General features: G+C 43.2%; 24 protein-coding genes (1 of these 24 running past the window's edge). 18 read left to right on the top strand and 6 right to left on the bottom strand.

The window, feature by feature from the left end:
• Positions 1-225, top strand: the final stretch of a protein-coding gene (locus tag PN499_RS04575; protein WP_272030501.1) for a glutathione S-transferase family protein. 990 nt of this gene lie to the left of the window's left edge; the window shows 225 of its 1,215 coding nt (coding positions 991-1,215); the start codon falls outside the window, past its left edge; its stop codon occupies positions 223-225.
• 159 nt (positions 226-384) lie between these two features.
• Here PN499_RS04575 and PN499_RS04570 read toward each other — a convergent pair whose 3' ends face one another.
• On the bottom strand, positions 385-1,695 hold the full coding sequence (locus tag PN499_RS04570; protein WP_272030500.1) for an MFS transporter: 1,311 nt from the start codon (positions 1,693-1,695) through the stop codon (positions 385-387).
• 718 nt (positions 1,696-2,413) lie between these two features.
• On the opposite strand from PN499_RS04570, the gene PN499_RS04565 reads away from it, so the two are divergent.
• From PN499_RS04565 to PN499_RS04510, 12 genes are all read left to right on the top strand, one after another.
• The gene (locus tag PN499_RS04565) at positions 2,414-2,584 is read left to right on the top strand and encodes a hypothetical protein (protein WP_272030498.1); all 171 of its coding nucleotides are present in this window, start codon (positions 2,414-2,416) and stop codon (positions 2,582-2,584) included.
• 40 nt (positions 2,585-2,624) lie between these two features.
• Positions 2,625-11,186 (top strand): non-ribosomal peptide synthetase, encoded by an 8,562-nt coding sequence (locus tag PN499_RS04560; RefSeq protein ID WP_272030497.1) that lies wholly within the window; start codon positions 2,625-2,627, stop codon positions 11,184-11,186.
• Between the two features lie 30 nt (positions 11,187-11,216).
• Complete coding sequence (locus PN499_RS04555) at positions 11,217-20,993, top strand: non-ribosomal peptide synthetase (RefSeq protein ID WP_272030496.1); 9,777 nt, start codon at positions 11,217-11,219, stop codon at positions 20,991-20,993.
• Positions 20,990-25,645 carry a type I polyketide synthase gene (locus PN499_RS04550; RefSeq protein WP_272030494.1) on the top strand — a complete coding sequence of 1,552 codons (4,656 nt, stop codon included), beginning with the start codon at positions 20,990-20,992 and terminating at the stop codon, positions 25,643-25,645. Before PN499_RS04555 ends, PN499_RS04550 begins: the two co-directional genes overlap by 4 nt.
• Positions 25,642-27,147 (top strand): condensation domain-containing protein, encoded by a 1,506-nt coding sequence (locus tag PN499_RS04545; RefSeq protein WP_272030493.1) that lies wholly within the window; start codon positions 25,642-25,644, stop codon positions 27,145-27,147. The genes PN499_RS04550 and PN499_RS04545 overlap by 4 nt, the downstream gene beginning before the upstream one ends.
• 19 nt (positions 27,148-27,166) lie before the next feature.
• Positions 27,167-28,213, top strand: a complete 1,047-nt coding sequence (locus PN499_RS04540; protein WP_272030492.1) for a TauD/TfdA family dioxygenase — start codon at positions 27,167-27,169, stop codon at positions 28,211-28,213.
• 162 nt (positions 28,214-28,375) lie between these two features.
• A complete protein-coding gene (locus PN499_RS04535; protein ID WP_272030491.1) occupies positions 28,376-32,923 on the top strand; it encodes a non-ribosomal peptide synthetase in 4,548 nt (1,515 codons plus the stop codon).
• Positions 32,923-34,323 (top strand): condensation domain-containing protein, encoded by a 1,401-nt coding sequence (locus PN499_RS04530; RefSeq protein WP_272030490.1) that lies wholly within the window; start codon positions 32,923-32,925, stop codon positions 34,321-34,323. Before PN499_RS04535 ends, PN499_RS04530 begins: the two co-directional genes overlap by 1 nt.
• Before the next feature lie 31 nt (positions 34,324-34,354).
• Entirely contained in the window at positions 34,355-35,644 is a 1,290-nt protein-coding gene (gene ectB, locus PN499_RS04525; RefSeq protein WP_272030489.1) for a diaminobutyrate--2-oxoglutarate transaminase, read from the top strand.
• A 52-nt stretch (positions 35,645-35,696) separates the two neighbouring features.
• Complete coding sequence (locus PN499_RS04520; RefSeq protein WP_272030488.1) at positions 35,697-40,838, top strand: non-ribosomal peptide synthetase; 5,142 nt, start codon at positions 35,697-35,699, stop codon at positions 40,836-40,838.
• Positions 40,839-40,899: 61 nt separating this feature from the next.
• Complete coding sequence (locus PN499_RS04515; protein ID WP_272030487.1) at positions 40,900-45,228, top strand: non-ribosomal peptide synthetase family protein; 4,329 nt, start codon at positions 40,900-40,902, stop codon at positions 45,226-45,228.
• 73 nt (positions 45,229-45,301) lie between these two features.
• Entirely contained in the window at positions 45,302-46,660 is a 1,359-nt protein-coding gene (locus PN499_RS04510; protein WP_272030485.1) for an aspartate aminotransferase family protein, read from the top strand.
• Between the two features lie 245 nt (positions 46,661-46,905).
• Here PN499_RS04510 and PN499_RS04505 read toward each other — a convergent pair whose 3' ends face one another.
• The 4 genes from PN499_RS04505 to PN499_RS04490 form a co-directional block, all read right to left on the bottom strand.
• Positions 46,906-47,910 (bottom strand): ABC transporter permease subunit, encoded by a 1,005-nt coding sequence (locus tag PN499_RS04505; RefSeq protein WP_272030484.1) that lies wholly within the window; start codon positions 47,908-47,910, stop codon positions 46,906-46,908.
• Positions 47,907-49,532 carry a sugar ABC transporter ATP-binding protein gene (locus PN499_RS04500; protein WP_272030483.1) on the bottom strand — a complete coding sequence of 542 codons (1,626 nt, stop codon included), beginning with the start codon at positions 49,530-49,532 and terminating at the stop codon, positions 47,907-47,909. Before PN499_RS04500 ends, PN499_RS04505 begins: the two co-directional genes overlap by 4 nt.
• A gap of 90 nt (positions 49,533-49,622) precedes the next feature.
• A complete protein-coding gene (locus PN499_RS04495; protein WP_272030482.1) occupies positions 49,623-50,600 on the bottom strand; it encodes an ABC transporter substrate-binding protein in 978 nt (325 codons plus the stop codon).
• A 454-nt stretch (positions 50,601-51,054) separates the two neighbouring features.
• Positions 51,055-51,564, bottom strand: a complete 510-nt coding sequence (locus tag PN499_RS04490) for a pentapeptide repeat-containing protein (protein ID WP_007357118.1) — start codon at positions 51,562-51,564, stop codon at positions 51,055-51,057.
• Positions 51,565-51,578: 14 nt separating this feature from the next.
• Here PN499_RS04490 and PN499_RS04485 point away from each other — a divergent pair, with 14 nt between their 5' ends.
• Positions 51,579-52,214: a YraN family protein gene (locus tag PN499_RS04485; RefSeq protein ID WP_272030480.1), complete on the top strand. Its 636-nt coding sequence runs from the start codon at positions 51,579-51,581 to the stop codon at positions 52,212-52,214.
• A 45-nt stretch (positions 52,215-52,259) separates the two neighbouring features.
• Here the strand turns inward: PN499_RS04485 and PN499_RS04480 are convergent, their stop codons facing one another.
• On the bottom strand, positions 52,260-52,649 hold the full coding sequence (locus tag PN499_RS04480; protein ID WP_007357116.1) for a hypothetical protein: 390 nt from the start codon (positions 52,647-52,649) through the stop codon (positions 52,260-52,262).
• A gap of 149 nt (positions 52,650-52,798) precedes the next feature.
• Here PN499_RS04480 and queA point away from each other — a divergent pair, with 149 nt between their 5' ends.
• From queA to PN499_RS04460, 4 genes are all read left to right on the top strand, one after another.
• Complete coding sequence (queA, locus tag PN499_RS04475) at positions 52,799-53,908, top strand: tRNA preQ1(34) S-adenosylmethionine ribosyltransferase-isomerase QueA (protein WP_272030479.1); 1,110 nt, start codon at positions 52,799-52,801, stop codon at positions 53,906-53,908.
• A gap of 234 nt (positions 53,909-54,142) precedes the next feature.
• The gene (locus PN499_RS04470) at positions 54,143-55,588 is read left to right on the top strand and encodes a carotenoid oxygenase family protein (RefSeq protein WP_272030478.1); all 1,446 of its coding nucleotides are present in this window, start codon (positions 54,143-54,145) and stop codon (positions 55,586-55,588) included.
• A gap of 571 nt (positions 55,589-56,159) precedes the next feature.
• Positions 56,160-56,999: an SDR family NAD(P)-dependent oxidoreductase gene (locus PN499_RS04465; RefSeq protein WP_272030510.1), complete on the top strand. Its 840-nt coding sequence runs from the start codon at positions 56,160-56,162 to the stop codon at positions 56,997-56,999.
• Between the two features lie 229 nt (positions 57,000-57,228).
• On the top strand, positions 57,229-57,501 hold the full coding sequence (locus tag PN499_RS04460) for a hypothetical protein (RefSeq protein ID WP_272030476.1): 273 nt from the start codon (positions 57,229-57,231) through the stop codon (positions 57,499-57,501).
• Positions 57,502-57,671: the final 170 nt, after the last annotated feature.

The raw sequence follows: 57,671 nt of genomic DNA, 5'->3' as shown, positions 1-57,671 counted from the left end.
TTAACTTTGATGATGACAGGCGAAGTTTGTACGCCGCCGGCTGGTTCAGATGCGGCTTTGCGCTATTTGCGCGATCGCGTGAATGTGCCCCGCGATATGTCGATTTACGCGGCCAAGCGATTGCGGGAAGCCTTGGAGGAAACGGCAGCTTTGGTGGGTGATGGTCAAGGTACTCCGATTCTGCTCAAGCATCGGCGAGATCAAGATCCGGCTAATTTTGCATAGGATTCGGGGTGAAATGAGCAGTCGATGCTGTTGGCGAAAGGGAAGGGGAAGGGGAAGGAAAAATAGGGGAGAGGGAAGGAGTACCGCCCTGACGGGGTTGTCACCCCGTCAGGAAAAAGCCTCCCCTGCTCAAGAGCTCCCCTGCTCCCCCTCTCTTCCCTAGCCCCTAGCCCTTTCTTCCTCTGCTCCGAAATCTGGCAAAATCTTCTCGATATCCCGCAAGGGGCGATAATTATACCCACAAAGTCCGATTAATAATAAAGCGATCGCAGAGATTGCATAGAGTAAAGCCATACCAGCACCAGCACCCGTACCGAATATTCCCCCCAATATTCCCGCCAGCCAACCTCCTGGCTTCATCCCAGGCTCGAAGACGCGATCGGCTAGGGGCCCTGCGATCAATAACCCGATCGTGGAGGCAATTTGTACGCTGACAGCACGGGCGGCGAAAACCCGCCCTTGGACTTCAGGTTTAACCTTAGTCAGCCAGATCGCATCGCTAGAACTCCCTAAAAGCGGGAAATTGAGCGAGGAACAAACTTGGGCGGGTATCCAGATCGAGAGCATTTGACCAAGCCCAAATACTGTTTTGCTCAATCCAGCGCCGACTATGCCGATCGCGAAACCTCTAATTCGGCGTTTGGGGCCGCCCCAAATACCGATCGCGGAGGCTCCGATTACGCCGCCAATCCCAGCGGCTGACAGGATTTGACCCAAGGCTTGAGCATCGTTGCCCGTGCGTGCCAGAATCATTGGTGAATAGAGCGCTGCACCGATGTCATGGGCAAACCAGAATAATGAGGTAGAAGCAAGTAGGGCAATTAGGCTGGGCTGCTGAGCAATGTAACGAAAACCAAAGCTGAGTTCTTGTTGGAGGCGATCGCGATTCAGGTATGGGGTTGGCGCGGGAGGCGGTTGGGGAATTTTGACAAGTAGGATGGTGGCGATCGCGATCGCAAAAGTCATCAGATCGATCGCCAAAATTCCAGCCAGACCAATAATGTAGTAGAGAGTACCTGCCAGCGCTGGGGCAATAATACTAGAACCGTAACTAGCTAAAAAACCCACGCTGCTAGCGCGACTGTAATGTTTTTGTGGGACTATTGTTGCGATCGCCGCTGAGAAAGCTAATTGTTGAATTTGTTCAAAAATGCCGTTGACTGCTCCTGCTACATATAAATGCCAAATTTGCAGGTTATGAGTGAGATAAAGAAATAGGATCGCTAGAGTGGATAAACCCGCCACCGCGTCCCCAGTCATCATTAGCAATTTTCGGTTGATGCGATCGACAATCACACCAGCAATAGGAGCCATTAACACTCGTGATAATTGAGTGAAAAAGCCAAACAAAGCTAATGCTGTCACCTGATTTGTGAGTTGCCAAACCCAGATTGTCATTCCAAAACTGGACATAGCACTGCCAATAATTGAAGCGGTTTGACCGAGCCATACTATAATAAAAGTCTGCATTCATTTATTGACTACTAAGTAACACACAAGATTAACTGTTGGATAGTTGGAGCGCTTGGCGAAACCAATCTTTGAAGAATTAAAAATCCAAAATTGAAAATTTAAGAGTGAAGATTTAAAAATTAAAAATGAACAATATCGCATCTACTAAGAACTTTTAATATTTCATTTTCCCTAAGCAACTTACATTCCTCGAATTTTTAACTTTTAATGCTTTCGGACATTTCGCGAATTTTTAATTTTTAATTAAGAATGTAGCTCCGAGGTTCGCTCAAATATAGCAACCTTCTTGACAGTTAGGACACTATGAATGGCTGGAACCCGCTGCTTCTCTTCCCTTCTTCCTGAGCATCGGAGCATCGTAGCTATAATTGCACAACTCCTGTGACATTTATCGGAAATGCCAAGGATTGCGCTAGCTCAGATAGATGAGGTCGTAACTTTTACTTGTTGCAAAAGAATCTCTATATCATACCAGTGCTGCTTACCTTGTCAAGGCTTGGTTAATGAAAATTAGTCTCATCTTTTATAAAGGGTTATACCCCTCTTGACTAAGGGTGAGATTCCTGAAATGACGTAAAAGCAGGGATTATACACTGTATCTGGAAAAAAGTAAGTGCAGTTATGATAAAAAATCTTATCAGACTAATGATGATCTATAAAAATTTCTCCAGCCTTATTGCAAATAATTTGTAATTAGTTTATGGTGTTGGGAGTGATGACCTGTATACCAAGTATCAAGGCTTTGGTAGCTTGGCGATCGCTTCAACTCCAATCGCGGGACTCCAATCGCACAATCGTAGGAGCCAATCCTAGTCAGGATTTTGACCAATTGGACAGCGCCGCGATCGCAACTGGCAAGTCGATAGTGACAAGTTTTCACAGATGAGGCATTTAGTGCCACACAATTTTTAGGTGAATCAAGAGCAATGAGCGACGATTGTAGTGACCAAAAGCAACTCCCCTTAAGTTGTACAAGTTTAGTAGAACTCTTACAGAAAAGAGCGTTGCACCAACCTGAGCAGAAATATACTTTTTTGCCAGAGGGAGAAAGCGTGGAAGTCAGTTTGACTTATCAAGAATTAGATCGGAGATCGCGGGCGATCGCCGCGCACCTACAAGCTTTAAATTTAAGTGGTGAAAGAGCGCTATTGCTTTACCCACCAGGAGTAGAGTACCTAACTGCTTTTTTCGGCTGTCTGTATGCCAACGTCATCGCAGTACCTTTATATCCGCCAAAGCTGAAGCGAAATTTATCGCGCATAGAGGCGATCGCAGCGGATTCAGGAGCAACTGTAGCGATCGCCACCGCATCGCAGCTTAATAACTTAGAACCGCTATGGGAGCGATCGGCAAAACTAAAAACCTTATACTGGCTAGCTAGCGATCGAGTGAGCGATCGCCTAGCCGAAAAATGGCAACAGCCACAAATAGATACACAAATAGATAACAACCAACTTGCTTATTTACAGTACACTTCTGGCTCAACTTCCACTCCTAAAGGTGTAAAAATTAGCCATCAGAATGTACTCCATAATATCCAATATATCGATCGGGGATTTGAACATACATCAAAAAGTGTAGCCCTGACCTGGCTTCCGCATTTTCATGATATGGGGTTAATTGACGGATTATTAAAACCGTTATATTTAGGAATTCCCTGTTATTTCATGCCACCCGCAGCATTTATCCAAAAACCTCTGCGGTGGCTAGAAACGATTTCACGCTATCAAGTTACCCATAGCGGCGGCCCAAATTTTGCCTACGATCTTTGCTCCCAAAAAATTTCACCAGAACCAGGTAAAACTCTAGATTTAAGCAGTTGGCGCGTAGCTTATAACGGCGCAGAACCAATTCAGAAAGAAACCCTAGAAAAATTCGCGCAAAAATTTGAATGTTGGGGATTTAAATCCCAAGCTTTTTGTCCAGCTTATGGCATGGCAGAAACAACTCTGAAAATTTCTACAGTTAGTCAAAGGGAGCATTTTAAACTATGTACAGTTGAAGCAGCCGCCTTAGAAAAAAATCAGATTGTAGAAGTTCAAGCAGGGCGCACTCTAGTTGGATGTGGATACCCGGAATTTGGCACAAAAGTGGCGATCGTCGATCCCGATTCATTCAAGCAATGTATCCTCAATGAAGTGGGAGAAATTTGGGTAGCTGGCCATAGTGTTGCTCTCGGCTATTGGCAGCGTTTAGAAGAAACAAAAGCCAGCTTTTTAGCCGAGATTTCCGACACAGGGGAAGGGCCTTTTTTCCGTACAGGAGACTTAGGCTTTTTACGGGAAGGAGAACTATTTATTACTGGGCGACTTAAAGACTTAATTATTATTCGCGGTCGCAACCTTTATCCTCAAGATATTGAAAGGACAGTAGAGCAGAGCCATCCAAGTTTGCGGAAGGGTGCTGGGGCAGCATTTACTGTAGAAATTGACGGTGCCGAGCAATTAGTAGTCTTGCAAGAGTTAGAAGCACGAAAAGCACCCAATAATGCCGAAGAAATTATTGCTGTAATTCGCCAAAATATTGCCGAAGAGTATGAAGTCGAAGTTTATGCAGTGCTAATAATTAAGCCAGGAAGCATCCCAAAAACTTCTAGCGGAAAAATTCAACGTCGCGCGGCCCGTGCTGACTTTCTAACTAACAGTTTAGAGGTACTAGCCAGTAGTATTTTAGAGGTATCAAATGCGCCGGAAAGTAAGGCTTGCATCACTCGTCAAGCTTTATTGGAGATGGGAGATAGCGATCGTCAGTCAGTCTTAGAATCCTATCTTCAGGAACTCTTAGCGCGACTTTTAAAAGTGGTACCATCTTTCGTCAACTCTCAGGTGCTAATTAGTACGGTGGGGCTGGATTCTTTAAAAGTTTTTGAGTTTAAAAACCAGCTTGAAAGCGATTTAAATATTTGCTTAGGAATTGGAGAGTTTTTTGAAGATATTAGCATTGCCGAGTTAGGAACAAAAATAATTGCTCAACTGGCGATACCTCAGACTTTTATACCGATAAAATCTATTGCCAAAAATGAAAATATCTCTCTATCCTTTGCTCAAGAGCGCCTATGGTTTTTTGACCAATTAGAACCAGAAAATCCTTTCTACAATCTGGCTGGCACAGTGCGGCTGACAGGAAAATTAAACACATTAGCTCTCACTCAAAGTCTGGATGAAGTTATCAAGCGCCACGAAATTTTACGGACGGCATTTACTACTTTAGCGGGGCAACCAATCCAGGTTATTAATCCCGACTACTCTTTTAATTTCCCCATTATTGATTTGAGCGATCGCCCTTTTTCTGAGCGCGACATAGAAGTGCAAAAAATCGTGGCTAAGGCGGCGCGATCGCCTTTTGAGTTAGCGGGAGGTTGTCTGCTACGCCCTCAACTTTTGCGCTTAGGCGAGACAGAACATATCTTGTTATTGACTGCCCATCATATTATTTTTGATGGTTACTCAGTGGGTATATTTCTAGAGGAATTGATAAGATTTTATCAAGCCTTTTCTACTGAAAATTTGCCCTCGCTTCCACCATTGCTAGTTCAGTATGCAGACTATGCCATTTGGCAACGCCAGTCGTTACAATCGAATATTTTATTACCTGAACTTACTTACTGGCAGCAACAACTTAAGGGTAATTTACCCGTTCTCAATTTACCGACAGATTTTCCTCGTCCTGCTATTCAAACCTTCCAGGGAGCGCGAATTGTTCGAGAATTTCCTCAGCCTTTAAATGAGGTGCTGAGTGAAGTAAGCCAGCAAGAAAAAAGCACTTTATTTATGACTTTGCTGGCTGCGTTTAAAACCTTGCTTTACCGCTATACGGGACAAGAAGATATTTTAGTGGGCACGCCTATCAGTAACCGCAACTGTTTAGAACTAGAAGGGCTGATTGGATTTTTTGTCAATACTTTAGTATTGCGGACTGACTTAAGTGATAATCCGAGTTTTCTGGATTTACTTTCTCGTGTCCGCGAAGTTGCTTTAGGCGCTTACAGTCACCAAAATTTACCGTTTGAAAAACTGGTGGAGGAATTGCATCCAGAGCGAGATTTGAGCTACTCGCCACTATTTCAGGTAGCATTTGTTTTTCAAAATAACTTAACCCAGACTTGGGAATTACCAGAACTCAATTTAACCTTTCAAGAAGTTGATACGGGAACAGCTAAGTTTGATTTAACCCTATATTTGGAAGTAACAAAACAGGGTTTAATGGCAACGTGGGAATACAATACTGCTCTATTCCAAGCGAGTACAATCGCACGGATGAATGAGCATTTTCACAGTTTGCTAGAAGCTATTGTCGTCAATCCTAGCCAGAAAATTTCTGATTTACCCTTGTTAACTGAGAGGGAACGCCATCAACTTTTAGTAACTTGGAATAATACTCAAATTGATTACCCGCAGGAACAATTAATTCATCAATTATTTGAACTCCAAACGGAGCGATCTCCCGATGCAATTGCTGTCATTGATGAAACTCAAAAACTGACTTATCAAGAACTGAATCAACGCGCCAATCAACTCGCAGGTTATTTACAAGAATTGGCAGTAGGGCCAGAGGTTTTAGTCGGCATCTGTATCGAGCGCTCTATAGAAATGCTCGTGGGGGTGTTGGCTGTACTTAAAGCCGGTGGTGCTTATGTACCGCTCGATCCAGCTTATCCCAAAGAACGCCTAGCTTTCATGTTAGCAGATGCCCAAGTTGCGGTATTGCTAACTCAGAAAAAGCTGTTAGAAATTCTGCCAGAAAATCGTGCCAAAATTGTATGTATTGATGGCGATTGGAGCGGAAGTATAGTCACCAATTACTCAGCAATAAACAATCCCTCTAACTTAGCTTATGTCATCTATACATCAGGTTCCACTGGCAAACCCAAGGGAGTTGCGATCGCGCACCGTAGCACTGTTGCTCTTTTAAATTGGGCACAAGGAGTCTTTACAAAAGCAGAGATTGCTGGAGTGCTAGCTTCGACTTCTTTATGCTTCGATTTGTCAGTTTTTGAGCTATTCGTGCCTCTATCTGGGGGTGGAACGGTAATTTTGGCAGAAAATGCCTTGGATTTGCCTAATTTACCAGCAGCGGACAAAGTAACGCTAATTAATACAGTTCCCAGTGCGATCGCAGAACTATTCCGAATTAATGCTATCCCTTCATCTGTTCGCACCGTTAACCTTGCAGGTGAAGCCTTGCCAAATTATTTAGTACAGCAGTTATATCAACTGCCAAATATTCAAAAAGTTTTCAATCTTTACGGCCCTTCTGAGGATACTACTTACTCGACTTACAGCCTAGTAGAAAAAGGAACTCACAATCCTGTAAATATAGGTCGTCCCCTTGCCAATACACAAGTTTACATTCTGGATGCCCACCAGCAATTAGTACCAATTGGAGTGCCAGGTGAACTCCATATCGGCGGTGCTGGATTAGCAAGAGGCTATCTAAATCGGAGCGAACTCACGGCTGAGAAATTTATCCCTAATCCCTTTAAAAACACAAGTAAAACCGAGCCGAAGTTGGCAAATCTTCTCTATAAAACGGGTGATTTAGCTCGTTATTTACCCGATGGTAATATTGGATTTTTAGGGAGAATTGACAATCAAGTAAAAATTAGAGGATTCCGCATCGAATTAGGAGAAATTGAGACAGTTTTATGCCAACATCCTGCGGTGTGGCAAGCTGTTGCGATCGCGCGAGAGGAGGAATTTAGCAATAAGCGCTTAATTGCCTATGTAGTGCCTCAGAAGCCAGAAGACCTTTTCACTTCTCAATCATTAATTCTTTCAAATGAATTACGGAGTTATTTAAAACACAAACTGCCTGAATCGATGATGCCTGCGGCTTTTGTATTTTTAGAGGCATTACCTTTAACTCCAAACGGCAAGGTAGACAGGCGAGCGTTGCCCGCACCGGATGCGATTAGACCTGAATTAGAAGCCACTTTTGTCGCACCTCGCAATCACGAAGAGCAGCGCCTTGCGGAAATTTGGAGTCAGGTTCTAGGCATAAAACAAGTGGGAATTCGCGACAATTTTTTCGAGCTAGGGGGACATTCGCTACTCGCAACTCAATTGATTGCTAAAGTGCGCGAAGCTATGGAAGTAGAGTTGCCTTTGCGTTGCCTATTTCAGTCGCCCACTGTAGAGAGTTTAGCGATCGCAATTTTCCAGCAAAAAGGAAATCCAGCAAAAGAGGCTGCTCTCACTACATTACCCATCATAACGCCAGATTTAGAAGGGCGATATCAAGCTTTTCCACTCACTGACATTCAACAAGCTTACTGGATCGGTCGCGGTCAAACCTTCGAGCTGGGTAACATTTCTACGCATATCTATGCAGAGATTGAAAGCGTTAATTTAGACTTACATCGCTTCCAACAAGCTTGGCAAAAATTAATCAATCGTCACGATATGTTGCGAGGGATTGTGCGGTCAGATGGTCAGCAACAAATTATAGAGCAGGTGGCAGATTTTGAAATCCCTATTTTAGATTTGCGGGGACAAAGTTCTGAAGCGGTAAACTCTCAATTAGAGGCGGTTCGCGCAGCACTTTCTCATCAAATATTAGATAGCAATCGCTGGCCGCTATTTGAGATTCGCGCCTCTCTCTTAGATGTTTTAGACTCAACTGAATTCAAATCTGGTGGAGATGGTGATCGCGTCCGACTTCATTTTAGTTTTGATGCTTTGATTGGCGATGCTTGGAGCTTTCAAATTATTGGTAATGAACTAGCTAAACTTTACCAAAGTCCCCAAGAACCGCTCCCAAAACTTGAACTTTCATTTCGAGATTATGTTTTAGCGGAATTAGCAAACCGTAATTCAGAACAGTACCAGCGATCGCTTGATTATTGGCAAAATCGCCTTCCCACTTTGCCACCAGCACCGGAATTATCTTTAGCTCTAAATCCGGCAATGGTTGACAAACCTCGCTTTGCACGTCGTCGCGGTTTCTTAGCGCCGCAACTTTGGCAACACCTCAAAAATAGAGCCACAAAAGTTGGGATGACTCCTTCAGGAATCTTACTCGCTGCCTTTGCTGAAGTTCTAGCAATTTGGAGCAAAAATCCCCGCTTTACAATTGGATTGACTCTGTTTAATCGTTTGCCATTGCATCCCCAAGTTAATGACATCGTAGGAGATTTTACTTCCTTAATTTTGCTAGCAATCGAGCGCTCAACCTCAGATACATTTGCAATTCGAGGGCGGCGGATTCAAGAGCAACTGTGGGAAGATTTAGACCACCGTTATGTCAGTGGCGTACAAGTTTTGCGGGATTTGAGCCGTATTCAAGGGAGAGTTTCGGCAGCTTTGATGCCAGTAGTATTTACGAGCACTTTAACTCAAGATGCTTTCGGGGAACAAAATTTTCCGATGCACTGGTTGGGAGAAACAATTTATAGCATCACCCAAACTCCTCAAGTTTTTCTAGATAACCAGGTGTCAGAAGAAGGAGGTTCGCTCGTTTTTTGTTGGGATGCTATAGAAGAAATCTTCCCTTTAGGAATGTTAGATGATATGTTTACCGCTTATGGTAATTTGCTGGAACGTTTAGCAGATTCTGACGAAATTTGGCAACAAGAATATCCGCAATTACTATCATCTACACAATTAAAACAACGGGCAGCTATTAATGCTACTTCAGCACCCGTGTCGGTAGAAATGCTTCACACTTTGTTTGTGGCGCAAGTGGAGGCGCGATCGCAACAAAGTGCTGTCATTGCCAGCGATCGCACTCTCAATTACCAAGAGTTGTATCACCTCTCCCATCAACTCGGTTGGCGATTGCGAACAATGGGTGCTCGCCCCAATACTCTCGTGGCGATCGTCATGGAAAAAGGCTGGGAGCAAGTGGTAGCCTGTTTAGGCATTTTGATGGCGGGTGCTGCTTACGTGCCAATTGACCCCAAACTGCCCCAAGAAAGGCGATCGCACCTCTTCGCGCAAGCAGAAATTCAGTTTGCCCTCACCCAGCCTTGCATAAACGCCGACTTAGATTGGCCAGAAAGCATCCAACGGATTGAGGTGGATAATTCAGTCTCAGAGTGCGATCGCACCCTCGATTGGGTACAAACTCCTGAAGACCTCGCCTATGCGATCTACACCTCCGGTTCTACCGGCTTACCTAAAGGAGTCGCGATCGATCATCGCGGTGCTGTTAACACAATTATTGATATTAACCAGCGCTTCGGAGTCAATGCAAATGACCGAGTATTAGCTCTTTCTTCTCTTAGTTTTGATCTATCAGTTTACGATATTTTTGGCACTCTAGCTGCTGGCGGAACGATTGTGATTCCTGAAGCCTATTCCGCCCAAGATCCAGCTCATTGGGCGGAATTAATGGTGCGGGAAAAAATAACGATTTGGAACTCAGTACCCGCCTTAATGCAGATGATGGTTAATTATGCTACTAGCAAGCCTGAAGTATTTGCTAATCTGCGATTAGTTTTGCTCAGTGGAGATTGGTTGCCCCTAACTTTATCACCTCAAATTAAATCTTTAGTTCCCCAAGTCCAAGTTATTAGCTTGGGAGGAGCAACGGAAGCGTCAATTTGGTCAATTTTATATCCAATTGAAGAAGTTAATCCCAACTGGAAAACTATTCCTTACGGCCAGCCCATGAAGAACCAGAATTTCTATGTATTTAATGATGTGCTAGAATCCTGTCCCGTGTGGGTTCCTGGTCAGCTTTACATCGGTGGAATTGGACTTGCAAAAGGTTATTGGCGGGATGAAGTAAAAACTGCTGCTAGCTTCATTACCCATCCTCAAACCGGAGAACGTTTGTATCGAACCGGAGATTTAGGACGGTATTTGCCCGATGGTAATATAGAGTTTTTGGGAAGAGAAGATTTCCAAGTCAAGATTAATGGATATCGCATTGAGTTGGGAGAAATTGAAGCAGCTTTGACACAGCATCCAGCCATCCGAGAAGCAGTAATAATTGTTGGCGGTGAGCAAATGGGAAATCAGCGCCTAGTTGCTTATGTGGCGGGCGATGCCTCCTCAATATCGACTGAGAAATTGCGCCAATTCCTCAAACAAAAGTTACCAGAGTACATGGTACCATTGAGCTTTATAATGTTAGATACTCTCCCCCTAACATCAAATGGTAAAGTAGACCGACATGCTCTGCCCATACCCAATTTTGATAAGTCGGAATTAGACGCAACTTTTGTAGCACCTCGCAACCCAATTGAACAAGTCTTAGCAGAAATTTGGGCAGAAATTTTAAGGCTACCGCACATTAGCATCCACGACAATTTTTTTGAAGTTGGGGGACATTCGTTACTTGCCACTCAACTCCTCACCAAGGTTCGCGAAACATTCCAGGTAGAATTCCCCTTGAGCGAGCTATTTGAGGTACAAACAATTGCTGAATTTTCACAAAAAATTTCCGAGGCTAAGAGCAAAAAAGCAGAACTACAGGAACCGGAAATTGCAGCAGTTTCCCGAAATGCTTATCGCCGAAAATTAGCATCTTTGAACCAAAAGTAACAGCAATATTAATTAGCAGGAACTAAGACAATGACGGTGCATTTTTCTAATCAGTTTTCCACCAAAAATCGAGATGAGGAAATGGCTTCGCAAACAGAAGTATTTGTATTGCCCGTATCTTTTGGTCAGCAGCGGATGTGGATTCTCGACCAGTTAGAAACTGGCAATCCTTTCTACAATCACTCTACCGCTGTAAGGCTCACAGGGCAGCTTAATATTACTGCTCTCGAACAAAGCTTTAACGAAATAGTGCGCCGTCACGAAGTTTTGCGAACGACTTTTACAAAAATCGAAGAAGACATCGTACAGGTTATTAGGCCTAGTTTTACGCTATCACTACCTGTTATTGATTTGCGATCGCGATCGCAAACAGAGCAAGAATTAGAGATTCAACAGTTAGCCACTGAGGACGCTCAGCGATATTTCAACCTTACCCAACTACCCTTACTAAGGCTGACTTTAATCCAGCTAAACGATGAAGAATATGTATTATTGCTGACCATGCACCATATCATTGCCGATGGTTGGTCGCAAGGGGTAATTGTTCGCGAACTAGCAGCACTTTATGAGGCTTTTGGCAATGGCAAACCTTCACCACTTACTGAACTTTCAATCCAGTACGCTGACTTTGCAATTTGGCAGCGAGATTGGATGCAAGGGAAGGTATTAGAAACGCAACTAAATTACTGGAAACAGCAGCTAACTGGAGCGCCACCCTTATTAGAATTGCCCAGCGATCGACCGCGCCCTCTGGCTCAATCTTTTCGCGGTTGCAAGCAATATTTTTCATTGTCTAAAGACTTGGCATTAGCACTAAAAACTCTGAGCTTGCAAAAGAATCTCACGGTGTTTATGACATTGTTAGCAGCCTTTCAAATTGTGCTTTCCCGCTACTCAGATAGAGATGATATTCTAGTTGGAACTCCCGTTGCCAATCGCAAGCGAGCTGAGTTAGAACAGCTCATTGGCTTATTTGTCAATACCGTCGTATTGCGGACAAATCTGGCAGATAATCCCACATTTGTACAATTATTAGAGCGAGTTCGTAAAGTAGCTTTAGAAGCTTACGCGCATCAAGATTTACCGTTTGAAAAATTGGTTGAAGAATTGCAGCCCGATCGCAATCTTAGCTATACGCCACTTTTTCAAGTGATGTTTGTGATGCACAATGCACCGATGCCACCGCTAGAGCTTTCTGGTTTGACGCTGAAATTGCTGGAAATTGACAGCATGATGACACCGTTTGACTTATCGCTACACCTATTAGAAACAACAGGGGAAATTGTCGGCTGGGTCGAATATAATACTGATTTATTTGAAAAGGCAACAATTCAGCGGTTTATCGGACATTTTCAAACATTATTAGCAGGAATTGTTAGCGCTCCAGAGACTAAAATTGCCGAGTTGCCCCTCTTAACTGAGCTTGAAAGGCAGGAATTAGCCACCGGGAATAATACCGAAACTGATTATCCCAAAGATGTTTGTATACACCAGTTGTTTGAAGCTCAAGTTGAGCGATCGCCTGACGCTATTGCCCTAGTTTTTGAAGACAAGCAGCTTACCTATAAAGAGCTGAATCAACGAGCAAATCAGCTAGCACATCATCTCCACAATGTGGGTGTAAGCCCTGAAGTAATGGTGGGTATCTGTGTAGAGCGATCGCTAGAAATGGTGGTGGGACTGCTGGGCATTCTCAAAGCTGGCGGGGCTTATGTGCCGTTAGATCCAGCGTACCCCCCAGAGCGTTTGGCTTTCATGTTACAAGATGCCCAAGTACCAGTGCTGCTGACTCAGGGGCGGTTGGTGAAATCTCTTCCCAAACATCAAGGGCGTATCGTTTGTCTGGACACAGACTGGGAAATCATAGAGCGACAAAACGAGGCAAATCTAATCAGTGAAGTGAAGTTCGATAACCTCGCTTATGTCATCTACACCTCCGGTTCTACTGGTAAACCCAAGGGAGTAGCGATCGAGCACCGCAACGCAGTTGCTCTATTGGATTGGGCAAGACAGGTTTTTACTTCAGAGGATCTCGCTGGAGTCTTGGCCTCAACCTCTATTTGCTTCGATCTGTCAGTCTTTGAGCTGTTTGTTCCCCTCAGTTGGGGTGGCAAAGTCATTCTGGCAGAGAACGCATTGCATTTGCCCACATTGTCCGCCGCCCATGATGTCACGCTGATCAATACCGTTCCCTCTGCGATCGCACAGTTAGTGAGAATGGAAGGCATACCTTCTTCTGTCCGCACTGTCAACCTGGCGGGTGAACCCCTTCCCAATAAACTCGTACAGCAGGTGTATGAACACAACACAGTCCAACAGGTCTTCAACCTTTATGGGCCTTCCGAAGACACCACCTATTCCACATATACTTTAGTGAAAAAAGGGGGTAACGAGCCACCGTCCATCGGTCGGCCCATTGCCAACACGCAGGTCTATATTCTAGATGCCCAAAAACAGCTTGTCCCGATCGGTGTACCCGGAGAATTATACATTGGTGGTGCTGGTTTAGCGCGGGGCTATCTCAACCGACCCGAACTAACAAGCGATCGCTTTATTCCCAATCCTTTTAATAACAAATCAGGTTCTCGCCTCTATAAAACTGGCGACTTGGCTCGTTACTCACCCGACGGTAATATCGAATTTCTAGGTCGCATCGACCAGCAGGTAAAAATTCGCGGCTTTCGTATCGAATTAGGAGAAATTGAGGCCGTATTGCAAAAACACCCAGCCGTGCATTCAAATTTGGTGTTAGTTCGCGAAGATCATCCCGGCGAAAAACGTTTAGTAGCTTATATTATTTTGCAGGAAGGAGGAGGCAAAAGGGAGAAGATAGAAAGTGAAAGCACTTGTTTTGAAATTTCAAGCCTTACCAGCAATTTTCGCAGTTATTTAAAACAAAAACTGCCAGAATATATGCTGCCTGCTGCCTTTGTGATACTAGATAAATTGCCATTAACACCAAATGGTAAAGTCGATCGCCGTGCTCTACCGGCACCTGAGATGTCGCGTACCGAATTAGAAGCTACTTTTATCGCTCCTCGGACTCCAATTGAGGAGATGCTAGCAGGAAGCTGGGCTGATATTTTAAGAGTCGAGAAAGTCGGTATTAACAATAACTTTTTTGAACTCGGTGGACATTCTTTGCTCGCCACTCAACTAATCTCGCGAGTTCGGACAACTTTTGGACTAGAATTGCCATTACGCCGCCTATTTGAACAACCAACTGTTGCAAGTTTTGCTGACTGTATTGAGACAGCATTGCGACAAGGACAAGCTGTTAAGGCTCCACCGATAGTGGCAATTGCCAGAGATAGAGAAATGCCTCTATCTTTTGCACAAACTCGGCTGTGGTTTTTAGAAAAATTAGAACCGGGAAATGCTTTTTATAATATTCCAGCCGCAGTGTATTTTCAGGGAAAATTAAATATCAATGCTCTTGAAAAAAGCATTGAGGAAATTATCAATCGCCACGAAGTTTTACGTACTAATTTGGCAACGAGAGATGGGCAAGCTGTTCAGATTATTGCTGCCAACCTGAATATTAAGCTGTCATTAGTGGACTTGCAAAACTTGCCAGAATGCGATCGCTCTGGGGAAATTCAGCGATTAACCACAGCAGAAGCTCGGAAACCTTTTAATTTAGAGCTAGAGCCTTTAATTCGCGTTACATTGCTACATCTAGCGGCAACAGAAAATGTCTTGCTACTAACTATTCACCACATTATTGCTGATGGTTGGTCAATGGGGATATTCGCTGAGGAATTTGCAACTCTTTATCAAGCTTTTTGTATTGGTAATTCTCCAGAATTAAGCCCTTTACCAATTCAGTATGCTGACTTTGCAGTTTGGCAGCGGCAATGGTTTACTGGTGAAGTATTAGCAGTGCAATTATCCTACTGGAAGCAACAACTTGCAGGTGCTCCCACGTTGCTAGAATTGCCAACTAATCGCCCGCGCCCAGCTATTCAAACGTTCCAAGGAGCGCATCAAACTGTCAGCTTATCTCAGGAATTGAGCGCAGACATCGCTAATTTTAGCAGGCAAGCGGGAGTTACTCTGTTTATGGCGCTCTTAGCGGCATTTCAGATATTGCTTTACCGTTATTCTAACCAAACTGATGTTCTGGTGGGTACGCCTGTTGCCAATCGTAATCGTGCAGAAATTGAAGGATTAATCGGCTTTTTTGTTAATACGCTCGTGCTGCGATCTGACTTGTCAAACAACCCCACATTTACACAGGTATTAGAGCGCGTTCGGAACGTAGCACTAGAAGCTTACGCCCATCAAGATATTCCCTTCGAGCAATTGGTAGATGCTTTACAACCAGAGCGTTCTTTAAGCTATACGCCACTATTTCAAGTCATGTTTGTTCTGCAAAATACACCTTTGCCTAATCTAGAGCTTTCTGACTTAAATTTGACTCGATTGAGTGTAGAAACTCAAACTTCAAAATTTGACTTAACTTTATCTTTAGAAAGCACAGCCGAGGGAATAAAAGGATATTTTGAATACAATACCGACTTGTTCGATGCTGATACTATTAGCCGGATGGCAGAACATTTTCAGACCTTACTAGGAGCTATTGTTGTTAATCCAAATCAGCAGATTGATAAGTTACCCTTGCTGAGTGAAAGAGAACGGTATCAACTCTTAATGGAGTGGTCGAACAGAGGAACGCAGGACGATCGCAACCCAGAAAAACTAGCTTGCCTTCATCAACTATTTGAGGCTCAAGTAGAACTAAATCCTGATGCAGTAGCCTTGGTATTTGCAGAGCAAAAATTGACTTATCAAGAACTCAATTCTCGTGCCAATCAACTGGCTCACTACTTGCAAAAACTCGGCGTAAAACCAGAGGTGCTAGTGGGAATTTGTGTAGAGCGATCGCTAGAAACTATCGTTGGGATTCTTGGCATTCTCAAAGCGGGTGGCGCGTATGTACCCCTCGATCCCGCGAACCCTTGCGATCGCCTTGCTTTCATGTTAGAAGACGCTGCCATGTCAGTGATTTTAACTCAGCAGCAACTTTTAGAAATGTTGCCAACATCTCCAGCTAGAGTGGTTTGTCTGGATGCAGATTGGCAAATTATCGTACGAGAAAGCGAGGAAAACCTCAACAGCGATGTCGCAGTAGAAAACCTCGCTTATGTTATTTACACTTCCGGTTCCACTGGCAAACCTAAAGGCGTTTTAGTCCCCCATGCAAATGTCGTTCGCCTATTTACTTCTACACAATCTTGGTATCAGTTCAATGAGCGAGATGTCTGGACACTTTTCCATTCTTATGCTTTTGACTTTTCAGTTTGGGAAATTTGGGGAGCTTTAATTTATGGCGGACGACTGGTAATAGTGCCTTATTTAGTTACGCGATCGCCTGAAGCTTTTTATCAGTTGTTGTGCCAAGAAAAAGTTACTATTCTCAATCAAACTCCTTCCGCTTTTCGCCAACTCATGAAAGCAGAATCATCTTTAGGCATTAACCCCGATTTTAACTTGCGCTTAGTAATCTTTGGGGGGGAAGCTTTAGAGTTGCAAAGCTTGAAATCTTGGTTTGAGCGTCACGGCGATCGATTGCCGCAATTAGTTAATATGTATGGAATTACGGAAACCACTGTTCATGTCACTTATCGACCGCTAAAAATTGCTGATTTAAGTACTACAGCTAGCGTTATTGGTTGTCCAATTCCTGATTTACAAGTATATTTGCTCGATCGCAATCAACAACCTTTACCTATTGGTATTCCTGGTGAGATGTATGTTGGTGGTGCTGGCGTAGCGCGAGGCTATCTCAACCGTCCAGAACTCACTGCTGAAAGGTTTATTTCTAATCCTTTTAGTGACAATCCAGAGGCGCGGTTGTATAAATCTGGCGACTTAGCGCGTTACTTGGCGAATGGCGATATTGAGTATTTAGGAAGAATTGATGACCAAGTTAAGATTCGGGGCTTCCGTATCGAATTAGGAGAAATTGAAGCGTTACTAGCGAAACACCCAGGGGTGCGCGAAGCGGTGGTTTTGGTGCGCGAAGATCGTCCCGGAGATCAACGTTTAGTAGCTTATGCAGTAGCGCATCCAGAACACTCTTTGACGGTGGGAGGATTGCGTAGTTTTCTAAAAGAAAAGCTACCAGACTATATGGTGCCGGTGGCCTTTGTAATTTTGGCTGCTTTGCCACTGACAATTAATGGCAAATTAGATCGGCGATCGCTACCCGCACCGGATTTAGCACGACCTGAATTAGAGGAAAATTATCAATCTCCTCGTACTACATCTGAAAAGCTTTTAGCGGAGATCTGGGCGCAAGTCCTGGGATTAGAAAAGGTTGGTATTCATGATAACTTCTTTACCGTTGGTGGAGATTCTATTCGCAGCATTCAGGTGCAGTCCTTAGCACGAGAACGAGGTTTGAGTTTCTCGGTGCAACAACAGTTTCAATATCAAACAATTTGCGATATTATTGAAGCAATAAATTCGGAAAAAAACAATAGCATTAAGCTGGAAATAAGTCAACCATTTAGTTTGATCTCCCCAGCAGAGCGAGAACTTTTACCAGATGGTGTAGAAGATGCTTATCCTCTTGCTCTGCTACAATTAGGAATGCTTTTTTGGAGCGAGTACAGTCAGAAAAGCGCTACTTATCATGACATCTTTAGCTTTCGCCTCAAAGCTCCTTTAGACCTCGAAGCATTTCAAAATTCCCTCCAACATTTAGCTAACAGCCATGCGGTGCTGCGGACTTCGTTTCATCTCAGCGGCTTCAGCGAACCGCTGCAATTAGTTTATGAAAATGTTGAGATTCCCTTGCAGATTGAGGACTTACGCCAGCTTTCTAATTCTGACCAGAAAGAGGCGATCGATCGTTGGTTAGAAGCAGAAAAAAAACGACCGTTTAATTGGGAGCAACCGCCCTTATTGCGTTTTCACATTCACTGCCTTAATGCAGAGATTTGGCAACTAAATTTGAGCTTTCACCACGTAATTTTAGATGGGTGGAGTGTGGCTTCGATGCTGACAGAGTTGTTTGGTCACTATTTATCAAGATTGGGCGAGGAAGTTGATTACAGTTCACCTTATCTAAATATTCAGTTCCGTGATTTTGTGGCGTTGGAACGAGCAAATATTGCTAGTGGTGACTCTCAGCAATACTGGACGCAAAAGTTGAGCGGCTGCACGATCGCTAAGCTATATCGCTGGTCATTAAAACAATCAGAATTTAGACAAGTTCGGAGTTTTGAATTAACCTTAGAACCCGAACTTTATCCAAGACTTAAACAACTGGCTCAATCCGCAGGTGTACCCGTTAAAAGCGTTTTGCTGGCTGCCCATTTGCGAGTCTTGAGTCTGTTAAGTGGCGAATCAGATGTTCTCACAGGTTTGGTCAGTAATGGACGACCAGAACAAATGGGTGGCGATCGCGTTCTGGGACTTTTCCTCAATACTTTACCCTTGCGCTTGCAACTATCGGGAGGTACTTGGATAGATTTAGTACGAGCAGTGTTTGAAGCCGAGGGGGAATTGCTGCCACACCGCCGCTACCCCTTAGCAGAAATCCAGAAAAATATGGGCGGTCAGCCTTTATTTGAAACGGCGTTTAATTTTGTCCATTTTCACGTCTACCAAAGCCTTAAAGCGTTTAAAAATGTTCAAATTTTAGAGGAAAAGTTTTTTGAAGAAACTAACTTTCCCTTGATGGCAAATTTCAGCGTAAATGCTTTTTCAACTCAACTAAATCTAACGCTTCAATATGATGCCGCAGAGTTTGGTGAGGAACAAATTCAGGCTGTAGGTGGTTACTACGATCGCGCTTTGGCCGCAATGGCGCAAGCACCCTTTGAGCGTTACGAGACGCGATCGCTACTTTCCCCAGAAGAGCAACATCAAGTATTAGTGGAGTGGAATCATACTGCAACTGACTATCCGCAACACTTCTGCCTTCATCAATTATGGGAAGCACAGGTGGAACGCACGCCAGATGCGATCGCGGCCGTATTTGAGGGCGAACACTTAACCTATCGCGAACTCAACCGTCGGGCGAATCAACTCGCCCATTACTTGCAGCGGCGGGGCGTAGGGCCAGAGGTTTTGGTGGGTATTTGTGCGGAGCGATCGCTGGAGTTGGTGGTGGGGCTCTTGGGCATCCTCAAAGCGGGCGGTGCTTACGTGCCTCTAGATCCAGGCTATCCGCCGGAACGTTTAGCTTTCATGCTAGAAGACGCGCAAACGCCAGTGTTGTTAACTCAACAGCACCTGAAGGAAAAGCTGTCAGCAGTGGGCGATCGCGCGATTTATCTAGATGCAGACTGGAATGCGATCGGGCGCGATCGCGAAGACAACCCCAATACCACAGTCACCCCGGAAAACCTGGCTTACGTCATTTACACATCAGGCTCGACTGGAAAACCCAAAGGCGCAATGAACACCCACCAAGGAATTTGTAATCGCTTGTTGTGGATGCAGGATGCCTACAAATTAACTGCAACCGATCGCGTTTTGCAGAAGACTCCCTTGAGCTTCGATGTCTCCGTCTGGGAATTTTTCTGGCCCTTAATAGTGGGAGCGCGACTGGTATTAGCAAAGCCGGAAGGTCATCGAGATAGCGCCTATTTAGCCCAAGTTATTGCTAGCGATCGTATCACTACGCTGCACTTTGTTCCCTCCATGCTGCAACTATTTTTAGAAGAACCAGCACTGTCAGCTTGCAATTGCCTCAAGCGCGTTATTTGTAGCGGCGAGGCGCTACCATTTGAACTCCAAGACCGATTTTTTAGTCGTCTCAATGCCGAATTGCATAATCTTTATGGCCCCACAGAAGCGGCTGTAGATGTAACTTTTTGGGCTTGTGGGCGCGAGCGCTATCCGGGAATTGTCCCCATCGGTCGTCCCATTGCCAACACTCAAATTTATCTCTTAGATCCCTACTTAAAACCAGTGCCGATTGGGGTTGCTGGCGAACTGCACATAGGCGGTATAGGATTAGGGAGAGGTTATCTAAATCGACCGGAGTTGACCAGTGAAAAATTCATCTCCAATCCCTTTGCCGAAGGCAAAAGTGCGGCTGAAAAATGGCTGTACAAAACAGGAGATTTAGCGCGCTATTTACCCGATGGTAATATTGAATTTATCGGTCGCATTGACCATCAGGTAAAGCTTCGCGGTTTTCGCATCGAATTAGGCGAAATCGAGTCGGCAATTCTCACGCACCAAAGCATACAGCAAGCTGCAATTACTGTTCGCGAGGAGCGACCGGGGGATAAATATCTAGCTGCTTATGTTGTTGCTAACGGGGAATCGCCACCAGCCAGCAGGGAACTTCGCCAGTTTTTAAAAGAGAAATTGCCCGATTATATGGTTCCGGCTGTCTGCGTATTTCTGGAGCAATTACCACTAACACCCAATGGTAAAATAGATCGAAAATTGCTCCCGAATCCCGCTATCACTCCTTCGGAAACTACTGTTGATTTTGTGATGCCAAGTAATGAAATCGAGCGGAAAATTGCTACCATTTGGCAGCAGATCCTTAATCTCGACAAAGTAGGCATTAATGATAACTTTTTCGACTTAGGCGGTCATTCATTATTGGCGATTAGAATTCATAGCCAACTCCGGCAAATGTTCTCAAGTGACTTATCAATTATCGAATTGTTCAGATATCCAACTGTTTACTCTCTAGCAGAGCGTTTAAGTCAAGCAAAGCCGGGACTTTTACGAGAAGAAACAGACGATCGCAGCCAGCAACTAACGGCAGGTAAATCTCGACTTAAACAGCGTCTTGAGCAAAGGAAACGGACAGAAAAGGAGGGCAAATGAATAATCCAATAGCAGTTAAGCAGGAAATGACAGAAAAAACGGGATTAGAAATCGCCATCGTCGGTATGGCGGGACGTTTTCCGGGAGCGAAAAATATTGAGGAATTTTGGCAAAATTTGCGAAAGGGAATCGAGTCAATTTCTGTGTTTACCGATGAAGAAGTGCTGGCAACAGGGGTGAATTCAGCGGCACTGAAAGACCCAAATTATGTAAAAGCTGCCGCTATTCTTGACGGCATTGAAGAATTTGATGCCGACTTCTTTGGATTCAATCCTAGAGAAGCGGAAATTACCGACCCTCAACACCGTATTTTTTTAGAATGTGCTTGGGAAGCGCTCGAAAGTGCTGGCTATAATCCTGAAAACTATCAAGGTGCAATCGGAGTTTATGCAGGGGCGAGTATGAGTAGCTATTATTTAACTCATCTGCTAAATAACCGCAATCTTTCCGCTGTCAATCCTTATCAAATGTTTCTGGCAAATGATAAAGATTTTCTGACAACTCGCGTTTCTTACAAATTAAATTTACAGGGGCCAAGTCTCAACGTTCAAACTGCTTGTTCTACATCATTAACGGCAGTTCATTTAGCTTGCCAGAGCTTATTAAGCGGGGAATGCGATCTGGCTTTAGCAGGAGGTGTTTCCATTGGATTGCCTCAAAAAGCGGGTTATTTCTATCAAGAAGGAGGAATTTTTTCGCCTGACGGAAAGTGCCGCGCTTTTGATGCAGCGGCGCAAGGTACGGTGAGCGGCAGAGGAGCGGGAATTGTGGTATTGAAGCGGTTGGAGGAGGCGATGGCGGATGGTGATACCATTTACGCTGTTATTAAAGGTTCAGCTATTAATAACGATGGCTCTTTGAAAGTTAGCTACACTGCTCCCCGAATTGATGGACAAGCTCAGGTCGTAAAAATGGCTCAAACTGTGGCAGAAGTGAGTCCAGAAACGATTAGTTATATTGAAGCGCACGGCACTGGTACGTCTCTTGGCGATCCGATTGAAATGGCAGCTTTAACCCAAGTTTTTAGCGAGCAAACTGATAAAAAATATTTCTGCGCGATTGGCTCTTTAAAAACTAATATCGGTCATTTAGATACAGCATCAGGCGTTGCGGGCTTGATTAAAACAGTCCTCGCTCTCCAACACCAAGAAATACCTCCCAGCTTGCATTTTCAAGAGCCTAATCCTCAGATTGATTTTGAAAATAGCCCATTTTATGTTAATACAGCCCTGGCAAAATGGGAAAGACTTTCTACCCCTCGAAGAGCGGGAGTAAGTTCCTTCGGAATTGGGGGGACAAATGTTCATGTAGTGCTGGAAGAAGCTCCTAATTTAGAGCAGGGGAGCAGGGGAGATATCGAGCAGGGGAGAGAATATCAACTATTAGTTTTATCGGCAAAAACTAGGGCTGCGCTTGATAGTGCAACTGCAAATTTAGCGGCATATTTAAAGCAGCATTGCGATCTCAACCTGGCAGATGTGGCTTACACGCTTCAGGTTGGTCGAAAGGCTTTCAATTATCGGCGGATGCTCGTTTGTCGTGACGGAGAAGATGCTGCGATCGCCATTTCTACCCCCGATCGCGTTTTCACTCAAATTCAGGAATCTAGCGATCGCTCAGTTGCCTTTATGTTTCCGGGACAAGGTTCCCAGTATGCAAATATGGGCAGGGAACTTTACCAAACTGAGCCAATTTTCCAGCAGCAGATCGATCGCTGCTGCGAACTCCTAAAACCCCATTTGGGGCTGGATCTGCGGGACGTGCTTTATGGCGAAGGAACCGCTGATTTACAACAGACAGCGATCGCGCAACCAGCCCTTTTCACGATCGAGTATGCGATCGCGCAATTGTGGATGGCGTGGGGCGTGTATCCAGCGGCCGCGATCGGTCACAGCATTGGCGAGTACGTAGCTGCAACCCTCGCAGGCGTTTTCTCTCTAGAAGAGGCGCTGGAGTTGGTAGCTGCTCGCGGGCGGCTGATGCAGCAATTGCCTGCTGGGGCGATGCTCACCGTTTCGCTGCCGGCAACAGAGGTACATCGCTTGCTAAATGGCAGACTTTCTTTGGCTGCGATCAATGGGCCCTCTTTGTGTGTGGTGGCAGGGGAAACCGACGCGATCGCCCAATTGCAAAACCAGCTAACTGAACTAGGTGTAAGCAATCGGATTTTACACACTTCTCACGCCTTTCATTCCCAGATGGTAGAATCGATCCTTGAACCCTTCAGCAAACTGTTAGCAAAGATCGCGCTTAAGGCTCCAACAATTCCTTTTATCTCTAACGTTACAGGAACTTGGATTAGTGCTATACAAGCAACTGATGCAAATTACTGGATACGCCATCTACGGCAAACAGTCCGCTTTAGCGAGGGCATCGCTCAACTCTTACAAAAGCCAGAGCAAATACTATTAGAAATTGGCCCGGGACGAACCCTAAGTACCTTCGCCAAGCAGCAGGAGATTTCCGCTAAAGGAGTTGTACTAACTTCTCTGCGTCATCCCCAGGATTCCCAATCAGATCGAGCATTTTTACTCAATACCCTAGGTCGCCTGTGGATAGCTGGAGTCCAGATAAATTGGTCGGGATTTTATCGAGATCAAAAGCGCCGTCGAATTCCCTTACCTACCTATCCTTTCCAGCGCCAACGCTACTGGATTGAGCCCCAAATAGAAAGCAAACCGAGCGCACCTTTACTCGGCAAAAAGTCAAATATTGCTGAATGGTTTTATCTTCCCTCATGGAAACGATCGCCCTTGCTAAATCAGAAGCAAGATCGCAAGTTTTGCTGGTTAGTATTCGCAGACTCTTACGGGCTTGGTGCTAGCATTCTCAAAGAATTAGAAGCAAATGGACAAGATGCGATCGCGGTGATTTCCGGTACAGAATTTGCCCTTGTCAAAGCGGGAATTTATACCATTAACTATCAGCATTATTCCGACTACAATCTGCTGCTAAAAGAACTGGAAGTGCTGGGTAAAACTCCCCAAAAAATTATACACTTATGGGGAATAAAACCTGCCCAAGATGCAGAGAACTTAGGGTTTTGGAGCCTACTACATCTTGCCCAAGCCTGGGGCGCTCTGTATGCAAACAAGACTCTAGAAATAGGCATCATTTCCGAGCGGATGCACGACCTCTTCGGCGAATCAGCGCTTAATCCAGAGCAAGCAACTGTACTAGGGCCTTGCAAGGTAATTCCGCAAGAATACCCGAACATCATCTGTCGCAATATTGATATCGCTCTCCCAGAATTAGAAACAAAAATGGCAGCAATTGTCATTTCTCAACTGATAGCGGAACTGACTAATAACTCCTCCGATCTAGTCATTGCTTATCGAGGGAATTCTCGCTGGGTACAGACTTTTGAGCCAGCTTTGCTAGAAGCAGGACAAGCCGATCGAATGCAGTTACAGAAAGGCGGTACTTATCTAATAACGGGTGGATTAGGTGGCATTGGTTTGAGCATAGCTAAATATCTTGCTCAGACTGTAAAAGCCAAACTAATTTTAGTCGGGCGATCGCCTCTACCTGAGCGAAAAGACTGGGAACAGTGGCTAGAAAAATACGGTATAGAGGACGCAATAAGCTGCAAAATCCAGGCAATACAAAGCTTGGAAAAATTAGGTTCGGAAGTCTTAGTTAAAAGCACCAATGTCGCCAATCTCGATCGAATGCAAGCAGTGATAACTGAGGCGAGAGAGCAATTCGGTGAGATTTGTGGCGTTATTCACGCAGCCGGAATTCCCGGAGGGGGAATGATTCAACTCAAAACCCCAGAAGCGATCGCCAGAGTTCTCGAATCTAAAGTTAAAGGAACTTTGGTACTGGATGCTTTATTTAAAGATGTGAAGTTAGATTTTTTCCTACTTTGCTCTTCATTAAATGCTATTGTGGGTGGATGGGGACAGGTAGATTATTGCGCCGCTAATGCTTTTCTAGATGCCTTTGCTTCCCACAAAAATGGCAAGAATGGCTCCTTAGTAGTATCCATTAACTGGGATACTTGGCAAGAGGTTGGTATGGCAGTCAATACCACTCTACCCGCTCAACTTCAAAAGCAGCGAGAAGATAATCTCAAACAGGGTATTTTACCTGAAGAAGGCGTAGAAGCTTTGAGCCGAATTCTGCAAACTTCCTTGTCTCAGGTAATAGTCTCAACCCAAGATTTACAAGCTGTTATCAAGCGCACAAATTCCGTCAGGTTTTTGGAGGAAGAATTCGCGCAAGTGAGCTTTTCCAAAGTAACTCACGAGCGCCCTAACTTGGGAACTAATTATATTGCACCTCGCGATAGCGCTGAGCAAACAATTGCTGAAATCTGGCAGCAACTTCTTGGTATTCAAGAGGTGGGTATTAGCGATAATTTCTTTGAATTAGGAGGACACTCGCTCCTAGCAACTCAAGTAATCTCTCAGTTGCGCCCAGCATTTCAAGTAGAATTACCCCTGTGTACCCTATTTGAAACTCCCACTGTGGCGGGATTAGCTTTAGCAGTGAAACAGGGGCATAAGCCTATAGAAAACAGGATCGAACCAATAGAAAGAGGATATCAAGCAGTAGAAAAACTATTGGCTCAACTCCCTGAACTCTCAGAGCCAGAAGTAGATAACTTACTGAATAATTTGTTAGCAAAAGTAGAGGTTTATCGATGATTAATAGCCAGTATATTACGAAGTTATCACTGCCAGAAAAGCGATCTGTTTTGACGCAGCTTCTCCAAAAAGAGGCTCTTAAGCCTGACGTTTTTGCTCTTTCTTTTGCCCAACAACGATTGTGGTTATTAGAGCAATTAAATCCCGGTACTGCAACTTACAATATTCCCCTCGCTGTAAGGCTAAAAGGTCAACTGAATTGCCTAGTGTTGCAGCAATGTTTTAACGAAGTTGTAAGGCGACATGAGTCATTACGAACTACATTTAGAGTAGTGAATGAGGAACCAGTTCAGGAAATCGAACCTTCTTATTCCTTGACAATCCCAATTGTCGATCTGCGAGAAATTTCTCAAATGGCGCGAGAGGAAGAAGCGCAACGGTTAGTTTTTGAGGAAGTACAAAAACTTTTTGATTTAAGCAAATTGCCACTATTGCGGGTGAAAGTGTTGCGGATAGAAGAAACCGAACACATTCTTTTAGTAACCATGCACCATATTATTTCCGATGCTTGGTCAATAGGAATACTTTTGGAAGAAATAGCAACACTATATGCAGCTTTTTTGAATGAGAAGGAATCGCAGCTTTCCGCAATTAAAATCCAGTATGCAGACTTTGCTATTTGGCAGCGAAATCGGCTATCTAGAGAGGTGTTAGAAAGCCAAATTTCCTACTGGAAGCAGCAACTTGCTGACCTTCCGACTTTGATAAAATTACCTTGCGATCGTCCGCGCCCAGCCGTACAAAATTATCGGGGTGCAATTCAATCTTTGAAAATCGATAAAGATTTGGCAGAGGGGATTTCCTTGCTCTCACAGCGAGAAGGCGTTACGTTATTTATGACGTTGTTAGCTGCATTTAAAACTTTACTGTACTGCTACATCAATCAAGAAGATATCGTAGTGGGTTCCCCCATTGCCAATCGTAATCGCTCCGAAATAGAAAAGATAATTGGTTTTTTTGTCAATACCTTAATTTTGCGAACCAATTTGAGTGGCAACCCAAGTTTTCGAGAATTACTAGAACGGGTGCGTGAAATGGCTTTAGGAGCCTTTGCCCATCAAGAGTTACCTGTAGAAAAGATATTAGAGGAGTTACAACCGGAGCGTAATTCTAGTTATAACCCGCTCTTTCAAGTGTGGTTCGTCCTCCAAAATTCCCCACTACAAGCATTGGAGTTTCCTGGATTAACTTTTAGCGCCATGGAAGTTAATAACGGCATGGCGCGACACGATCTCAAACTTGAGATCGTAGAAACACCCACAGGAATTCAGGGATATTTTGAGTATAAAACTGCCTTATTTGACGCAACTACTATTACCCGGATGGCGGGATATTATCAAAAACTGCTGCACGAAATTGTCGCTCAGCCAGACATCAAAATCTCCCAGTTAGCTCAGATAGTAACTGCTGCCGAAAAACAGCACCAGTTCGGGCGCGAAAAACAACTTCAAGCCACTGGTCTTCAAAAATTAAAGATGACTCAACGCAAAGCCATTCGCTAGTTATAAAGTAGGAGTAATTATGACCCATACAACAGCCAAAAAAGTAATTAAAAAAAGCTTAGGCTCTATTAGTCGCAAAGCTGTAAATCTATCTAGCGAAGGTTTGATTCAGACAGAGCATTTACAGTCTGATAGCCCTCTTCCTTTGATAGTAAGACCCACTGTAGAAGGCTTAGACTTAGCAGCTTGGGCAGGTAGCAATCGCCAATGGATAGAAATTCAACTATTGAAATACGGAGGGATTCTTTTCCGCAGCTTTAAAGTGGATGACGTAGCTGAATTTGAACACTTCATCCAGACAATAGCTGGCGAATTACTGGAGTATTCTTTCCGTTCAACTCCGCGCACTCAAGTTAGTGGAAATATCTATACTTCTACTGAATATCCTGCTAGTCAATTTATCCCTTTGCACAACGAAATGTCTTACTCCTTAAGTTGGCCGATGAAAATTGCTTTTTTCTGCATTAAAAAATCCGCAAAGGGAGGCGAAACTCCTATTGCTGACAGCCGCAAAGTTTTCAACCGCATCGATGCCAAAATTAAAGATAGCTTCGCCCAAAAAAGAGTTATGTATGTGCGGAACTATGGAGAAGGTTTAGATTTGCCTTGGCAAAATGTTTTTAATACAACCAGTAAAATTGAGGTAGAAACCTATTGCAAAAACTTGGGAATTCAATTAGAATGGAAGAACAACAATCGCTTAAAAACCAGCCAAGTATGTCAAGCTGTAGCTCAGCATCCTAGAACAGGGGAAATGGTGTGGTTTAATCAGGCGCATTTATTCCATATTTCCAATCTAGAACCAGCCGTTCGCGAAGAGCTTTTAGCTACTTTTAAATCTGAAGATTTACCGCGCAATGCTTACTACGGTGATGGTTCTCCTATTGAGGATTCAATTTTAGAGGAAATTCGTGGTTGCTATCAGCAAGAAACGGTCATTTTCTCCTGGGAAGAAGGGGACGTTTTGCTGCTAGACAATATGCTGGCAGCTCATGGACGCAAGCCTTACGCAGGATCGCGTCAAGTTGTTGTGGGAATGGCAGAACCTTTGGAAGATAAAACGTAAAAATTAGAATTACAAAACTTACGCATGAATAACAGAATTATGTAATTGCCAGCAGCAATATTCTGTCATGGCGAGTGGAAGCAATATCATCCTCTAAATTCGCGCTCTAATAACTTAGGCTTTTTCCCAATTCTCCAAACTTAGCTCTAACCAAATGTAGATATGCAAAAGCAAAATATTGAAGGATTTCGACTCTCTCCCCAACAAAAACATCTTTGGCTATTACAGCAAAATAAAGGCGGATTTCCGGATCGCGTCCAGGGGTCAATTGCGATCGCAGGCAATCTCGACAAAGAGGTTTTAAAAGTAGCATTACAGAACCTTACTAAGCGGCACGAAATTTTGCGTACCACTTTTCATTGCTTACCGGGGATGACTATTCCGCTGCAAACCATCGCCAACTATTATCAAGTTGCAGTTTCTGAATACAATCTCAGTGCTTTATCAGTCTCAGAACAAGAAACTAAAACTGAATGGCTTTTTGAAGAACTAAAACAGCAAGATTTCGACCTTCAAAAATTGCCCCTTTGGAAAGCCTCTCTTGTAACTTTTTCCTGCAAAAAGCATTTATTACTAATTAGCTTTTCAGGAATGATAGCAGATAGCGCCACTCTCAAAAATTTTGTTAATGAACTTAGCCGCACTTATTGGGCCTATTCTCAGGGAGAAGAATTATCAGACGAGCCGATGCAATATGCAGATATTGCTGAATGGGAAAACGATCTCCTCGAAGGCGAAGATACAGAAGCGGGTAGAGAGTATTGGCGCAATCTAGATCGCTCTACTATCCCTAATTTAAAGTTCCTTTTTGAACATAAACAATCTGAAAAAATAGCATTTAAACCACAAGTTTTAACGCAGACATTTTCGAGCAAATTAACTGCCAAAATTGAAGCGCTGGCAAAAAAATGTGAGGTTTCGACAGCGAAAATCTTGCTGACTAGCTGGTTGATTCTGCTGTGGCGACTTTTAGGAAAACAAGAGGCGATTGTCGGTATAGGGGGTGATGGCAGAAAATATGAAGAGTTAGAGCCAGCGTTGGGATTACTATCCAAATATTTGCCGTTTCAATTTCCTCTAGAAGCTGACTTGACTTTTAGAGAAGTATTAAATCAAATTGAGGAAGAAGTAGAGAAGGTTTATCAGTGGCAGGAATACTTTAGTAGGGATGAAATTGTAGGACAAGATAAGTTTTTCCCCGTTTGTTTCCAGTTTGACGAAAAGTCAGCAAAATATCACTCGGAGCAAGTATCCTTTTGCCTTCAAAAAAGCTACACCTGCGTCGATCGCTTTAAAGTTAAATTATCGTGTCTGTATATAGAAGATGCGCTCATTGCCGAGTTTCACTACGATGCGGGGGGATTGGAAGCAGAAGCTATAACTCGCTTGTCGTCGCAATTTCAAATATTGTTAGAAAATGCCACTGATTGCCCAGAAACGGCGATTAGCAATTTGGAAATTTTGAACGATCGCGCCCGCCAGCAACTACTAATAGAGTTCAACCAAACGCAGCAAAATTATCAACAAGAGAAGTGCATTCACCAACTTTTTGAAGAACAAGCTGAACTGACACCGGATCGTATTGCCGTTGTCTTTGAAGATCGGCAACTAACCTACGGCGAACTCAACACTCGTGCTAATCAAGTCGCGAATTATTTACAGCACTTGGGAGTAAAACCAGATGAAATTGTAGCATTGTATGTAGAGCGCTCCCTGGAAACAATTGTCGGTATTATCGGAATTCTTAAAGCAGGTGGCGCTTATTTACCAATAGATTCCGCACTACCAGCAGAGAATGTATCCTTTCGGTTAGAAGATGCTAAAGTAGCAGTATTTTTAACGCAATTACGATTAATAGAAATCTTGCCTAAAATTAATGCACAAATTGTTTGCTTAGATGCAGAAATTCCCGATTTTCCCCTCTCTTCGTCTTCCCTCTCTCCTTCTCCCCAAAACTTAGTTTATGTCATTTATACGTCTGGTTCTACGGGAAAACCCAAAGGCGTTATTACAGAGCATCGACAACTATTAAATTACATAAATGCGATCTCAGAACACCTGGAACTAGCGACAGGTTCTAGCTTTGCTACCGTTTCTACCTTTGCGGCAGATTTAGGAAACACTGCCATCTTTTCGGCCTTGCTGACAGGGGGCTGTCTGCACGTCATCTCGCAAGATCGAGCCTCCGATCCTAATGCTTTAGCAGATTATTTTAGCCGTCATTCCATTGACTATCTGAAAATCGTTCCGTCTCATTTAAACGCGCTACTAACGGCAGATCGAGCAGAAAATATACTGCCCAAAAAAGGACTAATTTTAGGGGGAGAAACGCTCAATTGGAAATTAATAGAAAAAGTGCAGGCCTATCGTCAAAACTGCAAAATTATCAACCACTACGGGCCAACCGAAACCACCATCGGTGTTCTCACTTACGCGATCGATAACAACAGATATCACTTGGAGACTGTACCATTAGGTCGTCCCCTTGCTAATACTCAAATTTACATTCTTGATGAGCATTTACAACCCGTCCCCGTTGGCTCTCCCGGCCAATTACTCATTGGTGGTAAAGGATTAGCACGAGGTTATCTAAATCAACTAGAGCTAACGGCTGAAAAATTTATCTACAATCCATTTTTACAAGATAAGTATTCGGCAAAGTTGGTTACTGCTAGCGATCGCTTGTACAAAACAGGGGATTTAGCTCGTTATTTACCTGATGGGAATATTGAGTTTCTGGGACGCATTGACGAGCAAGTAAAAATTCGAGGGTTTCGGATCGAACCTGGAGAAATAGAATCAGCACTTTTACAACATCCAAGCATTCGGGAAACTGTTGTTATAGCGCGAGAAGATGAATCCAGTAATAAGCGCCTTGTTGCTTATTTTGTTCCCGATCAAACAATGGAATTTTCTGTTGGAGAACTCCGAAACTTCCTCAAGGATAAGCTGCCAGAGTATATGATTCCTTCGGCTTTCGTGCGGCTGAAAGCTTTACCATTAAATCCCAATGGCAAAATAGCGCGGGCATTGCTACCAATTCCAGATACTACCAGGCCCGAATTAGAAGAAATTTTTGCCGCTCCCCGCACGCCTGCTGAAGAAATTATTGCTCAGAGTTGGGCGGAGGTTTTGGAACTCGAACGAGTCGGGATTCATGACAATTTCTTTGAATTAGGTGGAGATTCTATCGTCAGTATTCGCATTGCTGCTCGACTCAACCGAACGGGTTTAAAAGTTACTCCCAAACAACTGTTTGAATACCCAACTGTTGCTCAGTTAGCAGGAGTTGCAGATACAACCGAAATGGCTGAAAAAAGTCTGCCACTGACACCAATTCAACAGATAGTTTGCGAGCAGCCTCTATCAAAAATGGCTCAGATATTATTCTTGGAAATGCGAGAAAATATCGCTCCTAGTTTAATAAAACAAGCCGTACAATGTTTACTGAAAAGGCACGAAACCTTGCGCTTGAAGTTTATTCAGACCTCATCCGGTTGGCAACAATTATTTACTGAACTGGATGAAATTCAAACAGATTTTTTCTCCTACAATGATTTGTCAGAGTTGCCAAAATTTGAGAGAGAAACTGCTTTAAAAACTGCTGCTGAATTGCAATCTAGCCTGAATCCAGCCGAAGGATTCTTAATGCGAGTAGCACTATTTAATTTGGGTAGCGATCGCCCCTCTCGACTATTATTTATCGTTCATCAACTCGCGGTTGATAACAAATCATGGCAAATTTTGTTAGAGGAATTTGCCGAGGCGATCGCGCAACTCAGGCAAGGGAAAACTATACAATTACCTGAAGCAAGAAGTTCCTTCAAACAGTGGTGCAAATTTGTGTACAAATATGCTAACCTTTCTCAATTAGACTCAGAACGAGATTACTGGATCGCACAACATCAGGAAGTATCCAAACTGCCAAAAGAGCTTGCGACTAACGGCATCGTAGAAACTAATAACCATCCTGTATTAGTTGCACTCAATATTGAAGAAACGCAGACATTATTTGAGAAAGTGTTAACAACTTATCGAGTTCAAATAGATGAGGTCTTGCTAACAGCATTGGTGCAGGCGTTTAAACTATGGACAAAAGTAGATTCTTTGCTAGTTGATGTGGAAGAAGATGGACGAGCGCTGGCCAAAGAAATTGACTTGTCGCGAACTGTTGGCTGTTTTACTACAGTCTTTCCCCTACACTTTAAGTTGCAGAAAATTTCTCAATCTGCTGAAGCATTAAAAGCTATTAAACAGCAGTTGCGTAGTGTTCCCAATGGAGGTATAGGTTATGGAGTAATACGTTATCTTAGCGATGATTTAGAGGTAAATGAAAAACTATTAAATTTAGAGCAAGCAGAGGTTAAGTTTTCTTATAAGCAACCGATTCCGTTATTAGAACCTGCCTCAAATTTTCAACCAATCCAATTGAGAGAGAACGATGGTCGAAGCAGTTATTTAATAGAAATTGAGGGATTTATCCGTGAGGAACGATTACAAGTACAGTGGCGATATAAGGAAACAGCTTATCGACGAACCACGATCGAGAACCTGGCTCAAGAGTTTCTGAATTCTCTACAATCGCTTGTCGCAGCTTCGGAGTCTATGAAAACCGCAAGTTATGCGCCTTCTGACTTTCCTAAAGCCAACTTGAATCAACAAGATTTAGAGCGGTTTATGGCAAAACTTAACCGAGGAAAACTAAACTAATGAAAGTAGAAAATATTGAAGATATTTACGAACTAACTCCGATTCAAAAAGGCATCCTATTTCACAGTTTGTATGCACCAGAATTAGGACTATATTTTTTCCAAATGCCTTTTGTTTTGCGCGGAAATCTTAATATTGAGGTATTCGAGCGCTCTTGGCAGCAAGTAGTAGATCGGCACGCTAGTTTGCGGACAGGTTTCTATTGGGAAGATATTAATAAACCCCTACAAGTTGTTTATCGAGAAGTTAAAGTGCCTCTAGAGCTACACGACTGGCGCGGAGTCGAAGCTACTGAACAGCAGCAGCAAATCAAGACTTTTCTGGAACGCGATCGCGCTACAGGATTCGATTTGGCTCAAGATTGCTTGATGCGGTTAACTTTATTCCGCCTTGCCGATAACTCTTACTACTTTGTTTGGAGCCGACATTTCCTAATTATTGATGGGTGGTCAGTCCCGCTAGTAATCAAGGATTTTATTCAAATTTATGAAGCGCTTTGTCAGGGGAAAACAGTGAACTTAGTACCGAGTATTCCCTACCGAAATTACGTTGATTGGTTAGAGGCGCAAGATTTATTGCAAGCAGAAAATTTCTGGCGACAAGCGTTGGTGGGATTGCGAACGCCCACACCTTTAATTAACCTCAATTCTGACAATACTACACCACCCCAAGAAAAATATGACGAGCAGCGAATTTATTTATCACAAGCGCTAGCCAGCGCATTGCAATCTTTAGCAAGGCAGCATCAAGTAACATTCAATGTCCTCTTTCAGGCAACTTGGGCAATACTCCTCAGCCACTATAGCGGTCAAAACAAAATTGCCTATGGATGTACGGTTTCTGGTCGTCCAGTCGAATTAGTGGGAGCAGAATCAATGGTAGGACTATTTGTTAATACATTACCTGTCTGGATCGAGGTAAATCTAGAACAGTCTCTAATAACTTGGCTCAGGCAACTTCAAGCTCTGCTCATTGAAATGCGCCAGTATGAATATAGTCCTCTAGTTGATATTCAAGGCTGGAGTGAAATGCCGCGAAGTTTACCTTTATTCGAGAGCATTTTGGTGTTTGAAAATGCACCAGTAGATCGAGTTTTACGGCAGTGGGAAGGAAGTCTAGAAGTTGAAATTGAAAATACATTTTACAAGACCAACTATCCTCTCACAGTCGCTGTGTATCCTGATTCCGATTTATGCGTTGCGATCAATTACGATTTCCGCCGCTTTGACACGGCTACCATTGCCTGCATTTTAGAGGATTTTGAGAAAGTGCTACAGGGGATGGTAGCGCATTCGGAAGGGCGGTTAAAGGACTTGCTGTTGCAAGCAGATCGAGAGTATCCCATTGCTTTAATGCTCGAAAAAGAAGCAGTATTTAATTTTGAGTTTACTACCACCTAACTAAGAACTTAATTTGAGTGAGGAAGTTGCCATGAATCGTATTGCTCTACAAAAGAAAAGCCATTCTCTCGATGTTTTTGAAAGCCACGAGTCGAATGTTAGAAGTTATTGCAGAAATTTTCCTGATATATTCCATCGGGCAAAAGGTTCTGTTATCTATTCAGAGTCAGGTACCGAATATATCGATTTTTTGGCAGGAGCAGGGGCATTAAATTACGGTCACAACAATGACTATATCAAGCAAAAAGTGATCGCATATCTGGAATCAGACGCGATCGCGCATGGTTTGGATATGTACACTTCGGCCAAAAAAGAATTTTTAGAAAAATTCACCTCCTCTATTTTAAAACCGAAAAATCTGGATTATAAAATTCAATTTTGCGGGCCAACGGGAACTAATGCCGTTGAAGCAGCGTTGAAATTAGCCAGAAAGATTAAAAAAAGAGCGAGTATTTTCTCCTTCATGGGAGCCTATCACGGGATGACATTAGGCAGTTTAGCAGCTAGTGGTAATAGCGCCGCTAGAGAGGGGGCGGGAGTTACGCTAAATAACGTAACATTTATGCCTTATCCCTATGGATTCATGGAAAATATTGATACCATCGGGTTTATTGAAGCTGTCCTGAATGATGTTAATTCTGGCATTGAGAAACCAGCAGCAATTATTTTTGAAACTGTTCAAGCTGAAGGAGGAATTATTGTCGCGCCGATTGAATGGATGCAACAACTCAGAGACTTGTGCGATCGTCACGACATTTTATTAATTTGCGATGATATTCAAGTAGGTTGCGGTCGAACGGGAGCTTTCTTTTCTTTTGAAAGAGCGAATATCGCCCCTGATATGATCGTCCTCTCTAAATCTATTAGTGGTTATGGATTTCCGATGTCGCTTCTGTTAATTAAACGCGAGTTAGATATTTGGGAACCGGGCGAACATACGGGTACTTTTCGCGGCAATCAATTGGCTTTTGTGGGAGCCAACGCTGCTCTAGAATATCGAGAAAATACTAATCTTGAACGTGAAGTAAATGTGAAAGAATTTTTCTTGAAAAACTTTTTAACCCAAGAAATTGCCCCCATCAGTGAGATGCTAAACATCCGAGGAATTGGCTTAATCTGGGGCATTGATTTAGAAAAATTTGGTGCTGCTAGTTTTGCTAAAAAGGTTACTGCACGTTGTTTTGAGTTGGGACTAATTGTGGAAAGAGTAGGGAGAAATGATGCGGTTATCAAAATCTTACCTCCGCTGACGATTGAATTGCCTATGTTGCAACAAGGTTGCGGAATTATCAAACAAGCCTTGTTGGATTGCTTGAATTAAGAAGGGTTCTGAACTTCCATTTAGTGACTTTAAAAATCTGAGGAGACGAAAAATGGTACCTATTGTCAATCAAATTAAACAGTTAGAATCTCTGTATGAAAATTTATTTTCTCAAAAAATTTATTGGCTAAAGAAGCTATCTGGAGAATTGCCGGAGACAACTTTGATCGGCGACTATGTAAGACCTTTAGTATGTAATGTCAAAAATAAACAGGTGACATTTGAACTCTCTAGTGAGTTCTCGAAAGCAATTTTCAAATTATCTAAAAAATCCGAGCTTTCTATTTATCTAGTTCTCCTTACTGCCGCCAAAATTTTGCTCTACAAATATACCGGCAATAGAGACCTTATTGTTGGTTCTCCCGTTTATAATCCCAGCAAAAATGATAGCTTAATTAATCAAGTAGCGATCGTGCGTTCGGCGCTCGCCAATGAAATGACATTTAAAGAGTTTTTACTGCAAGTTAAAGACACTGCGATCGCTGCCTACAGTCATCAAAATTATCCATTCACTCAATTAATTAGGTTGTTGAAACTTCCCCCAACTGAGAATAGATCTCCAATTTTTGATGTGGCTGTTTTATTAGAAAATATTCATGATGCCAGCACTTTTGGAGATATGGGGAACGATTTAACGATAGCCTGGAAAGTTAAAGATCATCAACTTCAGGGCAAAATCGAGTACAGCGAATTACTTTTTAAAGAAGAGACAATTCAGAGATTGGCGTTACACTACGTTAATCTCCTAAAAAATGCCCTCGATAACATACACACTAAAATTAGCGACATTTGTCTATTAAACACTTCTGAAAAAATTCAACTCCTAGAAGCTTTTAACGATAATACTAGAGAGTACCCAGTACATAAAACTCTTCATGAACTATTTGAAAATCAAGTCGATAAAACGCCGAATAAAATAGCGGTAGTTTTTGAAGGTACCCAGTTAACCTATCGCGAACTAAACGAAAAAGCTAACCAACTTGCCAACTTATTGCAGAGCTTAGGAGTTAAAAATCGAGAATTTATCGGTATTCTGCAACAGCGAAGTCCTAATTTCCTAATTAGTATTATCGCAATATTAAAAGCGGGTGGAGCCTACGTTCCAATTGATAGCACTTATCCCCCAGAAAGAATTCGCTATATGCTATCTCATAGCGAAGTTAGGATTCTGTTAACCCACAGTTTATTTTTAGAGGGTTTGACCAGTCAAATTGAGGATTGTCCTCATTTAAAATATTTGATTTGTTTGGATGTCAATCTAAATCAAAAAACTGTCGTATTTCCCTGCGATATAAAGATTTACAATCGCCACAATTTTGAGAAATTACCTACCACGAATTTACCTACGAGCAATTATGGAATCGATCCTGCTTATGCAATTTATACCTCCGGTTCCACCGGATTACCCAAAGGAGCCATTATCAGACATGGGGGCGCAATTAATCACATTTATGCTCAATTTGAAGCTCTAAGCTTGAGTGAAGAATTAGCATTTTTACAAAGTGCTCCTGCTTCCTCAGATATTTCTATTTGGCAATTTTTAGCACCGCTTTTAATTGGGGGGAAAACTGCGATTGCAAATTTAGACATTGTTTGCAACCCTGAAAAGTTATTCCAGTTAATTCACCACCAAAAAATAACTATCGTAGAACTTGTACCCACCGTTGTCCGAGGATTGATAGATTACCTTTCACAATTATCTCCTCAGCAACGAGCATTACCTGATTTAAAGTGGATGATGGTAACAGGAGAATCTGTCTCGGTAGAATTGGCAAATCAGTGGCTAAATTTGTATCCCTCGATTAGCATTGTTAATGCTTATGGCCCTACAGAAGCGGCTGACGATATTACCCAGGCAATTATTGAAAAACCGTTACAAAAAAATCAGCGATTGCTTCCTATTGGCAAACCTCTTGCTAATTTAAATCTCTACATCCTTGACTCTCAAATGAAGTTAGTACCGATTGGAGTTCCAGGAGAGATTTGCGTATCGGGATTTGGTGTTGGCGAGGGCTATTGGAAAGATGAACAGAATACTGCATTAAGCTTTGTTAGCAATCCATTTCCAAATACAGCCAAACCGCTACCAGGTCTTGACAAAGATTTAATATACAAAACAGGAGATTTAGGGCGATGGCTTCCAGAGGGAATGCTTGAATTTTTAGGGCGCATCGATCGCCAGGTAAAAATTCGTGGCTTCCGTATTGAATTAGGAGAAATTGAGGCGGTTTTAGAGCGGCATCCGGCTGTACAAGAAACGGTAGTTACAGTCAGAGAAGATAGTTTGGGCAACAAACGTTTAGTGGCTTATGTCGTTCCGCAGAGGTCGAAGGGGAGTTTGATAGAGGCTCAATCGTTGATTATTACAGACGAATTGCGCGATGATTTAAAGCAAAAACTACCTGAATATATGATGCCTTCAGCATTTGTGCTACTGGAAGGTTTGCCACTTTTGCCGAATGGCAAGATCGATCGCCGATCGCTACCAGATCCCGAAAAAAGTGCGATCGCGACAGTGCGATCGCCCGTTGAAGAAATGGTTGCTAGCATTTGGGGCGAAATTTTGGGCGTTGAGTACATTGGCAGCGACGACAATTTCTTCGATTTGGGAGGGCATTCGCTATTGGCAACTCAAGCGATCGCCCGCCTGCGCGCAGCTTTTCAAATTGAACTGCCCCTGCGTGTTTTATTTGAAGCGCCAACAGTAGCAAGTTTAAGCGATCGCGTTTCCCAGGCTTGCCACAGCCCTCTAAAACTCGAAACTCCCCCGATTGAGCGCGTTTCGCGGGAAGGAGAATTACCCCTTTCTTTCGCACAACAGCGACTCTGGTTTCTCGATCAATTGCAACCAGGTAATCCGGCTTACAATATTCCCGCAGCCGTGCGCTTAAAAGGTATTCTCAACCTTGAAGTATTAGAGCGAAGTTTCCAAGAAATTATCAATCGCCATGAAGCCTTACGAACCACTTTTAACACAGTGGAAGGACGACCAATTCAAGTAATTACTCCCTCTTTTACTTTCACTTTATCAGTAGTAGATTTACGCAACTTTCATCAATCAGAACGGGAAGCTAAAGCCCTACAACTTGTCTCGGAAGAAGCAAGGAAGCCTTTTATTTTAGCAAAATTGCCATTAATACGGGTTACTTTGCTACAATTAGCTGAGACAGAATACATATTATTGCTCACCATTCATCATATTATTGCTGATGGCTGGTCACTCGGAATAATTGTGCGAGAAATGGCAACTATTTACGAAGCTTTTTCTACCGGCAAATCCTCCCCTCTCTCTGAACTTAAACTTCAATATGTTGATTATACTGTATGGCAGAGGAAGTGGCTACAAGGAGAAGTTTTAGAAGAAAAGCTTTCCTATTGGAAGCAACAATTAGGCAACAATTATTCAGCGCTAAAGCTCCCAACAAAACAAGTCACTGCGGCTACTTCCACCTACGAAGCTGCTATTCAACCTTTCGCGCTTTCTCCACATCTTTCCGCAGCACTCAAGAAGTTGAGCCGTCAACAAAATGTCACCCTTTTCATGACATTATTAGCTGCTCTTGAAACACTTTTATATCGCTATACTAATCAGGATGACATCACCATCGGCACCGATCTCGCCAATCGCACCCAATTTGAGACAGAAGCTCTGATTGGTTTCTTTGTTAATATTCTCCTTTTGCGTAACGATCTGAGTGGCAATCCTACTTTTTGTGAATTGCTCGAGCGCGTGCGAGAAGTTTCTTTAAAAGCCTACGCTTACCAAGATTTACCTTTTGATAAATTGGTAGAGGAATTACGACCGAATCGCACTCTAAACCAAACGCCACTCTTCCAAGTTTTATTCGTCCTGCAAAATATGCCTATCCCTGCTTTACAACTAGCAGGATTAAGCTTGACTCCGTTAGAAATTGACAGCGGAATTGCCAAATTTGATTTAGTTCTCTTCATGGGTGAAACAGAGCAAGGAATTGTGGGTCGATGGAAATACAATAGCGATCTCTTTGATGCGAGCGCCATTGAGCAAATGTCCAGTCGTTTTGAAACCCTATTAAACAGTATTGTAGCGCAGCCAGATACTCGTTTAAATAACTTAGAAATCATCGCTGAAGTTGAAAAACAAAAACAATCTATGCAAGAATTAAAGCGTGAAAAGCTTAGCTTCAACAAATTTAAAAACGTTAAGCCTAAAGTGGTAGCTTTGTCAGATTGCGAGTTAATAAAAACCGATTATCTTCAGTCTGGGGAACTCTTACCGTTACTAATTAAGCCTGCCGTAACTGATGTCGATCTGATTGATTGGGCAAAGAACAACCGAGAGTTTATCGAGAGCAAATTGCTACAACATGGCGCAATTCTATTTCGAGGCTTTACAGAGCCTTTAGTTTCTACCTTTGAGCAGTTTGCTCATGTAATTTGTCCGCAATTATTTGGCGAGTATGGAGACTTACCACGCGAAGGAATTAGCGAAAAAGTTTATGGATCAACTCCTTACCCAGCCGATAAAACTATTTTGTTTCACAATGAAAGTTCGCACCTGCATTGCTGGCCTTTGAAAATCTGGTTTTTCTGCGTTCAACCCGCTCAACAAGGCGGAGAAACCCCCATCGTTGATTGCCGAAAAATTTACCAGTTACTCCCTCCTAAGCTCCGCGAAATCTTTGCCCAAAAGCAACTTATGTACGTCCGTAATTACACCGATGGACTGGATGTAAGCTGGCAAGAATTTTTCAAAACAGCAGACAAAACGGAGGTAGAAAAATATTGTCGTCATGCCAAGATAGACTTTGAATGGAAAGAAGGAAATAGGCTAATCGCTCGCAAAGTACGTCCAGCAATTGTCCAACATCCGATTACCAACGAAATGGTATTCTTTAATCAGCTTTTCTTACACCACATTTCCTGTTTAGATCCAGCAGTTCGTGCTTCTTTATTGTCTGTATTTGGAGAAGAAAACTTGCCTCGCAACGTCTATTACGGCGATGGTAGCCCGATTGAAGACTTAGTAATCGAAGAGATTCAGGCTATTTATCAGCAGGCTACTATCAGTTTTCCTTGGGAAGCAGGAGACATATTAATATTAGATAATATGTCCGTTGCTCACAGTCGGAACCCATTCTTAGGAGCGCGAAAGATTGTCGTAGCAATGGGGGAAATGATCGGAGAAGCAGAGATTGAAAAGTTGACTTGCTGACCCAACACCCTTCAATACATCGGTAATTTCTTAAAAATTAAGTAACAAGAATCAGGAAAAAATGCAAACAATTAATGGATTTCGGCTCTCTCCTCAACAAAAGTACCTGTGGTTATTGCAACAAGATAGCCCCGCTTATCGAGCCCAGTGTGCCCTTTTGTTAGTCGGCGATCTCAAAACAGAAGCTCTAAAAAAGGCTTTGGAACGAGTTAGCGATCGCCACGAAATTTTACGGACAACTTTTCACCGCCGCTCTGGAATCAAAATCCCCATTCAAGTTATAGCGGAGGGCAGCATAATTTCCTGGGAGAGCGTTAATTATGAAGGGCTAAATTCGTCAGCACAAGTCGCTAAAATTGAGGAGTTATTATGCAAAGAAAAATACTCAAGTTTTAATTTTGAGCAAAATCCAATTTGGCACTTATCCCTAATTTCTTTATCAATCAATAGGCACATTTTGGTTGTCAGTCTACCTTCCCTGTGTGCCGATAGCTGGACTCTTAAAAACCTAATTCGAGAAATTAGTGAGTCTTATTCAGCTTGCTTACAAGGTCAGGAACTCTCCGACAACGTAGTGCAGTATGTCCAATATTCGGAATGGCAGAATGAATTGATTGAGGATGAAGAGGCAGCAGAAGGTAAAAAATATTGGAACGACCAATATAACTCAGAACTGGTCAATTTAAAGTTACCTTTTGAGAATAAACTAATTGACCTGCAAGACAAATTTGAACCGAATTGTTTTGAGGTAAAAATAGAGCTTGATTTACTAGCGAAAATAGACCAAATTTCTCGACGCGAGAATACATCATTTTCTACCTTCTTACTTGCTTGCTGGAAAACTTTACTCTGGCGGTTGGTGGGAAAGGCAGAAATAGTTGTCGCCACAGCACTCAATGGTCGGAAATACGAAGAACTAGAACCAACTTTTGGTCTATTTACGAAATTTTTACCGATTCGTTCTTACATACTAGAACACTTTACTTTTCAGGAAATTTTGCAACAAATTCAGCAATCAGAAAGCAATGCTTATAAATTGCAGGAGTATTTTTTTCCAAAAAATCTCGGTGACGATCTCTCATTTTTCCCATTTTGCTTTGAGTTTGAGGAACAACTAGAAAAGTATTCTGCCGCTGGCGTAGATTTTTCAATGTATCAGCAATATGTATGTAACGATCGCTTCAAAGTTAAACTTTCTTGCCAACGCCGGGAAAATGGGATCGTCGCCGAGTTTTACTACGATTCTACTTGGATAGGAGAACAAGCTATCCAATGTTTAGCAGAACAATTCTATACATTAGTAAAAAGTGCTGCTAACAACCCAACAACCGCGATCGGTGAATTACAAATTCTCAGCGATCGCACCTGTCAGGAAATCTTAGTTGAATTTAATAGTACGAAAGCCGATTATCCCCAAAATAAGTGCATTCACCAACTATTTGAGGAACAAGCAGAGCTTGTACCAGAACAGATCGCGATTGTCTTTGAAAACCAGCAACTTACTTACCGTCAACTTAATTTACTTGCCAATCAAATCGCTTATTCCCTACAAAAACTAGGAGTAAAGTCCGAAGTAATAGTGGGAATTTGTGCGGATCGCTCTGTGGAAGCAATCGCCGGAATTCTTGGCATTCTCAAAGCTGGTGGTGCGTATTTACCACTCGATCCGGCAATGCCAAAAGATCGGCTAGCATTGATGTTACAGGATGCTCGTGTGCCAGTGGTATTAACGCAACAACATCTGCTCGAAAGCGTGCCTCAAACTGGCGCAGAAATCCTTTGTTTAGACACAGATATTCCCCTAACTTTTGATGCTTACCCTCTGCTTTCTTCCCCCTCTCCTGAAAACTTAGCCTATGTGATTTATACCTCTGGTTCTACTGGCAACCCTAAAGGAGTTGCTATCGAACACCGAGCGCTTGTCAATTATTTATATAGTATTCAGGAACGATTAAACTTGCCATCCAATGCCAGTTTTGCAACCGTTTCTACTTTAGCAGCGGACTTAGGAAATACAGTGATTTTTCCAGCTTTATGTATAGGAGGATGCCTTCATATAATTTCCCAAGAATGCGCCACCAATCCAGAGGCAATCGCTGCTTACTTTCAGCAGCATTCTATTGACTGTCTCAAAATTGTTCCCTCCCATCTGAAAGCTTTACTAACTGCTGCTAATCCCGCGCAAGTTTTGCCTAAAAAGCGATTGATACTAGGGGGTGAAGTTTTAACTTGGAATTTGCTAGCAACTATCCAGAAATACGCTCCAGACTGTTTAATTTTCAACCATTATGGGCCGACAGAAACAACCGTAGGTGTACTGACATATCAGATAAAAGAGCAAGAAAATTCTTTTTATGAATCAGTTCCCCTAGGTCGTCCTATTAATAATGTCCAGATTTATTTACTAGATCCGCAGTTGCAGCCAGTTCCTATTGGCGTGTCCGGGGAGTTATATATCGGCGGTGCTTCTTTAGCTCGTGGCTATCTAAATCAACCCCAACTAACTAAGGAAAAATTTATTGTCAATCCCTTTAACTTAGAGTCAGGATTGCGATTGTATAAAACTGGAGATTTGGCTCGCTATTTACCGGACGGAAATATTGAGTTTCTGGGGCGTATAGACGCTCAAGTTAAACTGCGAGGTTTTCGCATTGAACTAGGAGAAATAGAAGCAGTGCTATCTCAACATCCGGCGGTGAGTGAAGCGGTGGTTTTGCTTCGGGAAAACGAACCCGGCAATCAGCGTTTGGTTGCCTATTTAGTCCCCAATCTAGACTCAGCTATTGCTATTAAGGAATTGCGTTCATTTTTAAAAGAAAAACTGCCAGAGTATATGGTACCATCAGCTTTCGTAATTTTGAAAGCATTGCCCCTCACTACTAATGGAAAAATAGACCGTCGAGCGTTACTAGCATCGGAGGTAATTAAAGCTGATTTAGCTGATAGTTTCGTTGCTCCTCGCACTCGCGTAGAAACGATTCTTGCTGAAATTTGGGCTGAGTTATTAGGGCTTGACCAAGTGGGAATTTATGACAATTTCTTTGATTTAGGAGGGCATTCCTTACTGATTACCCAGTTGTTAGCAAAGGTAAGAGATGTTTTTCAAGTTGAATTACTTTTGCGGCGTTTCTTTGAAGCTCCTACTATTGCTGCTTTAGCAAAAAATATTGAGGTTAAGCATGGTCTCGATGCTGCGGAAGATCGCCCTGTGAGTTTTGATATTAACGCTGAAGTTGTTTTAGATCCCGCAATCCGCCCTGACAGTTTGTCAAGGGAGCTAATAACTGAACCAGCTTGCATTTTGTTAACAGGATCGACGGGATTTCTGGGAGCTTTTTTACTTCACGATCTCCTCCAACAAACTCAAGCTGAAATTTATTGCCTAGTCCGTTCCCCCGATCCTGAATCAGGTAAAAAACGGATTCAAAGTAGCCTCGAATCTTATTCTATTTGGGACGAAAGCAACAGTCACCGTATTTTGCCAATAATTGGAGATTTATCTCAACCACTTTTGGGACTTTCTGAGGGAGAATTTCAAGTTTTAGCCAATAAGATTGATGTCATTTACCACAATGGTGCGTTTGTCAAGTTTACTTATCCCTATTCAGTTCTGAAACCAGCAAATGTTTTGGGAACCCAAGAAATACTGCGATTAGCGAGTCAATGTAAGGTCAAACCCGTTCATTTTATTTCTACTATTTCCATTTTTTCGGCAATTGGAGAGTCTGGGATTAAGGTGGTGCGAGAGCAGGATGAACTGACTGCCGGAGAGGACCTCAAAGGTGCTTATACTCAGAGTAAATGGGTGGCAGAAAAATTAATGGCGATCGCGCGCGAGCGGGGAATTCCTGTTAACATTTACAGACCAGGACGGATTTCTGGACACAGCAAAACAGGTGTTTGTAATCCTACTGATTTACTCTACCGGTTAATAGCTGGTTGTGTGCAACTTCGATGCGCGCCGGATCGGGATAGGATGATGAACGTAGCGCCTGTAGATTATGTAAGCCGAGCGATCGTTCATCTTTCTCGACAAAAAGCAGCCCTTGGAGAGACTTTTCACTTAGTAAACCCTAATTCTTTCCATCTGAGTGAATTAGTTGACTGGGTTCGCTCAATGGGCTATCTAATTGAGCAGATTTCTTATAAAAATTGGCAAGCAGAAATACTAAATCGTGCTGGATATTCTCCAGAAAATGCGTTGTATCCACTTGTCGGTCTTTTCTCTGAAAAAGTGTCGGAAGCAGAAATAATTAAGTCAGCCGTACTGCAATTCGATTGCCAGAATACGTTGAATCGCCTTTCGGGAACTGATATTATCTGTCCGCAAGCTGATGTGAATTTGTTTCGGACTTATCTTTCATTTTTGAGCGCTCGTGACTTGATATAGCTCTTCTCAATGCCTTACGGACTACAAAGAAACCTAACCCCCAGCTCTATACTCAACTTTAGGAGAAGTTTAAATGAACGATCGCCTACAACAAAAACATCTAGAAGCGTTGCTCGCTCGCTATATTCAACGCACTAAAACATCAAAGCAACTCGCGCAAAAATATCGTTCAGTTTTAGCGGATAATAGAGCGGCTGATGGGTTTCGCTTTCCTGTAAAAGAGATGTTTTATCCCATTGTCGCGAAGCAATCGCTTGGTTCCCGAATGTGGGATGTTGATGACAATGAATATATCGACATTACAATGGGGTTTGGAATCAATCTTTTCGGTCACAATCCGCCCTTTATTAAAGAAGCGATTTTAGAGCAAATGGATCGAGGCGTACAAATTGGCCCTCAATCAGAATTAGCTGGTGAAGTGGCCGAGTTAATCAGCAAACTAACTGGGATGGAGCGGGTAGCATTTTCTAATACCGGTACGGAAGCTGTGATGACAGCATTACGTTTGGCAAGAGCTGCAACTGGACGCAATAAAATAGCCTTGTTTTCTGGTTCTTATCACGGTCATTTTGATGGAACCCTAGCGATTGCTAAAGAAGTAGATGGTCATCTACATACTCTTCCTAAAGCATCAGGAATCCCCTCTAATTTTGTCGAAAATGTTCTAGTTTTGGATTATGGAAACCCTCAGTCTCTTGAAATTATTAAAGCTAATCAACAGGAATTAGCAGCCGTTTTGGTTGAACCCATACAAAGCTTCCGCCCCGATTTTCAGCCTAAAGAATTTCTCTATGAACTCAGGCAATTGACTAAAGAAACTGGTATTGCGTTAATCTTTGATGAGATGGTAACTGGCTTCCGAATCGATCTGGGAGGAGTACAAGCGTTGTTTGGTATTCAAGCAGATATCACCACTTATGGTAAAATTGTAGGTGGGGGTATGCCTATTGGTATCGTCGCTGGCAAGGCTACTTACTTGGATAAAATTGACGGCGGTATGTGGAATTATGGAGATGAATCTTACCCCCAGGTAAAAACGACAATCTTTGCTGGGACGTTTTGCAAGCACCCCCTAGCGATGGCGGCGGCTCGAACTGTTTTGCAATATTTGATCGCTCAAGGCCCTTCACTTCAACAACAGCTCAATCAGCGGACTTCAGAGTTAGTTAAAACCTTGAATGTTTATTTTAAAGAGCAGGAAATTCCCATCTGGCTTGTGAATTTTGGCTCCCAATTTCGCCCAGCAGCATCGACGAATATCGATCCGCTACTTTTTCACTTACTGGAAAAAGGTCTCTATATCTGTGAAGGACGTAGCTGTTTTCTTTCCACTGCTCACAGCAATGAGGATATTTCTACTATTATTCAAGTAGTTAAGGATAGCGTACAAGAAATGCGAGCGGGAGGTTTTTTCCCAGTTTATTCTAATTAATTTTAGGGTAGGCTGAACAAGTGAAACCCATTCCAAAGTTTTTAGTTTTAAGTTATAGGATGGATATAGCGAAGTCCTATACTCATCCTTCTCTTGAGTCCTATAAATTTAGAAAGTTGGGTTTCGCTTTGCTAAACCCAACCTATATTAAGCTTTTCCACACTTAAAAACTGCATCTTGAGCTTAGGTTTAATTAGGTGAAGCTACTTAATTTTCAGAATTAGATAATTTCCCTTTTTTCACTCTCATGCAAGGCTAGAACGAGTGCGAAGTTTGTCAATTGTCACGGCGATAATAATCACTAGACCTTTGACAACTAACTGCCAGAAAAACGATACGTTCATCAGGGTTAATCCATTATTGAGTAGGGCAATAATTAGGGCACCAAGTAATGTACCCCAGATAGTGCCAATCCCACCCGTGAAGCTCGTTCCTCCCAAAATGACAGCAGCGATCGCATCGAGTTCGTAACCTTGCCCTAACATCCCCGTCGCACTGTAGAGGCGCGATGCGCTCATAATACCGCCTAAACCAGACAGTAACCCACTCACGCCATAGACAAATAACAGTACCCGATTTACCTTAATTCCTGTTAGTCTTGCGGCCCGTGAATTACCCCCCACAGCGTAAATATGTCTGCCAAGAACAGTCCGCCGTAAGACAAACCAACTTGCTAATACTGCCAGAAAAGCTATGATTACTAACCAAGGAATCGGCCCCAGATAATTATTGCCTATCCAGGCAAAATTAAGATTGCGATTAATAACTGTAGTGCCATTAGCTACCAAATAGGCAACCCCTCGCAGCGCAGTATAAGAACCCAGCGTAACGATGAATGGAGGTAAGCCCAAATAGGCAATTAACGAACCATTAAGTAATCCCAAACCAATTCCCGCTAATAGTGCAGCAGGTACGGCGAACCAACCCAGACCTGGAAGTAACGATACCAGTACCCCAACAACTGCTGTTACTCCTAAAATTGACCCCACTGATAGGTCAATTCCTCCAGTCAAAATCACAAACGTCATCCCCGTAGCTAGCACGATATTGATCGATGCTTGTCGAATGACGTTAATAAGATTTCCTAGTGAAAGAAAGTTGGGCGTAACCAGTGAAAAAACTATACAAATTACAATCAAAATCGGTAGGATACCGGCAACCTGGATAAAATTTCTCCAAGCTTGAACTTTACTCGCTTTGGAGCGATCGCGACCTGAATTTATGCTGCTTTTCGCTTGTGTTTGACTCATAGTTTTTGTACCCCTCTTGCTCCAGTGGCATAAGCCATAATGTTCTCTTGTGTAATCTTTTCCCCAGTTGAGCCGCCTACTTCACCAACTAAGCTTCCGGCCCGCATTATTAAGACGCGATCGCTCATTCCCACAATTTCCGGCAACTCGCTGGAAATCATCAAAATGGCGACACCATTTGTTGCCAAATCGCTAATAATGCGATAAATTTCGCTTTTTGCCCCAATATCTACACCTCGCGTTGGTTCATCTAGTAAAAGTACCTTGGGGTTAATTGCTAACCAACGTGCTAGCAATAACTTCTGTTGATTTCCTCCAGATAAATCCATTGCTCTAATGCTAGGACTGGCAAGACGAATACCTAAGTTTTGAATGGCATCAGTCACAACTTGAGCCAGAGATTTTGAGTTGATAATCCCAGCTTTTGCTTCTCGATCGAGCACATTCAAAGTGATATTTTCACCCGAACTCATTTCTAGAAATAGACCTAAATTTTTGCGGTCTTCCGGTACATAGGCAATGCCAGCTTCAATGGCATCATCGGGGCTAGAAATGTTCAATGGATGCTGCTCTTTAATATCTTCTGGCACATAAGCAATTCCTGATTGAATGGCATTACTTGGCTCGGAGATATTGAGAGGACGACCCTCCAATTTAATTTCCCCGCTCATTTTTGGATCGGCACCAAAAATCAGACGAGCAAGCTCAGTTCTACCAGCACCAACCAAACCAGCTAAACCAACAATTTCGCCAGCATGGAGTTTAAAACTTGCAGACTTTACCTTTTTCCGGCCATCACTTAAATTGGTTACTTCCAGAACAACTGAGCCAGGATTTGTTTGACGTTTATGTTCGTATAAATCCTGTAACGGGCGACCTACCATCATTTCCACTAGGCGTTCTGCGGAAATTTCGCTTTTTTCCAAAGAGCCAATATAGCCACCATCTCGGATTACACTAACGCGATCGGCAAGGGCATAAATTTCTTCCATGCGATGGCTAATATAAATAATAGCAATCCCCTCTTTCCGCAACCGATGAACGACTTCAAAAAGCTTTTCTGTCTCGCGGTCTGAGAGCGCTGCTGTTGGCTCATCCATCACTAAAATGCGGCTTTTATCTTTTAGCGCTCTGGCGATCTCAACTTGCTGCTGTTCGGCAATTGAAAGTGTTGAAACCAAGTCTCCAGCATCAAAACTGGCATCAAGATTTTCTAGTACCTGCGATGCCTTACTCCGCATTGCGCTTTGGTCGATTAGAGCGCCCCCTTTTGTGAGTTCGCTCCCCATAAAAATGTTTTCGGCAACTGTTAAATTGGGGGCGAGATTAAGCTCTTGATAAATAATCGCTATTCCCAACTCTCTAGCTTGACCGGGGCTAGTCATCCTAATAGTTTGACCATCAATTCTGATTTCTCCCCGATCGGCTATATAGGCTCCCGCTAAAATTTTCATCAGCGTACTTTTACCCGCACCATTTTCACCCATGAGGGCGTGAACTTCCCCTGGATAAATTGTTAGATTTACATCTTGCAAAGCATTAAAACCGTTAAAGGTTTTTGTAATGCCTTGCATTTCTAGAATTGGTTTAGTCTGTATAGGTGATTCAGAGATATTTACCATTAAAAATCCTCCAGTTTTATGTAATACAGCTTGACTGTATTACGCAACCTGAAACTCACAAACTTTGTCGATATTAAGCCAAAAACTTGTTTATTCACTTGTCCAGCCTTTATGCTCGTTAACGTTTTCACGAGTAATGAGCTTGACTGGAATTAGAATTGTTGGGTCGGCAGGCTTCTTTCCTTTCCGAATATCATTTCCCACCTCAACAGCCTTGGCTGCCATGCGAAATGGGTCTTGAGCTGCTGTAGCTACAAATAAACTATTGTTCTGCTTGAGCGCATCGAGAGCTTCAGGTGCGCCATCGACACCAACAATAAAGAATTCATCTCGTTGTGACTGTTTAGCGGCTAGCTCTGCGCCAATAGCACAAGGGTCATTAATTGCAAAAACAGCATCAATTTTTGGGAAGGAAGTGAGCAAATCGCTCATGACTCTCAACCCACCATCGCGGCTACCTTCTGCATTTTGAGTTTTGGAAAGAACCTTAATCCCAGGATATTTAGAGAATACATTCTCGCACCCTTGGACTCGCTCAATCACTGAAGCAACAGGAGGCCCATTGATAATTACAACACTGCCTTGACCCTTTAAGCGATCGGCAATATATTGACAGCTTACTTCACCAGCTTGGACGTTATTTGAAGTAACTGTGGCATCAACACCTCCATCAGCGGCGGTATCAACTGCAACTATGGGAATGCCTGCTTGCTTAGCTTTTTCTACAGCGGGAGCGATGCCTTTACTGTCAGCAGCATTGAGTATAATCATGCTGACTTTCGAGGCAATAAAGTTTTCAATTTGGTTAAATTGCTGATTTAAATCGTCCCCACTGGAAACGAGAGTTGTCCTTATGTTCGGCCCCCCTAGTTTCTTTGCTTCGGCCTCTGCACCTTTACCAACTTGTACGAAGAAGGGGTTGCCGAGGTCGCGAACTGCTACTGCAACGGATGAAAGTTCAGAACTACTTTCTGTGCTGCTCTGAGGGTTAGGGGGTTCTCTTGAGCAACCGATCAGAGTAATACTTACCCCACTAAAAAAAACCAAGGCGATTGCTAATTGTTTCACCTTAAAACTCCATTAATATTTTCTATTCTAAAAAGTTAAAAGGCGCTTTTATATCTATCTTAAGATAGAGTGTTTCTTGTCTTGAATTAGATTAAGTTTCTTTGCAAATTGATGCAAAATACTCAATTTATGTAATGAACTTATTAAGTATTTGTACTTGCTATATCTCGATTTTCTTCTCTCTGGCGATCGCAACAAAATTCTTATAGAAGAAGGGACTAGGGACTAGGGGCTAGGGAAAGAGGGGAGCTCTTGAGCAGGGGAGATGGGGGAGATGGGTAATTAGCGATTGCAATTAGCAATTAGCCATTAAGTAGATGGACATAAATAAACGCTTATATAACTTGTAGGGTGGGCGCTCGCCGAAACCATATTAGCGACTCGTGACAATATTTTTGCGGCGAGCGCCCACCTTACGTTTATTACCAATTACCAATTACCAATTACCAATTACCTAATCACAAAACAGAGTTTCGCGAGTGTTCCTACCAGTAACCGGATTAGTTCCTCGCGCCACTTTACACAACTTTTCTACCATATCATCGCGGATGAGGATATCCGTAAAGTCAGCACCGTCAACGATCGCCCGTTCAAACTTGGTATTGTAAGCAAAAGCTCCCTCAAGGATTGCATTAGTTAAATTCACTTTAATCATCCGAGCTAAATCCAAAGTCGCCCCCCTAAGATTAGCGCCCTCAAAATTGGCATCTTCCATATTTGCAGCGAAAAAGCTTACACCCTGCAAATTTGCATTGCTAAAATTACTGTTGCGGAGATTTGCCTTGGTAAATTGCGCGTCAGTGAGATCGCGCCCTGAGAAATCAGCACCGACTAGGGCTTCTCTATTGTAATCTAGAGCCAAGGCAGGTACTGGATTAATAGCAATTGCTACCAGACTGACGGCGACAAAGAGAACTAAACTGAACAAGAAGGTATAAATATGTTGGCGAATACTAGAAATCATGCAATTGAAAGCTAATGGGAAACAGCGATCTATCAACTTTTGATTTTACTAGAAAGGGTGTCAAGCTAAGCAACGATCTAGAGCATCCTACAACTGCTGATCCTTCTCGTTTTGCTGGCCTATCCTCAAATGCCAACAATATTGGCAATTTGGGAGAAAACTTAGTAGCGCAGTGGTTGGAGGAACAAGGCTGGGAAATTTTGCATCGGCGTTGGCGGTGTCGCTACGGGGAAATTGATACGATCGCGATCGCACCAGGAGATGGGGAGCGGGGGAGCAGGGGAGAGGAACACAATTACCAATTACCAATTACCCATTACCAATCACCCATTACCAATCACCCATTACCAACTTTAATCTTTGTAGAGGTTAAAACTCGTCGTCGGAGAAATTGGGATGCTGATGGAATGCTTGCTGTTAATGCGACAAAGCAAGCAAAGCTTTGGCAAACGGCAGAAATATTTTTAAGCGATCGCCCAGAATTGGCAGATTACCCTTGCCGATTTGATGTCGCTCTCGTCTGCTGCGAACCTTCACAATCAAATCATCAGCAAAAATCTAGCTTAACTGTGGCGATCGGTGAACCAGTAATAGTAGGGTCTTGGTGTCTTACTCTGCAAGAGTATATCCAATCAGCCTTTAGCCATTAAAAATTAAAGGGAATGGGAAATACCACTTTTTAATTTTTAATTTATTTAAGCAAGAGTTTCTGGGCAGTATCCCAGTCCCTTAACAAACTGCTGGCGAAAGGCTTCAATTTCTTTGCGATCGGGACTGCCGTGACAAACAACTGCCACTTGGTAACGGCGCATGACGCTCAAAGGTGATTGTCCTGTTTCTAAGCTCCAAAGTGCCATTTGCAGGCGAATTTCTGGCTCGTAAGGTATCCCCAGTTCATTCATAAAAGCTCGGAAGTCTCCGTGCTGCTGAGGCGTTAAATATTGACTCATTTTTACTTTTACCACCCAACCATCGATCTGATGAATGACGGTGATAAATTGAACCGGTAGGTCTCTGGGGGTTCGGAGGTAATCAACCACTCTCAGGGTGAGACTGGTATTGGCAATGTAGTAGAGGTATTCCATAGCTCTCCTTGAGGTGAGAAGCTGACGCTATACTTCTATATTCGTGGAGTATCGCTTCCAGCGCTAGGGGAGAAGCCCCCGAATTTGGATGGGGGGTTTTACCCAATTTGTTGCTAAGTTTACAGATTTATTTTACAGAGATATACGAAATGACAGAAATTGATTCCTCATTAGACTTGAAATTAGAGGCTTACAACTACGTACTCCCTCCCGAACGGATTGCCCAAAATCCAGTTGTACCAAGGGATAGCTCCCGTTTACTGGTAGTGGATTCTCCCCATAGCCACCAGCATTCTATTTTTCGGGAGTTGCCAAACTTTCTCAAGCGGGGAGATTTACTGGTTCTCAATAATACCCGCGTGCTCCCAGCTAGGCTTAAAGGTCGTAAACCTAATGGCTACCCGGTGGAAGCCTTGCTAATGGAAGAGCGAGAACGCAATTGCTGGCTGGCTTTGGTTAAACCGGGAAAACGCTTGAAACCAGGTGCTAGGATCGAGTTTGACCCACTCAATGGGGAAATTCCTAATGGCGATCGCTTGAGTGCGACGGTTCTGGAAAGGGATGAGGCTACTGGGGGGCGGCTGTTGCAGTTTGAAGTGCCTGTGGGAATGTCTCTAGTGCAGTTGTTGCCGGAATATGGTCATATACCGTTACCGCCTTATATTAAGAATTCTCAGGCTTTAGGAGAACAGTATCAGACGATTTATGCTGAGAAATTGGGGGCGATCGCAGCGCCGACTGCTGGGCTACACTTTACTGATGAATTACTTAAGGGATTACAGGAGAAGGGCATTGAGCAAGCTTTTGTGACGCTGCACGTTGGGGTGGGCACGTTTCGACCGGTGGAAGTAGAGGATCTTACGACTCATAAGATGCACAGAGAATGGGTGGAAGTACCCGCGATAACGGTAGACAAAATTCGCCAGACTCAGGCAAATGGCGGCCGAATTATTGCGGTGGGTACGACGGCGGTAAGGGCTCTGGAGGGGGCCGCAGCGTCGGCCCAAAAGCAAAATTTACCGTCGCTACAAGCTTTTTGCGGACATACAGATTTATTTATTTATCCCGGTTATCGGTGGCAAGTGGTTGAGGGGCTAATTACAAATTTTCACTTACCGCAATCTAGTTTGCTGATGTTGGTCAGTGCGATGATTGGTAGGCAGCGGTTGTTTGAGTTGTATGAGGAGGCGATCGCACATCAATATCGTTTCTATTCTTTTGGCGATGCGATGTTGATTTTGCCAGAAGTTAATTGTTAATTGTTAGTTGTTAACTGTTAACTGTTAACTGTTAACTGTTAACTGCAATTACGCAGTAATTAATTCAGGACTTACGCACCTGACCAAAGAAACCGGGTTTCTATGAAAAATTGAAGATTATTACTAGATATCTACAAAGAAACCCGGTTTCTGACCTCGTTTCTAACCTGAACGTGCGTAAGTCCTCAATCACCAATTACCAATTACCAATTACCAATTACCAATTACCAAACAATGTCTACATTAAAAACAACTAATCAAGTCTCAACAAAAAAAGCCTGGGCAAAAGCTATTATCAATCCCGCCAAAGAGTTTCCCTCGACTCAGTTACAAGTCCTCAGCGGTAAAATCCCAGAAGGATTGCGCGGTACTTTGTATCGTAATGGCCCTGGAAGGTTGGAACGGGGGGGCGATCGCGCGGGACATTGGTTTGATGGTGACGGGGCAATTCTGGCTGTACATTTTCGCGAACCCAACGCAACCGCAGTCTACCGTTACGTCCAAACTGCCGGATATCAAGCCGAAACAGCAGCCGGCAAATTTCTTTACAGCAACTACGGGATGACTGCACCAGGCCCTTTGTGGCAACGATGGGGCAAACCAGTCAAAAATGCCGCTAACACTTCTGTACTCGCCCTTCCAGATAAACTCTTAGCTTTGTGGGAAGGCGACAATCCTCACGCCCTCGACCTCGAAACCTTGGAAACGAGAGGACTGGACAATCTTGGGGGTCTTGATGATGGGCTTCCCTATTCTGCTCATTGCAAGAGAGATCCCGATACTGGCTATATTTTTAACTTTGGTATTAGCGCTGGTGCCCAGGGTAAGCTCAATCTTTATAAAAGCGACCCTACGGGTAAAATCGTCCAAAGAACAACTTTTCTCCTAGATGGCATCCCGGCGATCCACGATTTTGTCATGGCTGGGCCTTATTTAGTGTTTTTCGTGTCACCCCTGCGCCTCAATCCCTGGCCGCTGTTGGCTGGATTAAGCTGCTACAGCGAATCCTTTGAGTGGAAACCCCAGTTAGGTACGCAAATTTTAGTGTTCGATCGCGAAACTCTCTCTCTGGTAAGTCGCGGTGAAACCGATCCTTGGTATCAATGGCATTTCGCTAACGGTTGGGTAGACTCAACTGGTTCAATAATCATCGATTTTGTTCGTTATCCCGACTTTGTAACCAACCAATATCTTAAGGAAGTCGCCAGCGGACAAACCAAAACTTTTGCTAAAGCGACTCTCTGGCAAGTACGCCTGGAACCACAAACCGCCAAAGTGCAGCAGGCGGAGGAAGTTTTGAACCGACATTGCGAGTTTCCGATTGTGTCCCCGTCGGAAGTGGGTCAACTGTCCCGCTACACTTATCTATCTGTACAACGGGAAGGCGTGGATATTAGTCAAGAAATGTTCGGCGCGATCGCCCGTTTTGACTCTCACACCGGCACCCTCACCTGCGCTGACTTCGGTGAAAATCGTTATCCTAGCGAGCCCATCTACGCCCCAGATCCCAGCGATCGCGATCGCGGTTGGATTTTAACTCTCGTCTACGATGGCAATTCTGACACCAGCGAAGTCTGGATCTTTGACAGTGCAGGCATTGCAGGCGAACCTGTTTGTAGATTGGCATTGCCCAGCGTCGTGCCTATGGGCTTTCACGGGACTTGGAAATCTGCAATCTGAACGTATTGTAAAGAAATGTAACGGGAAATTTATTAAAAATTGTTGCAACCTGTTGATCCCCAGGTTAAGGTGTGCATATAGCCCAAACTGCGGTAACTCTGAATCGAGGAGGTGTACCATTCATGCCCTACATTGCCCAACACTTCACACGGATTGATTGATTCTTTCTTAGAACATCAATTCAGTAGTGGGGATACACGAAATGGAGATTAATTAACACTTACTTACTGAATCGGTAATCTAGGATTTGAAATCTCAGGAGAGTCTACTTGCATGAGGTTGGTTTCAGAGATTAGTGCGAATCTGCAACCATGATTAAATCAAATTCACAACGCTATCAGGACTAATAAGTAGAAGGTAGAAGGCCGCTATTCTGAAAGCAGAAGGAAAATACTGATGTCACCTGCTTTTCAGTTATCAGTCTTGTACGCTTAACTATTTCCTTCTACTAATCCTGCTCGACACAATCTGACAAGTTCATCTCACCAGATGCCGAGAATCATCTATCAACACTATCAAGAAATTCGGCATTGGCTAACTACGCGGTGAGACAAAAAAGGAGAATTAAATGATGAAATTTGAAGGAAAAACAGCTCTGATTACAGGGGCTTCTCGTGGAATTGGGCGGGCGATCGCCATCGAATTAGCCAAACAAGGACTCAAACGGCTGTTGTTAGTAGCCAGGAACCGCCAGCAGTTAGCAGAAGTAGCCGCTGAAATCGAAGTCTTGGGCGTGGAAGTAGTGACTTTGGCGATAGATTTAACAGATTCAGCAGCAGTGAATATTGCGATCGCTCAAGCTTGGCGCGATCGCGGCCCCATTCAACTCTTAGTCAACTGTGCGGGAGTTGCCCACCAAGCCTCTTTTTTACGCTCCCCCATGCCATTAATTCAGGAAGAATTAGCCTTGAATTTAATGGGTACATACACCATAACTAGCCTCCTAGCTCGGCGAATGGCAACCCAAAAAGAGGGAACAATTGTTAATGTTTCTAGCTTGATGGGTAAATTTGCCGCTCCCACAATGGCAACTTATTCTGCTACGAAATTTGCAATTTTGGGATTCACCCAAGCTTTACGCAGCGAGTTAGCACCTTACAATATTCAAGTGACAGCTTTACTGCCATCTCTGACAGATACTGACATGGTGCGAGACTTCCATCAATTTCGCTGGGTAGTGCCAATGACTGCCGAAAAAGTTGCCCAAGCATTGATTGTGGGACTAGAAAAAGATTCCCCAGAAATCTTAGTCGGATGGCAAAGTCATGTAGCCGTGTGGTGCCACCGAATTGCTCCTTGGTTGATGGAATTGGTTTTGAAAATGGCGACTCCGCAGTTGCAAACTAAGCAGTTACAAACTAAACCAAATCCCAGCCAAAAATTGCGTGAGGCTTTAGCTGGATCGCGATAATTTATTTGTTAACAGTTAACTGTTACTGTTAACAAATAGTTGTCTAATTATTGCAGGGGAATCCCCCGTGTTGCCCCGATTTTGTGAGGTTAGCACGGGGGTTGACCTCTACTTTATTAATAAATTTATATTGATTGTGTTAAATTTGCGGGACAATGAAATAATATAAAATTAAAATTGTTTTTGTCAGCAAGAACATAGATATTGAGCGATCGCACATTCTCCCTATATGAGCAATATACCTCTTGCCCCTCCCCCTGAAACAGCGAACTGGCAATGTCCAGAGTGCGGTGGCACCGGTTCTGTCAATCAGGAAATTTGTCCTGTGTGTCTTGGGGCGAAATGGATTGATAGTCCAGCGGCTGCCAAATGGTTACTGGATTTCATGGAGTCTGAGGGTGGCCGTACTGCTGAGATTGAGCAATTGCGAAAAGAAGAGCCCGATCCTCTAACTTTGGCAGTATGTCTGGGAGTCTGTGCGGCAATTAAGCGATCGCCGTAGCGAGGGGCTAGGGGCTACGATGCTCCGATGCTCAGGGAAGAGATGGGGAGAAACTTAATCAATTAAAAATTAAAAATGCAAAATTAAAAAAAAATGCAAAATTAAAAATTGTGAGATTTAATTTTTAATTTTTAATTTTTAACTTTTAATTAATCGGAGGGGAGATGGGG

Source organism: Kamptonema animale CS-326, from assembly GCF_028330895.1.
Classification (GTDB): Bacteria; Cyanobacteriota; Cyanobacteriia; order Cyanobacteriales; family Microcoleaceae; genus Kamptonema; species Kamptonema formosum.
The sequence above is the reverse complement of the archived record's forward strand: the minus strand, read 5'-3'. Positions and strand labels throughout refer to the sequence as shown.

Coding starts and splice junctions, on each gene's coding strand:
- PN499_RS04570 (WP_272030500.1), bottom strand. CDS start 1,695: ATGCAGACTTTTATTATAGTATGGCTCGGTCAAACCGCTTCAATTATT.
- PN499_RS04565 (WP_272030498.1), top strand. CDS start 2,414: ATGACCTGTATACCAAGTATCAAGGCTTTGGTAGCTTGGCGATCGCTT.
- PN499_RS04560 (WP_272030497.1), top strand. CDS start 2,625: ATGAGCGACGATTGTAGTGACCAAAAGCAACTCCCCTTAAGTTGTACA.
- PN499_RS04555 (WP_272030496.1), top strand. CDS start 11,217: ATGACGGTGCATTTTTCTAATCAGTTTTCCACCAAAAATCGAGATGAG.
- PN499_RS04550 (WP_272030494.1), top strand. CDS start 20,990: ATGAATAATCCAATAGCAGTTAAGCAGGAAATGACAGAAAAAACGGGA.
- PN499_RS04545 (WP_272030493.1), top strand. CDS start 25,642: ATGATTAATAGCCAGTATATTACGAAGTTATCACTGCCAGAAAAGCGA.
- PN499_RS04540 (WP_272030492.1), top strand. CDS start 27,167: ATGACCCATACAACAGCCAAAAAAGTAATTAAAAAAAGCTTAGGCTCT.
- PN499_RS04535 (WP_272030491.1), top strand. CDS start 28,376: ATGCAAAAGCAAAATATTGAAGGATTTCGACTCTCTCCCCAACAAAAA.
- PN499_RS04530 (WP_272030490.1), top strand. CDS start 32,923: ATGAAAGTAGAAAATATTGAAGATATTTACGAACTAACTCCGATTCAA.
- ectB (WP_272030489.1), top strand. CDS start 34,355: ATGAATCGTATTGCTCTACAAAAGAAAAGCCATTCTCTCGATGTTTTT.
- PN499_RS04520 (WP_272030488.1), top strand. CDS start 35,697: ATGGTACCTATTGTCAATCAAATTAAACAGTTAGAATCTCTGTATGAA.
- PN499_RS04515 (WP_272030487.1), top strand. CDS start 40,900: ATGCAAACAATTAATGGATTTCGGCTCTCTCCTCAACAAAAGTACCTG.
- PN499_RS04510 (WP_272030485.1), top strand. CDS start 45,302: ATGAACGATCGCCTACAACAAAAACATCTAGAAGCGTTGCTCGCTCGC.
- PN499_RS04505 (WP_272030484.1), bottom strand. CDS start 47,910: ATGAGTCAAACACAAGCGAAAAGCAGCATAAATTCAGGTCGCGATCGC.
- PN499_RS04500 (WP_272030483.1), bottom strand. CDS start 49,532: ATGGTAAATATCTCTGAATCACCTATACAGACTAAACCAATTCTAGAA.
- PN499_RS04490 (WP_007357118.1), bottom strand. CDS start 51,564: ATGATTTCTAGTATTCGCCAACATATTTATACCTTCTTGTTCAGTTTA.
- PN499_RS04485 (WP_272030480.1), top strand. CDS start 51,579: ATGGGAAACAGCGATCTATCAACTTTTGATTTTACTAGAAAGGGTGTC.
- PN499_RS04480 (WP_007357116.1), bottom strand. CDS start 52,649: ATGGAATACCTCTACTACATTGCCAATACCAGTCTCACCCTGAGAGTG.
- queA (WP_272030479.1), top strand. CDS start 52,799: ATGACAGAAATTGATTCCTCATTAGACTTGAAATTAGAGGCTTACAAC.
- PN499_RS04470 (WP_272030478.1), top strand. CDS start 54,143: ATGTCTACATTAAAAACAACTAATCAAGTCTCAACAAAAAAAGCCTGG.
- PN499_RS04465 (WP_272030510.1), top strand. CDS start 56,160: ATGAAATTTGAAGGAAAAACAGCTCTGATTACAGGGGCTTCTCGTGGA.
- PN499_RS04460 (WP_272030476.1), top strand. CDS start 57,229: ATGAGCAATATACCTCTTGCCCCTCCCCCTGAAACAGCGAACTGGCAA.